The organism is Flavobacterium sp. S87F.05.LMB.W.Kidney.N, assembly GCF_004366435.1.
Taxonomy (GTDB): domain Bacteria; phylum Bacteroidota; class Bacteroidia; order Flavobacteriales; family Flavobacteriaceae; genus Flavobacterium.
The window spans coordinates 115343-173013 of record NZ_SODX01000001.1 but is presented as its reverse complement, the minus strand read 5'-3'; the positions used below and the strand labels follow the sequence as shown (position 1 = coordinate 173013).

Here is a 57671-nt window from a genome sequence, read left to right as displayed (position 1 = left end):
GATTTGTTAGAATCGAGTTTGCTGGTAAAAAAGTAAAAGGTTTAGATACATTTAACGGTTTAACTATTGCAGGTGTTGGAAACAAAACGATTATTGACAATGTAATGGTAAGCTACTCTGGAGGTGATTCATTTGCTTTCTTCGGTGGTGATGTTAATGCTTCTAAATTAGTTTCTTATAAATCTATCAACGACGACTTTAAATTTACACAAGGTGTACAATGTCGTTTATTCAACTCTTTAGCAGTTAGATCTTCTTACTTATCAAGTAACAAAGACGGATCTCGTTGTATGGAGGTGAAATCTTATGAGAAAAAGAACGAAACAGACTTTACAAAAAAACAAACTCTCGTAGCTGCTACAAATATTACTATGCTTAATGACAGTGAAAATATCAAAGCTGATATTCAAGCAGGGTTAGTAAAAGAATGTGTATATGTTGCAGAAGCTGCTTCTCTTGAATTAAAGCGTAGTGTAATCTCTGGTTTCAATCCTGCTGTTTTATTAGACAGTAAAATTGAAATCAACGATGCTAATCTTAAAAAAATCAAATTTGAAGAAATGTACTTCAACTTATGTAACGGAAACATCTTTACAGAGTACAATTCTAATAATGAAGATTTAGAGAGCTGGTATGGAAATAGCGTGTTTTTTAACGTTTATTCTCAAAGCAGTAACAATGAAACATTCATTGATATCGCAAACCCTAAAAAACCAGATTTCAGATTACAACTAGGAAAAATCACGGCTTCAAGCGGCAATAGATAAATAGATTTCGATTTTTATTTCCACGCGTAAATTTTATTAATAAAGTCCCCAGACACAATTTATGTATCGTCTCTAACGGACCCAAATAAAGATCAAAACATAATGGTATCTACGAAAAAATATTTTTTATATATAATATTTTTGGTTTCGCCTATTTCGTTAACTCTATATGCACAGAATACAGCAGAAAAACCTACAAAGGCTGCTGGTTCTGAGTGCACATTAACTTTAGGTAATGTTAACCAAAACAGTACTAATGCTGTAATTGAAAACAGCAATTCAGATAAATTTAATCAGTTTATAGTAGGGATGTCCAACCCCAAGGACAGCCTTACTATAGTAGCTGAACCAAATACTGTATCTGACGAATGTCAGGAAAATTCATCGCTTACAGCAACTTCAATTCTTGCAAAAGATATAATTGAAAACTACAAGTATGATTTTTCTGAAACATTCATTGATATTTTGTTTTTTGAGCGTATAGACTTAGCAAGAACACGCACTATATGATTCAAAAAATTACTTTATCTTTTACTAAATTTTTACTTTTATTTAGCATTTTGTTCTTTGCTAAATCGAATTCTTATGCGCAAACTATAGTGCCTCAAACATTTGATGGTTTAGAAAAGCTTTGTGCTGGAAATTCGTTTAATGAATTTTATGCTAGTTTTAGTTATATAGATTTTCCCGCAGGTACTACTTTTGTAGTTGAGCTTTCAGACGCTGCGGGAAATTTTACTTCTCCTATTGCTACGACACTGCTACAGACAATCGATGTTTCTGCTACTCAAAAAACAATTAAATACGCAGTGCCAACAGATTTAGTTGGTTCTGACATCTACAGTTTAAGAGTGAAAAGTTCAACTGGAGTTACTAGTACGAGATTTAAAAATTCTTTGGGAAATACTTCTTTTCCTGCTTATTTTAAACAATTCGAAGGTCCTTTCTTTATTAATAACAAAAGTGATGTTGCTATGATTTGTTCTGGCGGTAATTTAACACTTTCTATTAGTTCAGAATCACCTTCTCCTGCCAGTATCGCTAATATCAAATACAAATGGTATAAAGACGATGTTCTAATAGCAGGACAAAGTTCTAAAGAGATAGTTGTAAACAGTACAGGAAAATATTATGCAGAGATTGATTACGGACAATGTTCTGATGTAAACTTTAGTTCTAATCGTGTCAATGTCACTTCTTCAAGCAGCGGTTCTGCTGTTACTATCGATTCAAGCTTAGGTAACCCATTTTGTGCCAGCGGTACAGGAACGGTTTTAACAGCAACTTCAGGAAATAGTTATGTTTGGAAAAAAGACGGAGTAGTTATAGCAGGTGCAACAAATCGTACGTATTCAACAAATGAATCTGGAGTTTATACTGTCGAAGTAGATTTTGGAGGATGTAAAGCTACAGGAAGTATTAATCTTCAAAGCAACGGATTTGAAGCAAGCATAGATGCTCAAGATGGATATAAACTAAGTGAAGGTGAAACATTAACGGTTAATGTTACAACAGATGCTACAAATGCTACTTTCGAATGGTACATAAACAACAATTTAATTGCTGGAGAAACAGGAAGTTCATATGTGATATCCGTAAAAGGTAATTACAAAGTAAAAATTTCTCAAGCCTCTGGTTGTATTGCAAACAGAGAGTTTTCATTTAAAATTAATGGTGATTCCGGACCGTCAACAGTTATTCCAAATATCATAAAGTTGAGCGGGATGAATCCGTATTGGAATATTCCAGATGAATATAAGAATGCTTCTACCAGTGTAATTATTATTAGTTCAAACGGAGATAAGGTTCTCGATGTAGTGAATTATCAAGGCGATTGGCCTCAAAACAATATAGATTTTAAAAATGTAAATCCCGTTTATTACTATGTCATTAAAGGCGACACAGGTGAAAAAAAAGGATCAATAACTGTGATAAAATAATATGAAGAAAATTTTACTATTCATCACTTTATTTTACGGTTTTTCAAATGTACTCTATTCTCAAAATGCTTCTGAGGATGGAGTTGTTTCGTTTTCATTACCTATCAGAAATTCTTTAAAGTTTAATAGATATTTAATTAACCCAACATTCAGTTTTGTTCGAGAAACAAATCCATATATAAGTTTTTATAATAAGAGACAATGGGTTCAGTTTGATGATGCTCCACAGACTTATATTGCCAATTATTCTGGGCGTATCAAAGAAAATGATGCTTTTGCAGTTGCATTATTTCAACAAAATTATGGATTAATGACTCTTTTTGGAGGTGTTGTCAATTTTGCGCACAACATTGTTCTTCAAGAAGACAGTAATTTGACTTTTGGTTTAAATGTTGGTGCTTACCAAAGCGGTTTAAATACAGGAAAAATTATCTCAGACGATTCAGATATTCTAACTGGAGAATTTCCTAAAAGTACACTTCTTACCGTAAATCCAGGTATTAACTATGGTACAACTTTTCTAGATTTCGGATTGTCGATCAACAATTTAGTGCTTTACAATTTTGGGTCCGGAATGGTTAAAGATGATCCAGAAAGAGCAATTGAACTTCATGCAATGTACACTGGGTACATTGACAGCTATGGATTTTTTGACAGAAGTAAATTTTCAGGTATTTTAAAAACAGAGATTAAAAAAGACAAAACAGTTATTTCCGGACTTGGTATGCTGACTCTTCAACAAGGAGTTTGGGCACAAGCAGGTTACAACACTTTATATGGAGTTTCAGCGGGACTTGGGGTTAATATTTCTCCAAGCATTGCTATTGAATATAACTACGAAAGAGGAATGGGCAATTTCTCAAACCTAGGCGGATCACACGAATTTGCCATTGCCTATAAATTCAAAAACAGAAATTATTATTACGGAGATGATGATGAAGGATCATTGATTGATCCATCTAAACCAAAGCCAGTACCTGCAAAACCAAAATCAGAAGCAACTCAAGTTAACAGAACTGAGATTGCTGAAAAGAATAGACTGGCAGCCGAAGCAAAAGCAAAAGCCGATGCTGAAGCAAAACAAGCCAGACTTGCCGCTGCAGAGAAAGTTAAGGCAGATGCCGAAGCTGCTGCAAAAGCAAAATTAGAAGCTGACAACAAAGCTAAAGCAGATGCTGAAGCTATTAAGATAAAATTAGCGGCAGATGCAAAAGCAAAAGCCGATGCTGCTGCTGCTGCGAGAGCACAAACAGCCACAGCAAATAGAGCAGTTGCTGCAACACAAAAAACTGCTGCACAATTGGCTGCTGATAAAGCAAGAGCAGATGCAGAAGAACGTAGAATAAAATTAGCTGCAGATAATAAAGCTAGAGTGGATGCTGCTGCCGCTGCAAGAGCACAAGCCGCTGCAAACAAGCCAGGAGCAACTGCAGCACAAAAAACACAAGCACAACTTGCAGCTGACAAAGCGAAGGCTGATGCAGAAGCAATGAAATTAAAATTAGCTGCAGACGCAAAAGCAAAAGCTGATGCTGAAGCTGCCGCAAAAGCGAAAGCTGCTGTTGCAACTCCGCAAAAAACACAGGCACAACTTGCAGCTGATAAAGCTAAGGCAGACGCGGAAGCAATGAAATTAAAATTAGCTGCAGATGCAAAAGCAAAAGCCGATGCTGAAGCTGCTGAGAAAGCAAAAGCTGCCGCTGCAAAACCAGTAGCCGCTCCGCAAAAAACAGCTGCACAATTAGCTGCAGATAAAGCAAAAGCAGATGCAGAAGCTGCTGCTAAAGCAAGGTTAGCCGCTGCTGAAAAAGTAAAAGCTGATGCCGAAGCTGCAAGACAAGCTAGACTGGCAGCAGCAGAAAAAGCTAAGGCAGATGCTGAGGCCGCAAGATTAAAATTAATTGAAGATAATAAAGCGAAAGCAGAAGCTGCTGAAGCAAAACGTAAAGCCGATGCAAAAGCGAAAGCAGAAGCTGCAGATATGCAGTCAATTCTTGCTGCCGATGCAAAAGCGAAAGCAGACTCAGATGCATTACAAGCTAGATTAGCTGCAGAAGCAAAAGCAAAAGCCGCAGCTGAAGCAAAAACTAAAGCATCTATTGATGCTGCTAATAAGGCAAAAGCTGCAGCAGATGCAAAAGCAAAAGCTGCAGAAGAAGCTGCTCTTAAAGAAAAATTAGCTGCCGATGCAAAAGCAAAAGCAGATGAAGAGGCAAGACAAGCTCTAATTGCTGCTGAAGCAAAAGCAAAAGCCGATGCGGAAGCATTAAAATTGAAACAAGCAGAAGATGCTCGTCAAGCACAATTAGCTGCAGAAGCAAAAGCGAAAGCAGATGCTGAAGCACTTCAAGCGAAACTTGTTGCAGATGCAAAAGCGAAAGCCGATGCCGAAGCTGCAGCAAAAGCAAAATTAGAAGCAGATAATAAAGCAAAAGCGGAAGCCGAAGCACAACAAGCAAGACTAGCGGCAGAAGCTGCGGCAAAAGCCGATGCAGAAGCTGAAAAAGCTAGATTGGCTGCAGATGCAAAAGCAAAAGCAGATATGGAAGCTCTACAAGCAAAACTAATTGCTGACGCCAGAGTTAAAGCCGATGCTGAAGCAACTGCAAAAGCAAAAGCAGAAGCAGAAGCGAAAAAATTACAAGAAGCGGAAGAGGCACGTCAAGCTAAATTAGCTGCAGATGCGAAAGCAAAAGCTGACGCCGAAGCGTTACAAGCTAAACTTGCTGCAGAAGCAAAAGCGAAAGCAGATGCAGAAGCATTAAAAGCACAACAAGCTGCTGAAGCTAAAGCAAAAGTTGAAGAAGAAGCACGTCAAGCTAAATTAGCTGCTGACGCAAAAGCAAAAGCTGACGCAGAAGCATTACAAGCTAAACTTGCTGCGGATGCCAAAGCAAAAGCAGATGCAGAAGCATTAAAGGCACAACAAGCCGCAGAAGCTAAAGCAAAAGTTGAAGAAGAAGCACGTCAAGCTAAATTAGCTGCAGATGCCAAAGCAAAAGCGGATGCGGAAGCATTAGAAGCTAAACTTGCCGCTGATGCTAAAGCAAAAGCAGATATGGCTGCTCTTCAAGCAAAATTATTGGCTGATGCAAAAGTTAAAGCAGACGCAGAAGCTACAGCAAAAGCGAAAGCAGATGCAGAAGCGAAAAAATTACAAGAAGAGGAAGAAGCGCGTCAGGCTAAATTAGCGGCCGATGCAAAAGCAAAAGCGGATGCTGAAGCATTAAAAGCACAACAAGCTGCTGAAGCTAAAGCAAAAGTTGAAGAAGAAGCACGTCAGGCTAAATTAGCTGCCGACGCAAAAGCAAAAGCTGACGCAGAAGCATTACAAGCTAAACTTGCTGCGGATGCCAAAGCAAAAGCAGATGCAGAAGCATTAAAGGCACAACAAGCCGCAGAAGCTAAAGCGAAACTTGATGAAGAAGCGCGTCAAGCTAAATTAGCAGCCGATGCCAAAGCAAAAGCAGATGCTGAAGCATTAGAAGCTAAACTTGCCGCTGATGCAAAAGCGAAAGCAGATATGGCTGCTCTTCAAGCAAAACTTCTTGCCGATGCAAAAGCGAAAGCTGATGCAGAAGCTACAGAGAAATTAAAAGCGGAAGAAGAAACAAGAAGACTTAGAGAAGAAGAAGATCGTCAGGCAAAATTAGCAGCAGAAAAAGCGAAAGCCGATGCAGAAGCAGCTGCTCTTGCAGCTTCAGCTAAAGATGCTACTGCTAAAGCAATTGATGATTTGACGAAATCTATTGATGATACAAGTAAAACACAAAATGATTTATTAGCACAATTCACAGCAACTGTTGCTAATAAACAAAAAGACTTAAGTGATTTAAAAGAAGAGAATGATTTAAGTGAAAAAGGAATTTATAGAGAGCCAAAACCTTTCAAAAGTGTTGCGGCAGAAAACAGTCAGATTGAAGCTTTAAAATTACAGATTGCTGAAGCAAATAACAGCATGAAAAATGAAATCAATAAGCTGACTAATCTTTATAACGAGAGACTTAAAAAATTCCCTAAAAACGATCCGTTAAACAAAGCGTATCTGGATAAGATAAACGAACTGAAAGCGGCTCAATTAAGAATGGAAAAAGAAGGCGCCGCATTATTAGCCGACTTAGAGCGTATTAAAACAGAGACAGAAATTGAGCGTAAACGTAGAATTAAACGTGCGGCTTACGAGAATGATCAAGGAAGATATGCGCAGGACATTGCTGCTCTTAAACGTATTAAAGAAACGACTAAATTAAGCAGTACCCCATTGACGGCAAATGATTTTGATTTTGGTGAAGAGCAGTCAAATATGCAGATTATTAAGAATATTAAAAATTCTGATAGTGGTTATTATTTAATTATTGCGGTGCATAACAGTGTAGAGAAACGTGATGAGTTCTTGACTAAAGCGGTTGCTTCAGGACGTTCAGATGTAAATTTCTTTTACAATGTAGCCACAAGTAAATACTATATCTATTATGAAAAGTATGATGGTTTACAAGAGGCAACCAAAGCATTAGAAGCGAAAGGAACTAAACCATATAACGGCAAAATGGCTATAGTAAAAGTTGAGAATTAGAAGAAGAATTAATTATATAGATGCGGCTTCTTTGAAAAAAGAAGAGGAACATAAAGTAAATTTTAATAAAGAGTATATGCTGTTTTTTAAATGCCCCTTTAAAAAACAGCCGTTAAACTGAAACCATAGAAAAATGAAGAAACCTACTACTTTAAAATTAGTTTTAGCTGTATTACTTTGTATTCAAAGTTTTGTTATTTACTCTCAAAAGAATTTCACCCCTCGTTTTGATACGAGTTTAAAAGGAGATATGCTTTTGATTGGTAACAATATTTTGAATAGAGATGTTAAGGATAATGAGCGTGCGAACGATGCCTTTAATGCAACAAACCAAAACAACAACGACCTTAACATGCAATATATTGACATCGATGGTGATGCCAGTACATTTAGTTCAAGTTCGGCAAAATTAACAATTCCAACAGCAAGCAGGGAATGTTATAAAGTTGTTTACGCTGGACTTTATTGGGCTGGTATTTACAGCAAAGGATCGGTTGATGATAAAACGGTTAACAGAAGTAATCTGGGTTCTATTAAAATTAAACTACCCAATCAAACCGCTTATACTGATATTACGGGTCAGTTGATTTATGACTATTACCCTTCTACTTCAAATGGTGATCAGATGCCTTATGCATATTATTACGATTTGACATCATTAGTACAAGGACTAACAGATCCAGAAGGAACTTATACAGTTGCAAATATTATTTCGGCAAGAGGAAAAATCAATGGAGGTTTTTCTGCTGGTTGGAATTTATTTGTTGTTTATGAGGATCCTAAATCTTCAGCAAAATACATTACTACGTTTGATGGTTTCAGATGGATTCAGGCTAGTAGTGGACCAGTAACTTATAACATTTCAGGTTTTAAAACGATCCCAACAGGTACTGTAAAAGCAAAATTAGCTTTTGCGGCTTTAGAGGGAGACGTTAACTTAACAGGTGATAGATATTCTATTAATAACACTGATATTTCAACCGCACAACGTCCGATTGACAACTTTTTTAATAGTACAATTAATGATACTAATGGACCTTTCACTGACAGAACTCCTGCCAGTGGAAATACTTTAGGTTTCGAAGCAGGTATTCTGAATGTTCCCAATCCCGCAACCTCGGCAAACCCAGGAGGAAGTGTCATTAAAAATAACGATACTTCGGCACAGTTAAAACTTACGACAAGTGGAGATGGTTATGGGCTATTCTTTAATGCATTCAATGTTGAAATTATTGAGCCAAAAATTGTTTTAACCAAAATTGTAAAGAATGCTAAGGGAGATAATATTGGTGGTCAAAATGTTACTTTAGGGCAACAATTAAATTATGAAATTGGTTTTAAAAATACAGGAAATGATAATGCGACATCATTTACTATTAGAGATCAATTGCCTATAAATATTATTTTTAATTACCCGGCAGATATTGTTTCATTGCCAACCGGAGTAACTGTTCAAAGTTATAACGCAGCTACAAGAAACATTGTTTTCAAGGTTGATAATAGTGTGGTTAAAATTGGTGACCCTGAAAAGGTAATCAGCTTTAAAGTTCAGGTTGTTCCAGATTGTCATATGTTAAGTGAGGCTTGTTCTAATAGTATTGACAACTCTGCATATGCAACTTACAAAGGAACACAGAATACAGCTTTCACAATTTCTGATGACCCGAGTGTTAATACCAATACAGGATGTATCTTAGTTCCAAAAGCAACTAACTTTTTAGTAGGGGTTGACGGATGTAAGTATACAGACAACGTTACGCTTTGTGGTGATAGTATTAATCTAACTGCAGCAAATGGTTATAGTGATTATACTTGGTATAGTGATGAAGCACGTACAAAAGAGATAGGAAAAGGACAAGTATTGAATGTAAAAAATCCTGGTACTTATTATGTGTACAATTTGGCTGCTGCTCCTTGTAGATCAATTTATCAGTCATTTGTTGTAACGAGATTTGGTAATACTGTAGAAAATCCGGTAATACCTTTTGCAGATCAGGTGGTAACTTGTTCAAATGATGGAAAAAAATTGCCAAACATTTTCTTATGTGGTGGAAACGCTTCGAAAGTAATTACATTAAATATTTCGGATGCGACAAGTATTGTTTGGGAAAAATTAAATGAAGCAAGCTGTACAGCAGTAACAAATCAAAATTGTGCTAATGAAAGTGCTTCATGTAAATGGACTACTGTAAAAAGTGGACCAAGTTATACTGCGAATCAGGCAGGACAATTTCGTTTAACATTAAACTATGCTGGAGGATGCTTTAACCGTTTTTATTTTAATGTATACAGCAATTCTTTAACACCAACAGAAACTCATAAGGATATTATTTGTGGTGCTCCTGGAAGTATTACAATTGGCAGCGTTCCTGCAGGATACGAATATGCTATTAGTACAGATCCTAACGGAACTCCTGGTGCTTATCAGACTAGCAACGTATTCCCAATAACTTCTCCAAATTCATATACTGTTCATATCAGACAGATTGGCGTAACTACTAATCCTTGTATTTTTACTGTTCCAGGTATTTTGATCAGAAGCAGAGATTTAAGCATTAGTACAGCGATAACTCAGCCAACATGTAAAACGGATAAAGGAAGTATTAAAGTTGGTGCACAAAATATCGACCCACAATACTATTATTATATCTACACTAGTGGAGGTACTTTGGTAAATAGCTTTGGGCCAACATCAAATTCAGATTATACCTTTGCAAATTTATCATCAGGAGATTATGATATTAGAGTTACTAACGGACCAGTAGGTGCTACACCAGCGCCGTTTTGTGATAAAACGGTAAGAGTTACTGTAAATCCGGTTCCAGCAGGATTAACTCCAACGGCAGCTCTAACCGTTCCGTTGACAGCTTGTGCTAATGGAAAAATAGTAGTAACAACGACAGGTGGAACTGCACCGTATTATCATTTTATAAACGGATCAAGTTCATTCCAATTATCAAATGAAATCGCTGTTACAGGACCTGGCAAATATGATATTAGAGTTGTTGATGCTAATAATTGCAGCGGAACAACATCTATTACAGTTACTGCAAATCCGAAACCAACATATACTGTAACTGCAGCTGAGATTAACTGTAGTGGCGGAACTTCTCAAATTAACGTAAATGTTACTAATGCTAATGGATATACTTTAGAATATAGTATAGATAATGGCGCAACCTTTAGTAACAATCCTGTATTCCCTAATGTTGCTGCAGGTGGTTATAATGTTGTAGTACGTTATACAATGTCAGGAGTAACTTGTACTGATCCTGCGACACCAATTACGATCACAGCTCCAGCAAATGCTTTATCAGCATCAGCGGGTGTTTCTGAATTGGCAGGCTGTGATCCTTCTGGTAACGGATTTGGTAAAGTAAGAATTACAAACCCTCAAGGAGGAACAGCTCCTTATACTTATAGTTTTGATGGAGGTACAAGCTATGGAGCTTCAAACGAAGCTTATGTTGCTCCAGGAACATATACACTTTACATTAAAGATTCTAAAGGCTGTATATACAGTATGCCAGGAGTGATTTTAGATCCAAAACCTGCTGACCCAACAATATCTGTTGCTCCACCAGTTTTTAACTGTAACGGAACAGCAACAAGTACGGTTACGGTAACAAGCGGCGGAGGAAATAATTATGCTTATGAGTACTATATAGATAACGTACTAAATACAAATACACCTTCGAATGTATTTGTTAATGTTCCATCTGGTGCGCATACTATTTCAGTAAAATATAATTTAACTTCAGTACCTACTTATAGTAATTTATTATTAGAAGATTTTGGTTCTGGTGGAACCACTACAACTCCAGGTATTGCATCAGCATATTGTTTCAATGACCAAAGAGTTAATCCTCCTTATACTTGTTCATTAAACGGAACACCAACTCGTTCTGTAGAAGACAACCAATATTCTGTTACAAGTTTCTTCTGGAGAAACGATAACGCTTGGTATCACTTTAAAGATCACACTACAAATGGAGCTGATGCAAACGGAAGATATTTATTAGTAAATATTGGAGGGGCTGCAGGTCCTTACGGAGTTCTTTATAGTAAACCAATTATTGATGTTATCCCAAATCAACCTGTAATGGTTTCCTTGTATGTAGGAAATTTATTAAACACAGGTACGAATGGTGCAGCTCCAATTGTTAGGTTTGAATTAGTAGATTCAGCAGGACAAGTTGTAGCTACTGAGGATACGGGTAAAATCGCTGAAGCAGCAAACGATCCGAACAGAACAAAGTGGGTTCCTATTAATATTTCATTGAATCCAAAAAACAATACCAATCTAACATTCAGAATTCGTTCTGGAAGTATTGAATACGGCGGAAATGATATTGTTATTGATGATATTTGGGTACGTCAGATTCCTAAAACATGTATCACTCAAAAAGATTTCCCAATTGTTATCGACACTAATAAAGCATTTACTGCTTCAGTAACTGGATTTAAAGATGTTACATGTAATGGAAAAAATGATGGAGAAATTACTATTTCTGCTCAAAACTTTAATCTTCCTTACGGATTCGATTATTCATTAGATAATGGAGCAACTTGGGTAAACTCTAAAGTTTCTCCTGTTACTGCCAGCGGTTTGAATAGTGGAAATTATAATATTAGAGTACGTTTTGATGCTTCTCCTTCAACATGCGTATTTCCATTAACTCAAGAAGTAAAATCACCTACGGCTTTAACAGTTACAGCACAGGTTACAACTCAGCCTACTTGTACAAACGGAGCTTCGATTACCGCAACAGGTAATGGAGGTACACCAAGTTATCAATATGAATTAAGAGATTCTACTGGGACAACTGTTATAGTTCCGTTTCAAAGTTTAAATATATTTACAAATGTGGCTACAGGTTCTTATACAGTAGTTGCACGTGATTCAAATTCATGTACTTCTCCTGCATCAGTTCGTGTAGACATTAATGCACCAACACCTCCTACTGCAACATTGGCGGCTAGTTCAGATTTATGCTACGATACAGTTAATCGTTCAACGCTGGTGGTAAATGTTACAGGAGGAAAAACACCTTATTCTTATAGTTTAGATGGTGCACCGGGTCAGACTTCAAATACATTTACAAATGTTGGTCCTGGAACACATTCAATTATTGTAACAGATGCTAACGGTTGTATTGCTCCTGCAATTTCGAATATCGTTATTGCAAACGAATTAAAAGCAGAAGGAAATATAACTAAACCATTAGATTGTATTACTAATAATGCAGAAATAACACTTACAGTCACAGGCGGTGTAGGTCCTTTCACATACGAAGTAGCAGTAAACGGAAGTGCTACTTATACAGCTATTCCATCTAATATTTACACAGCATCTTCAGCTGGAAGTTACGTGTTTAGAGTAACAGATTCAAAAGGATGTATTGTTGTTAGTATTCCGGTTGTAGTAGATCCTATTACAAATCCTACTGCGACAGCAAACAAAGTAGATCCTGCTTGTAATAATGGTACTGATGGTCAGTTTACTGTTATTCCAGCAGGCGGAGGTGGAGCACCTTACACTTACAGCTTTAACGGAAGTACAACTTTTGGTACAAGTCCTACACTTACAGGTCTAAATGCATTTGTAGGTTCAGTTAACACGAGAAATTACACATATCAAGTAAAAGATAATAAAGGCTGTGTATCTCCAGTTTATACTATAACATTAAACAATCCTTCTCCGGTTGTAGCAAGTGCTTCAGCGGCAGCAAACACAACTTGTAGCCCAACGACTGTGATTACAGTTTCTGGTGCGGGTGGCTCAGGAACTTATACTTATAGTTTTAACGGAAGTGCAACTTATACAAGTACTAACACACTTTCTGTTACCAATACAAGCAGTGCACAAACCATTACATATTCTGTAAAAGATTCAAAAGGATGTATTAATACAAAAACAATTAATATTCCGGCATTTAATCCGCCTACATCTCTTACGTTCTCTACACCAGCAGGTATTACATGTAACACTACAACAACTAGTATTACATTAACAGCTGTTGGAGGTGTTGCACCATTTACTTATGCCGTAACAGCTGGTCCAACTTCACCTGCTGCAAATAGCACAGGTACATTTACAGGATTAGTTCCTGGAAATTATTCTTTTAGAGTAACTGATGCTAACGGATGTACTGCAACAGGTTCAAGAACAATTGATGCAGCTCCTGCAATTACGGTTTCTGGATCAAAAACAGATGAATTATGTTTCAATGCAAACAACGGTACTGCAACATTCAACATTGGAAACCCAAGTAGTTCAGGAAACTTTACATACACATTGACTCCAAATTCGGGAACTGCTACTAAATCAGGTAATACTGTAACAGTAACAGGTTTAGCTGCGGGTACATATACTTTAGTAGCCAGAGATATTACTACAGGATGTACTTCTAATACAGCTTCTGTAACAATTAGTGCTGCAACTGCAATTACTTATAATGTAACAGCTACGAAGATCAATTGTAAAACAACAAAAGCTACTTTAACATTTACAGGTTTAACAGGCGGAACTCCTGGATACACATATGCTTATGCCGCTAGTCCTTCAACTGTACCAAGTACAGCTTATGGAACAGGTGTTGAAGTGGATACTGCAGTTCTTACTACATCAATTGATGTTTATGTTAAGGATAATAACAATTGTACAGTAAAAAGAACGATTATAATTCAATCTGAAAATGTTCCGACAATTGATACTCCTGCATCACAATGTTATACAGGAACTCCAATTAATATTACGATTACGGGTACTTATGTAGGAACTCCAACTTATAGTAAAGATGGTATTTTCTATCAGCCGTCACCTAATTTCAGTTTAACTCCGGGTACTTACACATTAAGCATCAGAGATGGTTTTGGTTGTGATGTTTCAACTACTTATGTTGTAGCACCTCAATTAACAATTACTCCGACAATTGTACCGGATGTTACTTGTACTCCAAACACCACAATTAGTTTAGCTTCTTCTGGTGGTACGGGAACTCGTACGTATGCAGTTTCATTTAATGGAGGAACTTACACTACAACGACAAGTCCTTATGTGGCAACTGCAACAGGAACTTATAAATTTAGAGTTACAGATTCTTCAAACCCTGTTTGTCAGGCAGAAACTGCTGATATTCCGGTAACATTAAAACCAACTACATTAACAATTACAACTAGTAAAGTTGATGTATCATGTAATGGTGGAAATACTGGAGCAATTACTATTACAGCAACTTCAGGAAAAGCACCGTTTACATATAGTGTGAGAAGAGGCGGAACTTTGGTTTCGACAACTCCGACAACTACCGGTTTAATTGCAGGTACTTACGATATTTTAGTAACTGACGCTTTAGGTTGTACTTCAGCTGCAACATCTGTTGTAATTTCAGAGCCAACAGCATTAAATACAAACGCTACTGCAACAACTTTCAGTTGTGATACTAATAATGCAAAACAATCTGCTGTTGTAACAATTGTTGTTCCAACAACGGGAACTGCGCCATATACATATAGTTTCAATAATGGATCATTTACTTCTGCGAACACATTAACAGTAGTTGATAATGGTACAAATCAAACTATTTACTATGCTGTTAAAGATGCAAATGGATGTATAATGGCAACAAAATCTATTGTTATTGATAGATTAAATCCGCCGGCAATTGCTTCTGTTGGTACAACCCCAATTTATTGTGCACCTGTAGCAAGTACTACTAGTACAGCAACTGTAAATGTTACTGCAGGAACAGGAATTGCACCATTTATATACGAAATTGTTTCTGGCCCAACTGCGGCACCATCAAATGCTACAGGATCATTTGCTGGATTAGCATCTGGAAATTATATATTCAAAGTAACAGACGCAAGGGGATGTTATGATACATTCCCAATAAACATTGCTCCGGCAGTTCCTATGATTGCTTTAGCAACTAAACTGAATGATGTTTATTGTAATGGAGGTTCAACAGGAACTATTCGTTACAATGTAAGCGGATTTGCTTCTACATATAGTTACGTAGTTAATAGCGGAACACCTGTAACAGGTCAGTCTGCTGCTGTATTTACACTTCCTAATTTACCACAAGGAACTTACGGCGTTGTGTTTACAGACGAAACTACAGGATGTACTGTTCCAACATCAATTACTATTAGTCAGCCTGCAACTGCACTTTCGGCAACTGCAGCTTATGTTAATGCAAACTGTAATATTCCAACAGCAAAAGTTACTATTACTGCAGCTGGAGGAACACCTGGATATCAGTATTCATTCAGTAACAGTAATACTGTAGCTGGAACATATGATACAGCAAATTCTGCTAATTTAAATCCGGCACTTACATGGTTTGCATGGGTGAAAGATTCTAACGAATGTACAGTAGTTTTACCATTAACTTTAACAACAGATACAGCTCCAAGCGTAACAGCTTCAGTAACCAATCAGTGTACAGCTTCAGGAAATACTTTCCAAATTGTAGCTACAGGTTCAAACGGAGTTGCTCCTTACACATATTCAATTAATACTGGCGCAGCGCCAAGTCCGGCAAATACATTTACAGTAACTGCAGGTACTTATACAATTACTATAAAAGATGCCAATAACTGTACAAGTACAACAACTGTAACAGTTAACGATGCCATGATTGGTACAGCGATTTTAACAAAAGATCTTACTTGTGCTACACCAACAGATGCTAGTATTACAGTTTCTGTAACAGGTGGTGCAGCGCCGTTTGGATACAGAGTTAAAGTTGGCGCAGGAACCTATACAGGTTCACCAATTGCTTTTACGGGAACATCATTCCCATATACAACGTCAACAGCAGGAGTATATCAATTTGAAATTACTGATGCTAATGGTTGTACAAAAGAAATAAGTACTGCTACGGTATCAGATTATGTACCAGTAGCTGTAACAGTTGCTAAGGTTGATCCTACATGTAATGGTTATTCTGATGGTACAATACGTTTTACAAACCCTATTGGTGAAGCACCTTTCCAATATAGTATTGATAATGGAGTTACTTTCGGAAATTTAGCTACTTATGGTGGTTTAGCTTCAGGAACTTACAATTATGTGGTTAGAGACAATAAAGGATGTGAATACCGTAATAGTATTACATTAAATAACCCTCCGCCAATAGTAATGAATATTGTTGTTCATGGCATTACTTGTAACTCTACTACACCAGGAAGTTTTGATGTAAATGTTGTGTCTGGAGGAACAGCTCCTTACATATATCATTTATACAATAATTCTATGACGGAAATTGGTACTTATACTGCAAATACTGCAAATGCAGCTATTGCACATAATTTCCCTGGATTAACTTTTGGAGATTATTATATCAATGTTGTAGATGCAAATGGTTGCGAATTCAAAAGCAGTAAATTAAGAATTCAGCCTCCACCATACTTACAGTTAAACGGAACAGTAGTTGGCGCCACTTGTGCTGATGGTATTTCTGTTGAAGTTGGAGTATTTGGAGGAACGGGTGTTGCACCATTCACATACACAATTTATGGAGTTGGTACAACTTCTGGTTTAACTCCAGCAACTTCTTATACATTTACAGGCTTAGATCAAAATACAAATTATGTTTTTGAAGTTGTGGATGCTAACGGATGTCCATCTTACTATGAGATGAAAACTCCAAAAATTTCTAATCTTGAAATTAATCCTTTAACAACTACGAATGTTACATGTAATGGTGCTGCGAATGGAATTATTAATTTCACAGTATCTAACTACAATGCAACAAGATTAGATTTTGAAGTTAGAGACAACTTGACAAATTTACCAATTGTACCACCTGTTAATGGATCAGCTACTGGTCTAACAGGTTCAGCATATAATGGAACACTTACAGGATTAAGACCAGGAAACTATGCTCTTTATGTAAAAGAGTTTGATGGAACATTGTGTTCTACTACTGAAGTTTTTCAAATAACAGAGCCAGTTCAACCGCTTGATGCAATTATAACAAATACTGTTAATGCAAACTGTGATGATCCAGCTCAAGTGACTATTAAGGTTACTGGTGGTACAGGACCTTACACATTTGCTTCAGCAGTAGCTCCAGCTACTCCATCAGTTTTTGCTGCTGGAAATGTATTAAGTTTAGATCCAGGGCCAACAGGTGCAAATGTAAACTGGAATATTATTGTTAAAGATGCTCAAGGTTGTGAGTTCCCATTAAACACAACAATCATTAAAGATCCAAGTCCAGTAATTAGTTTAAGTGTAGCTAATAATTGTGCGGCTGAAGGTGCTTTTGGAGTTGTTGTTAGCGAAACTGCTGCGGGAGTAGGAGCTTATTCAATTAAAGTGGATACTGGAGTATTTGTAAGTATTCCAGGATTGCCATATACAGTTACCAATTTAAGTTCAGGATCTCATACAATTACCATTAAAGATGGAAACGATTGTACAGATACGAAGACTATCAATATTAATGCGCCATTAAAATTAATCCCTGAAAAGACAGCATTGCCAAGTTGTGTGGTTAATAATGGTGTAATTACATTAACTCCATCTGGAGGAACAAACTCTTATAGTTATAGTATTACGCCAATGCATCCAAGTATTGTAATTTCAGGAAATACAATTTCTGGACTTAGAGCAGATACTTATACTATTACAATGACCGACAACGGAAATCTTTGTACTACAACAGCAGAGGTAACTTTACCAGCAGGTACTCCTGTAACATTTGATGCTGTTGTAACTGATGTTTCTTGTTTCAACGGAACTAACGGAAAAATTGAAGTTAATTTATTGCCTTCAAATGACAATCCAACTTATACTTATGCGATTTCACCAGCTCCAGTTGGATATGTACAAACGGGTAATGTATTCTCTAGTTTACCACAAGGAGTTTATGATATCACGGTTACATCTGGCAGAGGTTGTACTTTAACAAAACAATATACTGTAGGTCAGCCGGCAATTTTAGATGCTACGCCTGCAATTACAGCTTATGCATGTAATGCAAGCAATGCTGCTCAGCCTGCGGTTGTAACAATTACAGCTACTGGAGGAACATCACCATACAGATTTAATTTTGACGGTGGTACAACATATTATACTGATAATACAACTCAGGTAACTGTTAGTACATCTGCTCAAACAGTAAATTATTATGTTATAGATGCTAATGGATGTCAATTTAATGGTAGCGTTGTTGTTCCAGCATATCAGCCATTAACAGATATTACATTTGCATTAACGACAGCCCCAATATGTCCAACAAATGTGGCTGATGTTACTTTGACTGTAACAGGAGGATATACTCCATATGCGAAATATGAAATTATTTCACCGATAACATTAGATAATGGAAACAACGCAACTTTTGTTGGCTTAGCTCCAAATACTTACTTATTTAAAGTTACAGATGCTAATGGTTGTTCTATTGAAAGACCTTACAAAGTAGAACCGGTTATTCCGATTGACATTGTTCGTACATCTGCAAATAATGTGAGTTGTAACACTGCAAACGGAACAGATAATAATGGTTCAGCTACTTTCACAGTTTCAGATTTCAGCGCAAGCGGTAACTATAATATCGTAGTAACTACTAATCCGGCTGCATTGTCTTATAATGCTCCAACTGTTGCAGCAGATGTAATTACATTAACAGGTCTTGAAGCAGGTACTTACACAGTAACTGTTAACGATATTACAACAACTTGTTCTAAATCTGCAGATGTTACTATTACAATGCCGGCTCCAATCACATTTACTGCAACGGCTAGCAAAGTATTCTGTTCTGATGATGAGTCTGAAATAACAGTTACAAATGTTACTGGCGGAACTGCTGGTTACACTTATGCTGTAGTTAAAGCAGGTGATCCTGCACCAACAACATTTGGAGGAAGTTCAGTTCTTACTGTAGATACTAATTTAACAGATCTTTCTTGGGATGTTTATGTACAAGATGCAAATCTTTGTATTGCGGGGCCAATAAATGTACCTGTAACTTATAATGTTGCTCCACGTCTTAATTTACCAGCACAGCAATGTTTTGTTGGTTCTAATTTAACAGTTGATTTAGATGCATTATCTACAACTTATAATGGAGTAAAATCATTTACTGTAAACGGAACAATTTTAACAGGAACAACAGCAACGTTTAGTGCTCCTGGAACATACAAAATTATCTTAACTGATGATAATGGATGTCCTGATGAAGTAGATTATATCATTCAAGAACAATTAATTGCAAGTGCTTCAGTAACAAAAGATCTATACTGTGCAGCTCCTGTTAACGCAACAATCGATGTTACGATTGCTGGTGGTGTAGGACCATATACATATCAAATGTATCATAACTCAGTGGCGACAGGACCAGTAACAGGTGTTACAGGAAACTTTACGGCTTCTGTGGCAGCAGATGGTGATTACTATTTTGTAATTACAGATAGTAACGCGCCAGCATGTTCTGTAACAACTACTACTGTAACAGTAAATCCAACAGTAACTCCAACACTTGCTGATTCACATATTAATGTAAGCTGTTTTGGATTTAATAACGGAAGTTTGACAGTTGTTCCAACAGGTGGCCGTCTTCCTTATACATTTGCATTGACAGGACCAGTTGTTAACACGACAGGTGATGCAACAGGAAATTACACAGGATTGATTGCAGGAACATATACTGTAGTTGCAACTGATTCTAAGAATTGTGTTTCGGCACCAGCAACTATTGTAATTACTGAACCAACTGAATTAACAGCTATCCATGCAATTACTCCAAATACAACATGTAGTACAACTACTTCCATAGTTGTAACTGCAACAGGCGGTACTACTGACTATAGATATAATTTCAATGGTCAAGGTTATGACACAGCTAATACTTTCTCAGTAGTTAATGATGGATCAATTCCTTCTGTAACTTACACTGTGAAAGATGCTAATGGTTGTGAAACTGCTCCAGTAACAGTACCAATTGTACCGCTAAACAAACCAACAGATTTAACATTCAATGCATCTGTAGTAACTTGTTTGGCTACAACTAGTACAGTTGATGTTACAGCTACAAATGGAGTTGGCTCATTAACTTTCGAAATCATTGAGTTTAACGGAACAGCTACAACAGCTTATGCTCCGGTTAATACAGCAGATAATACTGTTCCAGCAAACTTTACAGGATTAGTACCTGGAGATTACATGTTCAGAGTTACAGATTCTAACGGATGTACTTACGAAGAATTATTACCAATCGCACCAGTTACAAATATTGTTGTAAATGGTCAAGTGATTGCTGATATGACTTGTAATACAACAAATGACGGTCAAGTAACTTTCACAGTTTCGGATTTTGCGGGAAGTTATACTTATACAATTGACAAAGACGGTGTTGGATTTGTTACTTCAACTTCAACAAGTGCAAACACAATTCCATTAACAGGTCTTTCTTTTGGTCAGTACACTATTAATATAACAGACAACGCTACAGGTTGTACAGCAACTGCTATGGCAGAAGTAAAACAATCAACAGTAGTTATAGTTTCTCTAGTAGACAATGTTAATGCAAATTGTAAAACTGGTGCTGTAGTAACAGTAGCAGGTAGTGGTGGAAACCCTGGATACACCTATTCATTTGTTCACGCAGGTGATCCGGCAGGAACATATGATGCAGCTGATACAAGAGAATTAGATGCAACTGTACCTGCATGGGATGTTTATGCACAAGATGCTAATGGATGTATTTCGGCTCCATATAGAGTGAATATCATTATTGATCCACTTCCATCAGGATTTACAGCAGCAGCTGTATCTCAATGTCCAAATGCTACTACAGGAACTTATGATATTGTAGTTACACCAGGAACAGGTATGGGACCATTTGAATATAGCATTGGTTCAGGATTCCAATCTGGACTTACATTTACAGTAAGTGTTCCTAAAACTTATGATCTAACAGTGAGAGATAGATTCGGATGTGAATTTGTATTCAACGCAGCCGTAACTATTTTAGAGCCATTAGACATTCAAAATACGGTTGTAGATTTAACAACTTGTGCTAACGGTGACGGAAGCGTAAGTGCTACGGCTACAGGTGGTACAGGTAACTACAGTTATACAATTGACGGAACTACAACTGTAACAACTACTCCGGCTACATTCGGTGGTTTATCAGCTGGTTCACATACAATTGTGGTTACTGATTTGACAACAGGTTGTACAGAAGATGTAACTTTTAAATTAGATCCAGCAACTCTAGTAACAGGATTTGATGCTGTAGCTACGCCGGTAACTTGTTTTGGAGGAAATGACGGAACAATCATAGCTTCACTAGACGCTCCAAGTGCAGGTGTAAACGATAACCCTGTTTATATGTACAGCTTAAACGGAGGTACTCCTCAGACTAGTCCAGTATTTACAGGATTAACTCAAGGAAGTTATACTGTAACAGTTACTTCTGGAAGAGGATGTTCTGACAGTAAAACTGTTCAGGTTATCGAACCTGCATTGATAGTTGTTCCTAACCCTGCCGTTGCTCAATACGGTTGTACTACAGATAATACAAGCAATTTTGCAACTATTACTGTAGCAGGTGTAACAGGAGGATCAGGAACTTATGCTAATTATGAATTCATCAGAAATGGTGTCGTAGTTTACAAAGGTTCTAACAATGTTTACACAGAAACAGATTATCAAGGGGGATCATATACTGTTAATGTTTACGATAGTAATGGATGTATAGGGTCGAATGCCGGAACATATGTAATTAATCCGTTTATTAGTTTAGACGATATTACTGTTAATGTTACAAATGCAATTACTTGTAATAACGGAGAAAACATTACAGTTACAGTTGCAACAACTGGAGGAACAGCAAACTTAGAATATGCTATCACTGATGGTTCAGGAAATGCAGTTGCTGGAAATCCAAATAATGCATCTGGTATCTTTACTAATTTACCTATCGGAAATTACATTGTAAGTGTTACTAATCTTGATACAAACTGTATAATAAAAGCAGTACACTATGTTAACGACCCAAATACTTTCCAAATTAATGCAGTTCCTGCAAGTGCACATATTTGCTACGGAACAGCTGATGGACAGATTACTTTAACTTTCGTTGACAGACAGCCAACTCCAACAGACGAGGCAGGTGCATTTAACTATGTTATCACAGGTCCTGTTTCAAGCACAGGAACAACAACAGGTGCAGTAACTACAATTTCTAATTTAACAGCTGGTCAGTATACAGTTAGTGCAACATTAGTTGGAAGTCCTTATTGTACAGTAGCAACATTATTTACAATTGAACAGCCTGCAGCACAATTGGCAGTGACGACAACTCAATCAGAAATTACTTGTAACCCAGGTAATAATGACGGTGAAATCTACGCTTCTGCAGCAGGTGGATGGGATACTAACTATCAATATCAATTAGTTCTGAACGGAGCTGTTGTAGTTGATTACTCTGCTCAATATGCCTTTACAGGATTATCAGCAGGAACGTATACTATCAATGCTAAAGACGGAGAAGGATGTATCGCAACAACAACAGCGACATTAGTAATTCCGACTCCAATTTCATTCACTGCTACGCCAAGTGCTACAATGTTATCATGTTTTGGTGATAGAAATGCTACCATAACAGTTTCTTTACCAACAGGTGGTCAGGGAAGTAATTATATGTACACTCTAAACAGTACGATCGGAACAGATATCGTATCTTCAGGACCACAGGCATCAAATGTTTTTGACGGTCTTGGTGCTGGAACATATACAATAAAAGTTACGGACGGATTTAATTGTGAAGCAACTTCTGCAACGATTGTTATTACAGAACCAACAGAAGTTATTCCAAGTTTAGTTTTAGCTTCAACTCAAACATGTAATGTTCAGTCAACACTTACATTAAGTGCAACTGGAGGATTAGCACCATATAGCTATAGCTCAGATCCTAATTTTGCCACTACTACTGGTACATTCGCTTCATCGGTTACTTTCTCAGTGCCAGTTGGAACATATCAGTATTATGTAAAAGATGCGAATAACTGTATTAGTTTTATTTCTAATGAAATTAAGATTGATCCTTTAGTTCCTCTAACAGTTGATTTAGATATTACAAACGCTGTTGTAAAATGTACAGGTGAAGCTACTGGAGTTATCGTTGCTGACGCAAAAGGTGGTTTAGGAAACTACGTTTATACATTAGAAAATACAGCCGGAGCAATAGTTCAGGGGCCACAAAATAATGGTAGATTCGAGAATCTTGTAATTGGAACTTACAGAGTAAAAGTAGACAGTGGAGATTGTAACCAAACTTCAGTAAATGCTACAATTACAGAACCAGCCGCTGCTTTAACTGCAGTATTTACACCAACAAACGTTTCTTGTTTCGGTGAAAACAACGGTAAAATTGTTGTAACAGCTGCAGGTGGTACAGGGACTATTAAATATGCGATCTCACCAGACTTAAATCAGTTTGATTTGATCAGTACATTTGATAGACTTGCGCCAGGTACTTATACAATTATTGCACAAGATGAAAACGGATGTTATGTAAGAGCTGATATCGAAATTACTCAACCAAATCCGGTTGTAGTAACAGAAGTACCAAACTCTATGATTCCTGAAGTTTGTGATGGTGATAAAGACGGTGCATTCAGTATTGAAGTAAGAGGAGGAACAGCTCCTTACAGTATCAGTTTAGATAATGAAAAAGGACCATTTACTCAAGGAACTGCTACACAAACAATATTTGATTTTACAGGTTTGAATGGTGGTAAGCATACAGTTTATGTTAAAGATGTACAAGGCTGTATAGTTGAGTTCGTTGAAAACATGCCAGATGCTGTAATTCTTAACCCAACTGCTGAGGTAACATATGACTGTGTGAACAATACACAAGCCAATATGGTTGTGGTGACAATTGATGCTTCAATTACAAACCCTGCAGATGTTGATTATTCATTAGATAACAATGGTACTTACCAGCCAAGCAACATCTTTACAAATGTTCCTGCTGGTGATCACTTCATCGTTGCAAGACACACTAATGGTTGCGAAGTGCCAACTCCAATCTTTACTGTCAATGCAGTTGATCCTTTAGCTTTAATTGACGTAACAAACCAAAGCAAAGATATCAACACATTAGAAGTAAAAGCTTCTGGAGGTGTTGCTCCTTACGAGTATAGTTTCAACGGAGAGTCATTTACATCATCTAACACTTATAGAATCTATAAAACAGGTGATTACCAAGTGATCGTAAGAGACAAAAACGGTTGTGAGGCAACAATAACTGTTCACGGTATATTCTATGATTTCTGTATGCCAAACTATTTCACACCAAACGGTGACGGACAAAATGATACTATTGGTCCAGATTGTGGTGCATTAGCATACAAAGAATTGACATTTGATATTTATGACAGATATGGTAGAGTAGTAGCGAAATACCACGTTGGTCAAAAATGGGATGGTAGATACCATGGCAGTGAATTACCAACAGGAGATTACTGGTATGTTCTTAAACTAAATGATCCAAAAGATAATAGAGAATTTGTTGGACATTTCACTTTATACAGATAACAAAATTATAGCCCCAATGATGTTATCTAAAAAATTTATTACAATGAAAAAGTTTATTTTATCCTTAGTACTCATGGCTGTAACAACAAGTTACAGCCAAGAGTTAAACCTACCAGTATTTACCCAGTATTTGGCTGATAACCCTTTTATTCTTTCGCCTGCTTATGCTGGTATTGGAGATAATCTCCGTATTAGAGCCAATGGTTTAACACAGTGGGTCGGAATCAAAGATGCACCAGATAACCAATCATTGTATGCAGATTTTCGAATTTTAGATCGTTCCGGAGTAGGGTTGTCTTTATACAATGACAGCAATGGTAATACAAGACAAACAGGAGCAAAAGTTTCCTTTGCACACCACCTTATCTTAGATTATTACTCAGAGCAATATCTTTCTTTCGGTATTTCATATAACTTTAATAGTTTCCGTATTGAAACAGGCAATTTTACAGGAGATGTAAATGGTGTTCCAGTAGCATTAGATCCTTCGATAACAGACAATCGTTACAATTCAAACAACAACTTTGATATTAGTGCTTTGTATCGTAACAAAGGATTCTACTTCAGTTTTAATGCCAATAACGTTTTAAAGAAAAACGTTGACAAGTATAGAGGAGTTGAGCCGGATTTACTTTCAAACTTTCAAGTATATTCTGGATTTACATTTAGAGATGGGGAAAACAGAAGAATTGAATACGAACCATCAGTTTTCTTGCAGTATTTTGCGAGTGACCAGCGTTCGACAACCGACCTTAACTTCAAATACAGACGTTACAATCGTTACGAAGATTACTATTGGATTGGAGTTTCTTACCGTTTCTTAAATGACCAGTTTCCTAAGCCTTTGGCAGCAGGACCAATGGCAGGTTTTATGAAATCTAAATTCTATTTTGCGTATTCGTACCAATTTATGTTTAACGGACTTGGGACTTACAATTCTGGAACCCACTCGATAACAATTGGATTTGATTTCTTACAATCTATCAGTAACTGTCCTTGTACACAGAGTCCAGTTCACGATTAAACAACTATTTTTATCATTTTTAAGAATTAATTTGTTTATTTTCATAATTTACAACGTTTTCGTTTTTATTGATCGATTATTTTTGCTTTTTTGAAATTTAGAGTACTGTAAAAGTTCTATATTTGTTATTCTTTCAAAAAATTAAAAAAATTAGCAGATGAAAACTTTAAACGATTTCGATTTTAAAAATAAAAAAGCAATTATCCGTGTAGACTTCAACGTGCCGTTGGATGAGAATTTTAATGTTACAGATACAACACGTATTGAGGCTGCAAAACCAACTATTGACACAATCTTAGCACAAGGTGGAAGTGTGATCTTAATGTCGCATTTAGGCAGACCAAAAGGAGCAGAAGAGAAATATTCTCTTAAACATATTTTAAAAACAGCTTCTGATATTTTAGGAGTTGAGGTAAAATTTGCTGAAAACTGCGTTGGAGAACCAGCTCAGACTGCAGCAAAAGATTTAAAACCAGGTGAAGTTCTATTATTAGAAAATTTACGTTTTCACGCAGAAGAAGAAGCTGGAGATGTAGCTTTTGCTAAAGAATTAGCTTCTCTTGGAGATATTTATGTAAACGATGCATTTGGTACAGCTCACAGAGCGCACGCATCAACTACAATTATTGCACAATTTTTTCCAAACGATAAATGTTTCGGAACTTTATTGGCCAAAGAAATTGAGAGTTTAAACAAAGTACTTAATAACAGTGAAAAACCTGTTACTGCTGTTCTTGGAGGTTCTAAAGTTTCATCTAAAATCACAGTTATCGAAAATATCTTAGATAAAGTTGATCACATGATTATTGGAGGTGGAATGACATTTACTTTCATTAAAGCCCAAGGCGGAAAAATTGGTGAATCTATCTGTGAAGACGATAAATTAGATTTAGCTCTTGAAATTTTAAGATTAGCAAAAGAAAAAAACGTTCAAGTTCATATTCCAGTTGATGTTATTGCTGCAGATGATTTCTCAAACAATGCAAATACTCAGGTTGTAGATGTAACTGCAATTCCTGACGGATGGCAAGGTTTAGATGCAGGTCCAAAATCTTTAGAAAACTTCAAAAAAGTAATTTTAGAGTCAAAAACTATCCTTTGGAATGGTCCATTAGGAGTTTTTGAAATGGAAACTTTCTCTAAAGGAACTATCGCATTAGGAGATTATATTGCTGAAGCTACAGAAAATGGTGCATTTTCTTTAGTAGGAGGTGGTGATTCTGTTGCAGCAGTAAAACAATTCGGATTTGAAGATAAAATGAGCTATGTTTCTACTGGTGGCGGGGCTATGCTTGAGATGTTAGAAGGAAGAGTTTTACCTGGAATTGCTGCAATTTTAGACTAAAATATCACAATTAACATTTTTTTACATAGTTTTCTTCGATAAAGGGCTTAGATTTGCAAAAATACAGTTCCTATAATTCTTTGAGTTACAGAATTTTAAAAAAATGTTATATGATTGTAAAGAAAATATCCTTAGTGGTTACAGCTTTGTTCTCTATGTCGATGTTCGCGCAGGAATCTGCAGAATTTTCTAGAGAGATAAAGCAAGACATTAAGTTGTCGTATTTAGATTCTATCAAAAGCACATTCAAAAGAGACCAGTTAGCTACAAAAGTTGATAGTTTATGGATGAATGAATTAGTTAGTCTTGACATTTATGACGATTTAACAAAAGACATTCAAACAATTAATAAAGATGTCACTGTCGATGAAGAATTGCCAACAGAATTGCTCAAACAGCGTTTAGCGGCAATGAATCAGAAATCACCTTTTGAGATAGAATACAATCAAGGTTTAGAAAATATAATAAAGTCATTTCTTAAGAACCGTAAAAAATCGTTTTCTCGATTAATGGCTTTATCAGAATATTATTTCCCAATCTTCGAGGATGCTTTTGCCAAACAAAATGTTCCTTTGGAAATAAAATATTTAGCCGTTGTAGAATCTGCTTTAAATCCTAAAGCAGTTTCTAAAATGGGCGCCACGGGACTTTGGCAGTTTATGTACGGAACCGGAAAACAATACGCTTTAAAAATCGATTCTTACATCGATGAAAGAAGTGATCCTCTTAAAGCTACAGCCGCATGTTCTGAATACATGACCAAAATGTTCAATATTTTTGGTGACTGGGAACTGGTTTTAGCATCTTACAATTCAGGTCCTGGAAATGTTACCAAAGCAATTCGTCGTTCTGGCGGAAAAACTAAATATTGGGACATTCGCAATTACCTTCCAAAAGAAACTCAAGGTTATGTTCCCGCTTTCTTAGCAACAATGTATCTTTTTGAATATCATAAAGAACACGGAATTAACCCAGAAAGAGCTGTTGTTAAAAACTTTGAAACAGATACAATAGCAATTAAAAATCAAATGTCTTTTAAACAACTTGCTGATTTATTAGACATGCCGCAATCGCAAATCCAGCTTTTAAATCCATCTTATAAAATGAATGTGGTTCCTTTCTATCAAGGAGAACAACATTTTATTCGTCTTCCAAAAGATAAAATAGCAACATTTGTTTCCAACGAAGATCAAATTTATGCTTACGTTAAGCACGATACAGAATTTAGATCAACATCATCAAGACTTGCAGTAAAATACGCTCCAAAAGCTAAGCCGGCAGCTAAACCTGCAGCAATTGACAATAGCGATTACGAATTTTACAAAGTTAGAAAAGGAGATAATTTAGGAGCAATTGCATCAAAATATAATGTGAGTATTAGTGAGTTAAAAAAATGGAATAACATTAAAACTAATGCAGTTGCAGTTGGAAGAAGTCTTAAAATTAAATCTGAAGAAACTGCTCCAGTTAAAACAAATCCAGTTATAGACAAAGAAGAAGCAATTGCATCTGCAGATGATAAAGAAAAATCAACTACAGTACCACAAGACTATGTTGTAGCTGCTGGAGATAATTTAGGAAGCATTGCCAAAAAATTCGGTATGACTATTGCGGAGTTAAAAGAACTTAATAATTTAACTTCAAATAATATTGGTTTAGGAAAAACGCTTATTATTTCAAAAGCGTCTCCAATAATAGAAGAGCCAGCTTCAACTGCAATTGCATCAACTTCGATTGATTCATTCAAGAAAAAAGCAGCTTCTAAAAATATGGGTGAGGATTATTACGTTAAAAAAGGAGACTCTTTATACAGTATTTCTAAAAAATATCCTGGAGTAACAATTTCAGATATTAAAAAATGGAATGGTATTAAAGATGAAGATATTAAACCGGGAATGAAACTTAAAATAAACGGATAATAGAATAATCTTATTAAATTTGGGTTTTATTTCATAAATTAAGAAAATGAATAAAACCCATTTTTTATTTCTATTACTTTCATTTTTCCTGATTTCATGCTTCAAAGGCGAAAAGCAAAACGATTCAGTTTCAGGAAAAACCAATACCATTTCGATCATTATTGACGATCAGCTGTGGTATGGAGAAGTTGGCGATAGCATTCGAAATAAATTTGCCTCGCCGGTTCTTGGACTTACCCAAGAAGAACCGCTTTTTACGATCAATCAATATCCTGCTCGATTGCTTGAAGGTTTTGTAACCGACAGCCGAAGCATTATTGTAGTTAAAAAAACGGCATCAGATAAATTCGAAATCATTCGAAGCAAAGCTTTACCTCACAATACATTCCGTATCTACGGAAAATCAGTAGATGATATTATCTGTAGTATCGAATTAAACTCTCCAGAGATCATCAAACAAATTCGTGATGCCGAAATTCAAAAGGTTCAGGAAGACAATAGTAAATCACTATTGAATCCAGCGATCATTAAAAATAAATTCCATATCGATCTACAAATCCCTACTGGATATGAATATGTACTGCATAAAAAGAATTTCATCTGGCTTAAAAAAGAAATCATCAGCGGTAATACAAGTCTTTTAGTATACCAAATACCTTTGCACAAATTCGACAAGAAAAAAGATGTTGTAAATTCAATTGTGCGTATGCGAGATTCAGTTGGAAGTTACATTAAAGGTCGCGAGCCTAACACAAGAATGATTACCAGCGAAGCTTACGCACCTTATTTTTCAAAAGTTACATTAGACAATAAAGATGCTTTTGAAACAAAAGGAACCTGGGAATTAAAAAACGATTTTATGGCAGGACCATTTATTAATTATGCCATTGTTGACAAAACGTATAATCGTCTTTTGGTTATAGAGGGATTTTGTTACTCGCCATCTAATCAAGAACGAGATTTAATGTTAGAGTTAGAAGCAATTATTAAATCAGTGAAAATTGATAAGAGATAAAGTTTTGTTTTGAGCTTATAGCAGGCAATTATTCTAACTCGTACCAAAAAACCTGAAACTTGTAGCTTGAAGCAATTTACGCTAATATTTTCCTTACTTTTGTTTGTAACAAACATAAAAACAAATAGTTATGAAAAAATTAATCGCAACACTAGTATTGTTTGTGCTGTGTTTGATCTCTTGTAAAAGGGAAGTAAAAACAGAAACCGAAACCACAAAAGTTTCAGACAGCATTAAAACTGAAGAACCAATTGCAGAAGAACCAGTAGATTCTGCTACGCAAGCAAAAGCCTGGCAGGCATATGCAACACCCGGAGCTCCGCATAAATTAATGACAGACGAAGTAGGAACATGGAATTGCGATATGACTTTTTGGTATGAGCCGAATGCAAAACCAGAAAAAACAACCTCAGTAGCCAATATCAAAATGATTTTAGGAGGGCGTTATCAAGAATCAGACTACCAAGGAAAAATTATGGGAGCGCCATTTGTCGGCAAAAGTACATTGGCCTACAACAACGCCAGTAAAGAATATACAACCACTTTTATCGATAATATGGGAACCGGTATGATGGTCGCTTTTGGTAAATATGATGAAAAAACAAAAACAATTGAATTTAAAGGAGATGTCGTAAATCCAGTAACTGGAAAAAAAGCGCCGTACAGAGAAGTATATACAATTGTTGATCCAACAACACGAAAAATGGAAATGTACGACACGAAAAATGGAACAGAATATAAAAGCATGGAAATAGTGATGAAGAAAAAGTAATTTCCAGCACAGCGTAAAATAGAAATCCCGATTACAATTTGTAGTCGGGATTTCTATTTGATAATATTTGATGTAATTTTGCTTGTTCTATAATAAACAACAACGAAAAGCAGCAAACAATATACAGAATGGAGTTAAAATGGAAAATAAAGCCTTTTGAGGCATTAAATGTAAACGAGTTATATGATTTGCTCAGACTAAGAAGTGAGATCTTTGTAGTGGAGCAAAACTGCGTTTATTTGGATTTAGACGGAAAAGACAAGAAAGCATTACATTTAATTGGCGAATATGACGGCAAAATTGTAGCTTATTCTCGTTTATTCGATTCCGGAATTTCATTTGATAACGCTTCAATAGGAAGAGTGGTAGTTGATGCCAATTACAGAGATAAAAAATTTGGACATGATTTAATGCGTGAAGCTATCTCCCAAATACAATCAAACTTTGGAAAAGATAAAATTACTATCGGAGCACAGTTGTATTTAAAGAAATTCTACGAAAGCCACGGTTTTGTACAAACCAGCGAAATGTATTTAGAAGATGATATTCCGCATATTGAAATGATTCGACAGTAATTAAATACTCCACAAGATTTGACTTCATTCACTACATCTTTAAAATCGTTTTATATTCTGTTTGGTTATTTAATACACTAACTGCTCTTTTAATTTCAGAATTATTTTTGATATAAAACTGATACAAACCTTCCTGATATTGATATCTCTTAATCAATTCTTCCTGGATCATGTTTTTAATTTCTTTCTGATTTTTATCCAGCAAAGTGGTTTCACTTTTTTCTAAAGCGGCCAATAACTGCTGATATTCAGGAGCAATCGTTTCGTCTATTTTTTCATTTTTAGCTGCCGCTAAAGTGTTTTTCAAAGCCACTTCAGTTTCGGTATCAAATGTGATTTTATTTGCTTTCAAAAACTGTTTGAAAGAACTATAATCTGCGTCTGTTATGGTTGGAATTTTATCTCCCAAATTCGGATTTTTGTAGTAGTAAGTTGTTGCATAATCAAAAACGCCATCATTTTTAATTAAAGCTGTTGCAATTGCGCTGGTTTTAGTTTCTTCTAATTCAATATCTGGTAAAACTCCACCGCCGTCATAAACTGTTCTGCCTTTTCTGGTTTTAAAAGCATTAAAATTTTTAGCATCAGTTTTTAGTGCCATGCCGTTTTTGTCTTTATGCGCATAATCCAATGCCTGAATACATCTTCCAGACGGAGTATAATATCTCGAAATAGTAACTTTTAACTGCGTTCCGTAAGTAAGGTCAACCGAACGCTGTACCAAACCTTTTCCGAAACTTCTGCTTCCTAAAATAACCGCTCGGTCTAAATCCTGTAAAGCACCAGAAACAATTTCAGACGCAGAAGCACTTCTTCCGTTTACTAAAATTGCCAATGGAATTTCTGTATCTACAGGTTCTTTTTGAGTTTTATAAGTGTTATTGTGCTTTTCTATTCGTGATTTAGTCGTAACAATTACTTCATTCTTCGGCACAAATAAATTACAGATATCAATCGCTTCGTTCAATAAACCTCCAGGGTTTCCTCTTAAATCTAAAACAATTTGTTTCGCTCCGTCGGCTTTTAACTTTTCAAGAGCATCTTTAACCTCGTTAGAAGCTTTTCTGCTAAAGTGCGCCAAAACAATATAACCTGTTTTATCATCAATTTTTCCGTAAAAAGGAACCGATTTAATGTCTACTTCATCCAAAACCAAAACAGTAGTATAAGGTTTGCCCTGACGTAGATATTTAATATTGATTTTAGTATTTTTCGTTCCCTTCAAAAGTTGAGAAGCGTCATCTTTAAAATCGGTAATCAAAACATCTCCAATTTGAATAATTTCGTCGCCCGCTTTTAGTCCGGCTTTATCGGCAGGATAATTTTTATAAGGTTCGCGAACAATTAAGCGATCTTTTTTTCTTGAGATTAAAGCACCAATGCCAGTATATTCTCCAGTATTGTTGATTTTAAAGTTCACTACATCTTGTTCATTAAAGTAAACCGTATATGGGTCTAAACTTCCCAACATGCTTTTGATCGCTTTATCCATCAAATCGCCAGGATTCGTTTCGTCTACATAATTGGTGTTTACTGCTTTAAACAAAGTCGTAAAAATCTCGATCTGTTTGGCAATTTCAAAAAAATCTTCTTTAAAACTGGTTCCAACAAACAACATTCCCGCAGCAGCTACAGGTATAATAAATTTCTTTTTGAAATACGGATACATGATTATTCTTTTTTTCTTCTTTTTAATCTTTTTCTAATAAAATAGGCAAATACAAAAAACAGAATGACAAATGGCCAAACGCTTAATAATGAAATTAATAAATCGGATAAACTAAAAAATCCTGATTTAATTGCGGTTGCAAGTTTTGAACCGTATGATATTTTAACACCTTCTTTTTCAGGTATTGTTTTATAAAATTCAATAGTAACAGTACTTTCAGAAACTCGGCTTTCCAGATATTTCAGCTGACCTTCTTTAGATTCGATTTCCTCGCGAATAGCAGAAATTTGTTCTTCAATCTCTAAAATTTCACTGACTTTGTTCGCTTTTTTTAGAATTTCAAGATAACGTTCTTCTAGTTTTTTCTTGGTTTTTAATCGAGAAGTCAGATCGATATATTGTTCTGTAACATCTTCAGCAGAAATAGTTTTAACTTCAAAATAAGAAACACCTTTAGAAATATCACTTATAAAACGATCGAAATTCTGACTTGGTACTTTTATCGTTAGATTTCTAAAAACAGTTGCAAAATCCTTTCCTTCAGAATCGTTTATGATTCTGGCTTTACTAGTCAACGCAGCTTTTTGAATTTGACTGAAAGAATTTTCTAAATTATCAGTTTCAAATTTTAAAGTTGCTTCTTTTATGATTTTTTGTTCGATTTTTTCATCTACTTTAGGCGGCGGAGCATCGTTCGGACTTGGCTTTTTGTCATAAGCAACATTTTCTGCTTTTGCAGGCATTTGTACACTTTGAATTGCATAAGCTTCGTCATTTATAGCGTTTGCTTTTTTACATCCAAAAAGAATTAAAAACAAAAAAGATAAAAAGAAAATGTGACGCATAAAATTTCAATTTAGAGCTAAAACTACGATTTTTTTGTCTAATTTGATTATTAATCTTACGTTTTGAAATCTACTATTCAATTTTCTGTGCAGAATCTGGAGATTTGTTTATTTGAGCTGTAAATTTCTCAAACAACTGAATCATTTTGGTATTGATTTCTGTGTATGATAATTTGTCCTTAGACTGATAAAAAAGCATAATAGAATAGTTTCCATCCAGATTATCAAGAAGCAAATGTTTGTTTAAGCGATATGTTTCTCTCAAAACTCTTTTGAAGTAATTTCTATCAACGGCTTTTTTGAAATATTTCTTAGAAACCGAAACACCAATTTTTGTTTGTTCTTCTGAATTTTCTTCCGCTTGACGGTAAACCAAACGAAGCGGATATTTAGATACCGATTTACCATCAGAAAATAATAATCCAATAATGGTTTTGCTTTTTAAACGCTCGTTTTTAGGGTAAGTGAAGTTCATTTAATTCAGAAAAAATTTGCAAATTTTACTGCAAAGGTACAATTAAACCAGAAAAACGGTTATTGTTTTCAATTTTAATAAGTCTAAAAATATATTTATTACTTTTGCGCATTAATTTTTGAAGCATGGAAAAAATTATTTCTTATCCAATATCGGTAATTTATTATTTATTATTTGGTTTATGTTTGGCTGTTTTTCATCCCATTCAATGGATTTGTTTAAATTTATTTGGTTACCAGGCTCATAAAAAAAGTGTAGATTATTTAAATTTCTGCCTTTTAAAATGTACAAATCTTGTGGGAACAAGGTATACAATCGAAAATAGAGAGACAATTCCCACAGGAGTGCCGATCATTTTTGTTGCCAATCATCAAAGTATGTACGATATAGTCGCAATGATTTGGTACTTTAGACGTTTTCATTGTAAATTTGTAAGTAAGAAGGAATTAGGAAGCGGAATTCCAAGTGTTTCTTTTAATTTGAAATACGGAGGATCTGTCTTAATTGACCGTAAAGACCCTAAACAAGCGATACCAGTTATCAAAGGCTTGTCTGAATATATCGAAAAAAATACAAGATCGGCCGTTATCTTCCCAGAAGGAACAAGAAGCAAAACAGGAAAACCAAAAGAATTCGCGCAAAGCGGTCTGAAAATTTTATGCAAATATGCGCCGTCTGCATATGTTGTACCGGTGAGTATTAATAATTCTTGGAAAATGGTAAAATTTGGTTTCTTTCCTGTTGGTTTAGGAAATCACCTGAAATTTACGGCTCATCAAGCTTTAGCTGTCAAAGATTACAAATTTGATGAGCTGATGGAAATTACTGAAAGAGCAGTTAAAGAAGGAATAAATGAGTATAAACAGGTTTAAGTTTTAGTCCGAGCTAAAACGTACAACCCAAATCTATAATAAGTAATGTCTATAAAAAACATTAGATTAGAAGTAATGCAGTTTTTGGAAAAAAACGTGGATAGCTTCGTTGAACAGTATTTAATTCCAGTGGAAAAAATTTGGCAGCCGTCTGATTTTTTACCAAATTCTGAAGGAGAAAATTTCTTCGAAGAGGTAAGAGAGTTACGTGAAATTGCTAAAGAATTACCATACGATTTCTGGGTTACGCTTGTAGGTGATACCATCACCGAAGAAGCTTTGCCTACATATGAGTCTTGGTTAATGGATGTCGAAGGAGTAGATCAAGTAGAAAATGGTGGTAACGGTTGGTCTAAATGGATCCGTCAATGGACCGGAGAAGAAAACCGCCACGGAGATCTTTTAAATAAATACCTGTATTTGTCTGGTCGTGTGAACATGCGTGAAATCGAAATGACTACACAGCATTTAATCAACGACGGTTTTGATATTGGAACTGGAACTGACCCGTACAAAAACTTTGTATACACGAGTTTCCAGGAATTAGCAACTTACATTTCTCACAATAGAGTAGCGCAGATCGCAAAGAAATTTGGCGATAACAAGTTGTCTAAAATGTGTAAAATGATTGCAGGTGACGAAATGCGCCACCATCATGCATACAGCGAATTTGTAACTAGAATTTTCCAAGTTGATCCAAGCGAAATGATGCTTGCTTTTCAATACATGATGAAGCAGAAAATTGTTATGCCGGCTCACTTTTTGAGAGAATCAGGACAAAAAATAAGTTCAGCATTTGAGCAGTTTTCAGATTCTGCACAGCGTATCGGGGTTTATACTGCAAATGATTATGTTGATATTATGCAGAAATTAATGAACAAATGGGAAATTGATAAAATTACCAATTTGACTGATGAAGCTGAGAAAGCACGCGATTACTTAATGAAATTACCAGCTCGTATGGCAAGAATATCAGAAAGAATCGTTATTCCGCAAGAATCACACATCTTTAAATGGGTTGAACCAGCGAGATTGTAAATTTTAGATTGCAGATTTTATATTTTAGATTTAAAATTGAGTTTTGCAATTGATTTTGATATTGAAAAATGTTGATTGTTAGATTTTCAAAACTCTAACAATCAGCATTTTTTATTTAATACAAACCTTTCGTAAATCTGCTTAATGTGCATGATCTGCGAGAAATTCAAATAATATAATTCATGAATACTTCTGAACTAATAAATAAAACCATTGCTTTCGTAAAAGAAAAACTGAACGATGCAGAAGGAGGGCACGATTGGTTTCATATCGAACGCGTGTATAAAAACGCACTTTTAATAGCAAAAGATACCGTTTGTGACCTAACAGTTGTCCAGCTGGGAGCTTTGCTTCATGATATTGCTGACAGTAAATTTCATAATGGGGATGAAACTATCGGTCCAAAAACAGCGAGAGCATTTTTAGAGACAGAAAATGTTTCAGAAGATATAATTACGCATGTTGTCAATATCATCGAAAATATCTCTTATAAAGGCGGAAATTTCGAAAATAAATTCTCTTCTGTCGAATTGGATATCGTTCAGGATGCAGATCGTTTAGATGCAATTGGTGCAATTGGTGTTGCAAGGGCATTCAATTATGGCGGATTTAAAAACAGAGCTTTGTACAATCCTGAAATTGCTCCAGTAACCAATATGACAAAAGAAGAGTACAAGAAAAACAATGCTCCAACAATAAATCATTTCTACGAAAAGCTTTTACTTTTAAAAGATAAAATGAATACCGAAAAAGGAAAACAAATCGCTGCCGAAAGACATCAGTTTATGGAAACATTTCTTGCGCAGTTTTATGCTGAGTGGGAAGGGGTGAAGTAAGTACTCAGTTTTCAGTCTCAGTTTTCAATTTTATATTCGATAGAAATATCCAGAATACTTCTACTTTAAATGCCAAGTTATAAGTAATGCGGCAAAGAAGCCTAGTGTGAACCATAATAAGCGAGTAACTCTGTTATCTCTGATTATTTCTTTCTTATCTTCTGGTGACATTTTAATGAATTTTGAATTTCAAAAATAATCTCAGAAAATATACAAATAAGCTATTTATGGATTTTAAAATATCATAATAAGACATTTTTTGAATGAAAAAGCTTCACAAGATTGATAAATCTCTGTGAAGCTTTTCATTAAGTTATATTTTAAAGTTCTAATCAAAAAAAAACTTTGTCCCTCTGAACCTTTGTCTCTTTGTCCCTAAACTAAGAACACCCACAATTTCCATCGCCGCAGTCTTTTTTCTTTTTAGATTTAAAAAAGAATTTTTTGATCAGAAAAGCTACTGCAAATCCTAATATGGCGAAAGCTATAATTTGCTGAATCATAATTTTTTATTTTAAAAGTTGATACGCAATTAATGCGGTAAAATAAGCCAGTCCGCTCATTAAGACCAGCTGCATTGCCGGCCATTTCCAAGAATTGGTTTCCTTTTTAGTAATAGCCAAAGTACTGGCACACTGCATAGCAAAAGCATAAAACAACAATAAAGATATTCCAGTGGCGAAATCAAATACTTTTTTCCCCGTATCTGGACGTATTTCTGCTTGCATTTTGCTTTTTATGGTCGATTCGTTATCTGTATCTCCAACACTGTAAATAGTCGCAAGAGTTCCTACGAAAACTTCACGGGCTGCAAAAGAGCTGATTAATGCAATTCCGATTTTCCAATCGTAACCCAAAGGCGCAATTGCTGGTTCGATCGCTCTTCCCATTAATCCGATATAAGAGTTTTCTAGTTTTTGAGAAGCAACCTCGTTTTCAAACTGAGTTTCATCTAAAGTTTTAGTGGCAAATCTTTCTTTTACGATAGACTCAGCTTCGTTAAAATCTTTTCCAGGTCCGTATGAAGCTAAAAACCATAAAATAACCGATATCGCCAAGATGATTTTACCTGCGCCAACAATAAATGCTTTTGTTTTCTCTACAACATTAATTCCGACATTTTTTAAAAGCGGCATTTTGTAACTCGGCATTTCGACAACAAAATACGTTTTAGAGTTTAGTTTTAAAACTTTATTCAAAATATAAGCCGATAGAATCGCCGCAACAAAACCTAAAACGTAAAGTGACATTAAGGTTAATCCTTGAAGATTTAAAATCCCGAAAACGCGTTTACTCGGAATAACCAAAGAAATAATAATAGCATAAACAGGTAATCTTGCAGAGCAAGTCGTGAATGGCGTTACTAAGATCGTAATAAGGCGTTCTTTCCAATTCTCTATATTTCGAGTAGCCATAATTGCCGGAATCGCACAAGCTGTTCCTGAAATTAAAGGCACGACGCTTTTTCCTGAAAGTCCGAACCTGCGCATTATTTTATCCATTAGAAAAACAACTCGGCTCATATAACCACTTTCTTCCAGAATCGAAATAAAGAGGAATAAAAAGGCAATCTGCGGAATGAAAATAATAACACCCCCAATTCCCGGAATAATTCCCTGAGACAATAAATCGGTTAAAATACCGCTTGGAAGTTCTGCTGCAACCCAGCTGCTTAAAGAAGCAAAAGTGCTGTCAATGAAATCCATTGGAATAGTTGACCAGCTGAAAATCGATTGAAAAATCAAAAATAAAATAGCAAAGAAAATTACGTAACCCCAAACTTTGTGCGTTAAAACGCGGTCCAATTTGGCGCGAATATCTTTAGCCATCGAAGCATCAACTTTTAAACCTTCTTTTAAAACATCATTTATAAATTGGTATCTTTTGATGGTTTCTTTCTGCTGCAGGCGCTTTAGTTCTGAATGTGATTTTGTTAAAGTGCTTCGAACTTCGTTTCGATCTAAATTAGAAAAGTTAACATCCTGCGTAATTACCAGCCACAATTTGTACATTAATTGATTGGGAAAAGCATGTTGTAATTTTTGAAAGTATTCAGGATCAATTACTGATGCATTTAAACAAGGTTCGTTTGGAAGAGTTTTATACGAAACAATCAATTCTTTTAATTCATCAATTCCTAAACCTTTGCGAGAACTTACTAGGGCAATTTTAGTTTTTAGTTTTTCCTCTAAATACGGAATATCCAAACTAATTCCCTTTCTTTCCATACGATCAGACATGTTAATCACCAATATCGTCGGAATTTCAAGGTCTTTGATTTGTGTATAAATCAGTAAATTTCGTTTCAGGTTTTCAACATCTGTTACTACAACGGCAACATCTGGAAATAATTTGTCATTTTTATTTAGCAAAAGTTCAATAACCACACTTTCATCCATCGAACTTGCATTCAAGCTGTACGTTCCTGGTAAATCAAGAATATTAGCTTTTATATTATGAGGTAGTTTGCAAAAACCTATTTTTTTCTCAACAGTAATTCCAGGATAATTCCCAACTTGCTGGTTAAGACCAGTTAACTGATTAAAAACAGAGGTTTTTCCAGTATTCGGATTTCCGATAAGGGCAACATTGATATTTTGAACACTCATTACAAATTGGTTTTGATAAGTTCAACTTCAATTTCGCGAGCCGTTTCGATACGAATCGCTACATGCGAACCGTTAATATCCAAATATAGAGGATCTCCAAAAGGAGCAATCTGCAGTAATTCAACTAAGCTGCCAGGAAGACAACCCATTTCTAATAATTTCAGTGGAATAAGATCGATATCAAAATCTTTGATAATGGCTTTTTCGCCTTTTTTCAGAGTGTGTATTGTATTTTGCAAGCTTATTTAGATTGAATTTAGATTGCAAAAGTAGGCAATTATTCTTTATTCCAAGGCATTTAACACCTTATCAAATGCTAAATGTTTCTAAAAATAAGGCTTTTTACTCTTGAGAAAGGAAATCGATGTCTTCTAAAAGACGTTTTATGTCTTCTTTGTTTGTTCCGTCATAAAAACCTCTAACGCGGCGTTTTTGATCTACCAAAACAAAATTCTCTGTATGAACCATATCGTACAACTGGTCTGGTCTTCCGAGTTTAACTGCCAAGTACGATTTTCTGGCCATTTTGTAGATTTCTTTTTTATCTCCCGTAACCAAATTCCATTTGCTGTCGACAACGCCATATTTTATAGCGTAGGCTTTTAAAACAGAAACACTGTCAACTTCTGGAAAAACAGTATGCGAAAGCAGCATTACTTTCGGATTGTTTAAAACTGTTTTTTGAACATCAACAAGATTGGTTGACATTTTTGGACAGATAGATCCGCAGGTTGTAAAGAAGAAGTCTGCAACATAAATTTTTCCTTCGTAATTTTTCTGTGTAATGGTATCGCCGTTTTGGTTTACAAATGAAAAATCGGCAATTGTGTGGTATTTGCTTTTATATTGAATGGTACTGTCTACCAATTCAGGATTTACATCGGCTGGATTATAAATTGGCAGTGTCTTTTTAGGTTTTAAGGCAGAGTAAAACAAAGATATCGTAACAACCGAAAACACTATTAAAACAATAAAGAATTTGCGGTATTTGTATAAAAGCGATTTCATAAAAATAATTTGGCGCAAAAATACAAAAAGCAGATTTTAAAAACTTTACTCGAATATTTTTTTAACAGCCTTTTGTAACTTTTACGATCAATATGCAACTAATTGATTAGTTAAAAATTCATGTTTGTGAAATTTATGTGTCTTTATGATTTTCCAGTTAGAATTTTAACACAATTTTAGAAATAATAACAATATGTTTGTATTTTCCCTTAAACCATAAACTTTTATGAAAAAACAATTTGCTAAACCTGTGTTTGGTGTCATATCTGCAATGTTTTCTTTAACAGCAGTTCAAGCCCAAGACGCAGCCTCAAAGGAACCAGGTATCAATTTATCTTATATGGATACTAAAGTTAGCCCAAGTCAGGATTTTTTTAAATATGTAAACGGAACTTGGCTTCAAAAAACAGAAATTCCAAGTGATCGTACAACATGGGGAAGTTTTAATGAGCTGATTAAAAGAACTGACAAAGATGTAATGACAGTTTTAAAAGATGCTTCTAAAAACCCAAAATACAAGTCAAACACTGATCAGGGAAAAGCTGTTAACTTATTCAATACCGTTTTAGATTCTGTTGGAAGAAATAAAAGAGGTATTGAACCACTTAAACCGTATTTGAAAAAAATTGACGCTATTAAAAATGTTGCTGATGTTCAGAAGTATTTAGTGGAAATGGAAAAAGAAGGCGGTTCTGGATTTTTCGGAATTTACATTGGAGCTGATGATAAAAACAGTTCTAAAAATTCTGTAAATCTTTCTCCAAGCCAATTGGGTCTTCCAGACAAAGATTACTATACTTCTGATGATAAAGATTCTAAAGAAAAACGTGCTAAATATGAATTACACGTGGCTAGAATGCTTCAGTTTATTGGAGAATCTCCAGAAAAAGCAAAACAAAGCGCTGCTGAAATCTTAGCTTTAGAAACAGAATTATCTCAGCCAAGATTAAACAGAGTTGAAAGACGCGACAGCCGTTTGCAATACAATCCGATGACAATTGCTGATATTCAAAAATTGACGCCGGCAATTAAATGGAATGAATACTTTACTGGTTTAGGAATTACTAAATTGGATACTGTAATTGTAAGTGAGCCTAAATACATGACTGCTTTGCAAACTGTTTTTAAAGAAAACAAAGTAGGGCAGTGGAAAGAATATTTGAAATGGGATTTATTAAACAGCGCTGCCAGCCAGCTTTCATCAGATATAGATAATGCTAATTTTGATTTTTACAGCAAAACATTAAGAGGTGCAATAAAACAACTTCCAGCTGAAGAAAGAGCACTTGCTGTAGTAAATCGTAGTGTTGGAGAAGCTCTTGGAAAACTTTATGTAGAAAAATTATTTCCTGCTGAGGCAAAAGAGAAAGCTCAAAAAATGATTCAGAATGTGATTTTGGCTTACAAAAACAGAATCAATTCTTTGACTTGGATGTCTCCAGAAACAAAGGTAAAAGCTGTTGAGAAATTAAATAAAATCACCATTAAAATTGGATATCCTGATAAATGGAAAGATTATTCTGCTTTAACAATTAAAAGCACTGCAGAAGGCGGAACTTATTTTGATAATTCAAAAAATTTATCAAAATGGGCTTTCAAAAAAAGCATCGATAAATTAAGCAAACCAGTTGATAAAACAGAATGGGGAATGTCTCCTCAAACGGTAAATGCATATTACAATCCGTCTTATAACGAAATTGTATTCCCTGCAGCAATCTTACAACCTCCTTTTTACAATTACCAAGCTGACGAAGCTGTTAATTATGGTGGAATCGGTGCTGTAATTGGACACGAAATTTCTCATGGATTTGATGATTCTGGTGCACGTTACAATGCTGAAGGAAATCTAGTAGATTGGTGGACAGATGAAGATTTGAAACAATTTACAGCTCTAGGAACAGATTTAGCAAATCAATACAGCGCGCTTGAGCCATTGCCAGGAGTGCATGTTGATGGTCATTTTACTTTAGGTGAAAACATTGGAGATTTAGGCGGAATCAATGCTGCTTATGATGGTTTACAATTGTACCTAAAAGAAAATGGTAATCCAGGTTTAATCGACGGATTTACGCCAGAACAACGTTTCTTTATTTCTTGGGCTACCGTTTGGAGAACAAAAACTAGAGACGAAGCGATCAAAAACCAAGTAAAAACAGATCCTCACTCTCCAGGAATGTACAGAGCTTATGTGCCAATTCAGAACGTTGATGCTTTCTACAAAGCTTTCGATATTAAGAAAGGTGATAAAATGTATGTTGAACCAGAAAAACGAGTTAAAATCTGGTAATCGATTTTAATAATATAAAAAGGGCGGTTTCGAATTTCGGAACCGCCCTTTTGCTTTACTATTTTATTCGTTTTTAAACTTGAGATATGAGTTATTCCCAGTTATCATTCCGTAAGAATTTTTCGTCGGTAGAAAAAATATTGACGAACCCATTTATTTACGTTCCGTAGGAACATCATTGTGCTGTTATTTCAAATTACTATAAATGTAAGCTTCAATAGCTTTCAATTCTTCATCAGACATTGCTTGTGTAATGGCAAAGTTTGTTTTCATAACCTCAAACTGACTCGGGTCGACAATTGGTTCTCCTTTTCCTTTTAAGAAAGTCACAATATCGCCATTTTTATCTTTGTAGGTTTTGGCAATTTCTTTAATACTTGGTCCAATCACTTTTTGATCGGGCTGATGGCATGCAACGCAGTTCCCAGTTCCTTCAAAAATCTGTTTCCCAAGTTCTTCTGGAGTTTTGGCTTTCGCCGATTCTCCTTCAGAATACGATTCTGTTGTTGAGGTATTGTTCTCAGAACCTTCTTTTTTACAAGAGGCAAACGCTAAAACGGCAGCTAATAATAAAACCTTTTTCATCTTATTTATTTAGTAAAACTGCTGCTTCTTTTGCGAAATAAGTCGAGATAATACTAGCGCCCGCACGCTTAATGCAATATAGTTGCTCTATCATAATTTTGTCATGATCCAGCCATCCTCTTTCTGCTGCGGCCTTTACCATTGCGTATTCGCCAGAAACTTGGTAAACCGCTACAGGAACATGAACAGCGTTTTTTACTTCGCGGACAATATCCAAATACGCAATTCCAGGTTTTACCATTACGATATCTGCACCTTCTTCAACGTCTAATAATGCTTCACGAATTCCTTCAATTCGGTTAGCATAATCCATTTGGTATGTTTTTTTATCTTTAGGAATATCTTGTGTGTCAACTGGAGCAGAATCTAAAGCATCGCGGAAAGGTCCGTAAAATGCCGAAGCATATTTTGCACTGTAACTCATAATTCCCACATTATGATGTCCGTTTTCTTCCAACGCTTTTCTGATCGCCAAAACGCGTCCATCCATCATGTCGCTTGGCGCTACGAAATCGGCACCGGCTTCTGCGTGGCTTAAGCTCATACGAGTTAATGCGTCAACAGTGGCATCGTTTATCAATTGGCCTTTTTCGATAATTCCGTCATGACCATAAATAGAATACGGATCAAGAGCCACATCTGGCATAACGATCATTTCTGGAACAGCATCTTTAATTGCGCGGATAGTTTGCTGCATTAAACCGTCTTTGTTCCAAGCTTCAGTTCCTTTATTGTCTTTTAAGTTGTCGCTTACTTTTACATAGATGTTTACCGCCTTAATACCTAAATCCCAAGCTTCTTTAACTTCTTTGATCGTGTTGTCCAGCGAATGACGATAAATTCCTGGCATTGACGGAATAGCAGATTTAATGTCTTTTCCTTCTGCAACAAACATAGGAAGCATAAAATCCTGTGGACTTAAACTGGTTTCACGAACTAAAGAGCGAATAGATTCATTGGTTCTTAAACGACGGTTTCTTTGTAATGGAAACATATAAATTTAGATTTAGATTTTAGATTTCAGATTGCGACCTGATTTTGAAAGCAGATTGATTAATCTTTATTTCTAAAATTGATGTTGTTCTTTTTTTGTTTTTGTAGATTTTTTACTTTTTATGAAAGTGCTGCAAAGTTAAAGAAAAAGGAACAGAATAAGGAGTTTACGCTAATAGAGAATGAGTTAATATTATCTAAAAATTTGATTTAAGTTTTGGTTTCCATTTAGAATTTAACTTAAATAAGGTTTTTAAAATATTTCCATCTAAATTTGCTAAATGAAGAAATTTCTCGCTTTATTTTGCTGTCTGCTCTTAACAAGTTGTTTTGAGATAACAGAAAGAATCAAACACCACGACGATCAAAGTGGCGAATATACTCTTATGATCGACTTTTCTCGATCTTGGTTTAAAACCAAATCGGCTATTTTTCTGGAAGAAGTCGATGGCGTAAAAATCCCAAACGAACAAGAAATTGCCCAAAAACTGGAAGACTTTAAATCTAAAGCTTCAAAAATTGAAGGAATTTCAAACGTTACCACAAAAACAGATTTTGATAATTACGTTTTCATCATCAAACTCAATTATGCCAATCTAAAAGCATTAAATGCTGTTGTTAATACAATCAACAATCAGCGTGATCAAATTCACTTTAGCGGAAGCGGCAAAAATTTTGAAAGAATAGCCTCTTATCCAATTCCAGAAAAAGTCGTAAATGATCCGAAGAAAAAGAAAGACCTTGAAGAAGCCAGTATTATCGCTATTTATAGTTTTGACAAAGACATTCTTTCTGTAAACAATTCAAACAGTAAAATTTCTGCAAACAAAAAGACCGTTTTTTTAAAACAAAGCATGTACAGTGTTCTTAAAAAATCGACCCTCATGAATAATACCATTCAATTAAAGCCTTAATTATGAAGCATTTTTACACCCTATTTTTATTATTCGCCACGTATTTGACTTTTGGTCAGATCAATACATCCAAATACGATTATTTTGTACAATTCAACGGAAGCCAGCTTTCTAAAAAAGTGAGTGTTTCAGAAGTTCTAAATCATCCATTAGTAAGCAAATACAGCAGTAAAAAGCCAGACTTTGATTTCAGTAAATATACTTCGCTGATACATTTAGATCAGAAAATAACAATTCACGGCAGTTTCATGGATAGTGTTCCGTATTACCAAGTTACTATTCCCATAAAAAGTAAAGAGGCCCTTAAACAATTTTTAATCAAAGAATTTAAGATCGACAACAGCAATGATTCGATTGCGGGAATTGAAGATTTCGGAAATTATTCTGTTTTTACGCCAAAAGGTAAGAAGAGATCTATGGTTTGGAATGATAACTATCTTGTCGTATTAGAATTAACGAAACGATTTTCTAAAAATGTTTATGATTTACAGCCACAAATTGTAACCGATTCTATTTATTCTGACGAAAGTTATGGTGATGTTACAGCGGTTCCAGAAAATGAAGTGAAAGTTGTTGAGGCACCAATAGCAATTGATGCACCTGCAGCAATAGAAAATTCTGCTCAGGAAGAATATTTGTACGATGGAAATCCTTACGAAGAATATACTTTGCAGCAAGCAGAATTTGATCGAAATCTTGCCGAAAAGCAAAGTGAAATTATAAAAGCATTATTTGAAAATGGTTTTATGGCACCAAGTTCATCCAAAATAAACGAGTCGGCAGATATTTCGTCTTGGGTAGATTATGGCGGAGCAATTTCGAGTTTATACTCGGCATACAGTTATCCGACGGCTATATTTGGCGGTTATGATAAATTCCTGCCGATGCAGAAAAATTTCGGAAATTTTATAAAAGGAATTAATGTTGATTTCTATTTTGATAATGACAATGCAAGAATCGAAGAAGTTATTGAATATTCTAAAGAGATTGCAGCGGTAGTTAATAAAATAAGCGATAGAAAAATCAATAAAAATATTTTTAATTATTTCCCGTCTGAAAAGCCATTGGCTTTCGCATCGTATCATATTAATACAAAAGCAGCTTTAGAAAGTTTTCCGTCTTTAACTTCCGAAATATTCCAGAATCCAAAATTTGGAAAAGAAGATATTACAATAATTACAGATTTGATTACTACAATTGTTGATGAAGAAGCCACTGCGAAACTTTTTGACGGTGATTTAAGCGCGTTTTTGTACGGAATGAAAGATGTTGAGGTAATGAGCAAAAAGTACGGTTACGACGAAAATTATGAAGAAACGGTTACGGAAGAAAAAGTAAAAAAATCAATTCCGTTATTTTCTGTAATTTTTACTTCGACGCATCCAACATTTGGAGATAAACTTTTGCAACTGGGCGTACGCAAAAAAGTATTAATTCAAAACGGGAATCATTATCAGATTGTTGGAACAAAAGAGTATGGTGATATTTTTATCCTGAAAGACAAAGATGTTGTCGTTGTTGCCAACACAATGGATTATTTTAATACTGGAAAAGGCTCTTTTATAAAAGAAACAAAGAAAGACTTGAGCAAAAATTACATCTTCGGAAAACTGAATATTGCACAAACTGTAAATGCATTTGGCAAAAATGCAAAAGAATCAAATTTGGTTCGATTCAATAAAATTTCGGCTCAGTTTTCAGACATTACAACAGAATCGCCTAAGAAGCTAATCGATAATAAATTGAAATTCATATTCAAATTAAACGCTCTAAAATCTGATAAAAACATCATTTTACAAACATTAGATTTGGCAGACGAAATGACTTCGAAATAATCTTGGTTATTATAAAAATTCAAAAGCCCGAAAATCTAATTTTCGGGCTTTTTTATAGCATAAAATGATTTTTTTATGTGATCGAAGCGTCATAGATTTCTTTGATTGTTTTGCCCAGTACGGCATTAAAATCATCATCAGACTGTCCAGCAGAAAGACCTTCGGATAATGCTCTTGAAAAACTGGCAATCAATCCGTGGTTTTGAGCGAGTTTTTCATTAGCCTCTTCTCTCGAATATCCGCCAGACAAAGCCACAACACGCACCACATGCGGATTCGATATCAGCTCTTTATAAAAATCATTTACTGTTGGGATAGAAAGTTTGAGCATTACTTTTACCTCTTTGTCTAAAGAATTAAGCTGTTTTAGGATTTCTTGTTTTAGAATTGCTTCAGATTTTTCTTTATCAGAACTGTAAATATCAATTTCAGGTTCAATAATCGGAATAAGCCCTTTATTAAAGATTTGTAAACCTACTCTAAATTGCTGTTCTACAATATCGCGAATTCCATCAGGATTTGCTTCTTTAATAACCGAGCGCATTTTGGTTCCAAAAATATTTCTTTCTACAGCTCTTGTTAGTAAATCATCTAAATTTGGAATTGGTTTCATCAATTGTACTCCGCTGGCAAGATCAGTAAGTCCTTTGTCTACTTTTAAAAACGGAACTATATTTTTTTTCTCCCACAAATAATCAGCAGTCCATTGACCGTCGATTTTACGGTCCATAGTATTTTCAAATAAAATCGCACCGAGAATATAGTCACTTTCAAAAGCAGGACTTTTAATAATCCTCGTCCTCATTTCATGTACAAGTGTGTACATTTCTTCATCATTTGAGTAGCTGCTTTCCTGAACGCCATATTGCGATAAAGCTTTTGGTGTACTGCCGCCGCTTTGATCTAATGCCGCGATAAATCCTTTTCCGGAATGCATGCGATTTAATTGGTCTTCATTCACATTTTCCATAATAATGAAATTTTAATTTGTAATAAATACCTGTTAAATTAAGCAATTTTTATCGTATTTCTTGCTTTTGAGGTTTTAGATTTCTCAAAGCCCGATTTTATCATTGACTTTATCGTAAACTTCTTTTACTTTTTTTGGAGGATCAAATCGGTAGCCTACAGAAAATCTTAAAGTAGCAATATTATCATTTAGCCGTGGATCGACTTTTTCGTCTTGAGCAAAACCTACTGTATTAAGACTTGCAAAAGCAAAGAAACGATCATTATTATAAGCCAGTTTTAAATTAAAATCTGCTTGATATAGGGCAGAAGTATCTCCATCGACATCATTAATTCCAGCGCCCAAAGCAATTCCAGCACCAATTAAAACGCGGTCGCTGATGACAAAATTATAGAAATAAGAAGGTGCTAAAGTAAACACATAGAAATCGCCAGGAGACGAATCGGGAGTGTTTAAGTCTAAATTGGTGTAGTAAAAGGAGAAAGTCGGAATAAAACTTCCAGAACTCTTAGTCTGCCATTCGTTTTGATTGACCAACGTTTTAAAAGAGAATTTATCATTGAAAATATAAGATGTCGATCCGCCGATTTTGGTAGTACGCATATTGGGAAGCTGCGCATTTATATTATTGTCGCTGATATAAAATCCTTTTTGATTAATGAAAGTAAACGACTGCATCCATTTTTTATAATAAAAACGGGTGTTGAAATTAAAATTCTTGGAATGAGAATCGCCTTTGTTGCCACCCAAAAATTTAGGAGCGAAACCAAGACTAACATCAATAATTTTATAATTTAAATTAAAACCAATTTGCTCTCTCCTGTTCGGAATTAAATTGACATATATTTTCGGTTCCTGGCCATCCGAAGCAATCTGGAAACTATTTGAAGTATCTAAATAATAAATACTGACAGTAATTTTATCATCATAAGATTTAAAATACGGATTATGCAACGAATCGTTTTGAGCAAAACAACCCAAAATGCTGGCAAAAAACGCTATGTAAATCAGTTTTAATTTCATATTTATAATAACAATTACTCGATATATAAAGAGCTCAAGCGGAGCAAAATATTTATAGCTAAAAATAAGTAGTTAAGATAAAAACTCCAGCGGAGCGATATATTATTTTAAATTGACATCATCAAAAAGATATTCATTTTTGAAATCAATATTAAACAATTTTAAAAACGCAATATATTCTTCTCTGAATGTTTTTGTTTTGTGATGCTCTTCTTGATTTTCAATGTATTTAATAACATTGGTCAATTGCGAATGTCCATATGAAAAAGCACCAAAACCTGTCTGCCATTCAAATTTTCCATTTATCCATCTTTGTTCATTTATGAATTTGGATGAATTTGTTTTTATAACCCTCACTAAATCCGATAATGATACATCTGGTTTTATTCCAACTAAGATATGAATATGATCTGGCATTCCGTTAATTGCAATCAGTTTTTGTTTTTGATTGGCAATAATTCCTGAAATATATTTATAAATTTCATCTTTTTTATTTGAGGAAATTAAATTTTGCCTTCCTTTTACAGCAAATACAATTTGAATATACAGTTGAGAATAGGTGTTTGCCATAATTATAATTATTAATTGGTAAAGCTAATTAATAATTTTATTTTGTAGGATAAATATTTCTTATTGTCAAGATAAAATATGTCGTGTTGCTATATGTTTCGATCTGATGGAGCTTTTTTCGAGGAGGATAAATTATTGCTATAAATATGTCGCTCCGCTGGAGCTTTGTCTGAAAGAAGGTGAATTATTCCTATAAATATGTCGTGCCTTGCTGTAAATATTTCGCTCCGCTGGAGCTTTATCGAGGGTGTATGAATTTGTTGCTATAAATATTTCGCTCCTCCAGAGCTTTTCAACCAATATAAATTATCAAACCCTAGTTCCAAAGGAACGAAATATCTATTATAGTTTAATATTTCCCCTTCATTGGATTCTTTTATATCCAAATATAAGTTTAGCAAAAGTCCAGTCCCAGAGGGACGAGATATTTATAGATAAATTAGAAGGGATATGGTTCAAAAGCTCCAGCGGAGCGAAATAAATTTATTAACAATAAGGTCGCTTTACCATGATACAGATTAATTATTTTTAAAATATTTCCGCTATGTTAGATCTTTTATATCCAAATATAAATTTAGCAAAAGTCCAGTCCCAGAGGGACGAGATATTTATAGAGAGATTACAAGATATGGTTCAAAAGCTCCAGCGGAGCGAAATTAATTTATTAAACAATAAGGTCGCTTTACCATGAAACAGATTAATTATTTTTAAAATATTTCCGCTATGTTAGATCTTTTATATCCAAATATAAATTTATCAAAAACCAGTCCCAGAGGGACGAAATATTTATAGCAAAAATTACAAGATATTGCTCAAGAGCTCCAGCGGAGCGAAACAAAATTAGGGGTATGAATTTATCTAAAACATTAAACCCAATCAATAGGATTTTCCAATACATTAAGCAATTTTTCTTCCTTGCTTCCTGCTGCTGGATGATGATCATAAACCCACTGTACATGTGGAGGCAAACTCATCAAAATACTTTCAATTCTTCCGTTGGTTTTTAATCCGAATAAAGTTCCTTTATCGTGCACTAGATTAAACTCCACATAACGGCCACGTCGAATTTCCTGCCATGTCCTATTTTCTGGAGTATATTCTAAATTTTTTCTTCTTTCCACAATCGGAACATAAGCTTCAAGGAAACTATTGCCGACTTCGGTTACGAAATTGTACCAATCTTCCATCGACATTTGCTCATTTGCTTTGCAATAATCAAAAAACAAACCGCCAAGTCCGCGGGCTTCATTTCTGTGAGCGTTCCAGAAGTACGAATCGCACTGTTTTTTATATTTTGGATAAAATTCCGGATTATGTTTGTCGCAAGCCGTTTTACAAGTTTGATGAAAATGTTTTCCATCTTCTTCAAACAAATAATAAGGCGTTAAATCTTGTCCGCCGCCAAACCATTGCTGAATTACTTTTCCAGACTCGTCATACATTTCAAAATATCGCCAATTAGCGTGCACGGTAGGGACCATAGGGCTTTTCGGGTGAATGACCAAACTTAAACCGCAGGCAAAGAAATCGGCTTCTCCAACGCCAAACATTTTCTGCATCGTTTCAGGAAGTTTTCCGTGAACGGCTGAAATGTTCACACCGCCTTTTTCAAAAACTCCCGAGCCTTCGGGACCGTTTTCAATAACGCGTGTTCTTCCGCCTCCGCCTTCAGGACGTTTCCAAAGATCTTCACGGAATTTTGCAGTTCCGTCAATAGCTTCTAAACCAGTACAGATTTGATCTTGCAATTGTTGTATGTATGCGTAAAATTTGTCTTTCATGATTTTGTGTATTCTGATTTAAGAAGTCCAAAATAAACGGTGTTTTGCAATTGCCCATCGCCGTTTCTAAATTCGTCTCTTAAAATTCCTTCTTGTTTAAAATTATGTTTCAATGCGATTTTTTGACTTGCCAGATTAACTTCAGAAGTGCAGATGAAGACTTTATTCATTTTTAATTCATTGAAACAAAATTCAAGTGCATCTGAAACCATTTTTGAGGTAATTCCTTTTCCTTGAAAATCTTCGTCGATAAAATAACCCAATTCACATTTAGAAATGCGGTAATCGATAGTTTTTACACACAGATAACCAATAAGGTTATTGGTTTCAGTTTCTCTTGCGTAAAAATAATATCCTTCGCTATTTTTTTCTTTGTCTCTACTAACCGATATAAAGTTTTCGGCATTTTTTGGTGAGTCAGAATTAGCAAGTGTGACAGGGAAAGTGTGTCCGATATGATTTCTATTCTTATCAATTAATTTATAAAATTCTTCGGGAAGAATATTTTCAATTCGGTCTATTTTCCAATCTGTAAAACTCATTTTTATTTGTCTTTTAGAGAAGTAATTTTCGAATTTATCCCAAAAGAAAAAACCTTGCTTTCTTGTTGGATGTATTGGTAAATGGCAAGTGATTTTCTTAAGAAATCAAATTGCTTTTCCTGAGATAAACTCACCAGAATATCTGCAAATTGTTCTTGTTGGTTCCAGTCTAAATGACATCGCTGTAACAAAATAATCAACTCTTCTTCAGGAATTTCAATTGTTCTTTCTAGACTTAATCCAAAACTTTTTAATTGTTCATCGATCAGACTTGTATCTTCAGCATTCCAAAACTTTGGAACAAAAACCAAAGCGTGCAAAGTCTTTAGAGTATTCTCTATTCTAATGCTTTCTTCGTCTCTTAGGCCTTTGTTTAGCATTTTTTGAGTTGTTGGTTGCTAGTTTATGGTTGATAGTGTTTTATCCAACAACTATCAACCATAAACTATCAACTATTATTGCCCGTATTCCTTAACCGCGTCTATAAACGCTTTTGCGTGATCTACAGGGATATTTGGTAAAATTCCGTGACCTAAATTTACAATATATTTGTCTTTTCCAAACTCGTCGATCATTTCGTGAACCATTTTTTTGATGGTTGGAATTGGGGAAAGTAATCTTGACGGATCAAAATTTCCTTGTAAAGTAATGTTACCACCTGACAAATAACGAGCGTTTCTAGCCGAACAAGTCCAGTCAACTCCAAGTGCAGAAGCCTTACTTTTACCCATTTCGCCAAGCGCAAACCAGCATCCTTTTCCGAAAACAATAACCGGTGTAATTTCGGCTAAAGCATCAACGATCTGGTTGATATATTTCCATGAAAATTCTTGATAATCAACAGGAGAAAGCATTCCTCCCCAAGAATCAAAAATCTGGACAGCATTAACTCCAGATTTTACTTTTTCTTTTAAGTATAAAATTGTTGTGTCTGTAATTTTTTGCAATAATGTATGCGCTGCAACTGGATTTGAAAAACAAAAACCTTTTGCAGTATCAAAGCTTTTAGAGCCTTTTCCTTCAACAGCATAACAGAAAATTGTCCAAGGCGAACCAGCGAAACCAATTAAAGGCACTTCGTCGTTCAGCATTTCTTTAGTCAATTTAACAGCATCAAAAACGTAACCCAAAGTTTCATTTACATCAGGAACAATAACTTGATTTACTTGTTCCATTGTACGGATTGGGTTTGGAATAATTGGTCCTAAATTGTCTTTTAATTCTACGTGAATTCCCATTGCACGAGGAACAACTAAAATATCAGAAAACAAAATCGCTGCGTCTGGAGCAATTCTGCGAATTGGCTGTACTGTAATTTCGGCCGCAAGTTCTGGAGTTTCACATCTTGTGAAAAAATCATATTTATCACGTAAAGCTCTAAATTCAGGTAAATATCTTCCTGCCTGGCGCATCATCCATACTGGCGGACGTTGAACTGTTTCTCCTTTTAATGCTTTTAAAAATAGGTCGTTTTTTAACATTTTTTTTCTTGCTTTAGGCTTTAAGCTTTAGGCTTTAAGCGGTGTTTGTCTATCTTTTTGCTTAAAGCATAAAGCTTAAAGCGTATTGTCAAATTATTTTTGCTTAAGGCTTACTGCCTAAAGCTTATAGCTTTAATTTATTTATATTCGTGAATTACGTCTTCGATTACATCTTCAACTGTTGGTTGATCTGCAACGATGATATTCTTTGTTATTTTTGATAAAGCTTCTGCAGTGGTTTCTCCAATACAGAAACAAACTTCTTTTTTAATTGTATTCTCTTTCAAATAACTCTCAACGCCAGATGGACTGAAAAATAATATCGCATCGACAGGGGCTTTTATTTTTTGTGGCTGTAAAGAGGTGTCGTAAACCTGAATTTCGTTGAGTTGTATGCCAGCGTCTTTTAAGGCATTTGGCAAAGTATCTCTTCTAAGGTTACCGCTGAAAAAAGTATAACTTTCATTTCTGTAAATTAAAGTGATAATTTCGGCCAAATCAGATGCGTAACCTGTGTAAGCCACCACATTAAAGCCATTATCGCTTAAAAGCGATTTGGTTTTAAGGCCAACGCAATACACATTTTTTTTCTTTAACTGCTCTGAGTCGGGATGAGATAAAACGCTGTGAACAGCATTCTGACTTGTGAAAATAAGACTTTCGTTGAGGTTTTTAAATTCGAAAGGTTTATTTTCAGTTTTAATGAAATCGGCTTCGATTAGATCAAAGCCGCCTTTTTTCAACTCTTCTTTTTGAAGAGGAGATAATATTTTAGTAGATAATATCTGAATTGATTTCGCCATTATTTTTTCAGGGATTCTTTAATCTTTTGCATTAATTCCGTTCCTCCATTATTCAAAATCTCCTGTGCCGAATGAAAACCTAATTTTTTCCATTCTGAAATATCGACTGTTTTATTGATTTCTAATTTTTGTTTTCCGTCAATAGAAAGTAAAACACCTTGAAAATGCAGAGTATCTTCATCTTCGTTGTAAGTTACCAAAGCTCCAATTGGAGCAGTACAGCCTCCTTCGAGTGTTCTTAAAAACTGACGTTCGATATAAGTGCAGATTTCAGTTTCGATATGATTTAACTGCGAAAGTGCATCAAGGGTATAATTGTCGTTTTCCATTGCTACAACAAGCATTGCTCCTTGTGCCGGCGCGGGAATCATCCAATCTAAATTTATGTAATTTTCAGGTTTTAAGTTGATGCGCTCCAAACCTGCAGCGGCAAAAACAGCTCCGTCCCAATCATTATCCTGAAGTTTCTGCATACGGGTATTCACGTTTCCGCGTAAATCAACTACAGTATGGTTTGGATATTTGTTAAACCACTGTGCCTGGCGTCGTAAACTTCCAGTTGCAATCGTGCTGGGTTTATCTCCAAAATCAGCATTTCCTTTGTGAACCAAAATGTCTAAAACATTTGCTCTTTCTAAAACAGCCGCTTGAACAATTCCTTTTGGTAAAGCAGTTGGAACATCTTTCATAGAATGCACCGCAATATCAATATCGCCATTAATCATGGCAATGTCCAGCGTTTTTGTAAAAATTCCTGTTATACCAAGTTCATAAAGCGGTTTATCCAGAATAATATCGCCTTGAGATTTTACAGCAACAATTGAGGTTTTATACCCCAAATCGTTTAATTTCTTTTCTACAGTATGTGCCTGCCAAAGTGCTAATTCGCTGTCACGAGTTCCAATTCTGATTGTTTTTTCAGCCATGTTATGTTTCTTGAACCATATAAGTTATATAAGTAAATTTAAGTAGTTTGGGTAAAACACAGTTTTTAAATGAACTTATATAACTTATATGGTTTAAAATTTTATTTAAGATGCTTTTATTTTGAAGACTTTCTCGATCCATTCGATGCTCTCATCGACCATGGTATCGTCGTCTTTTAAATGATTTGCGAAATGAGTAGTGATTTTTTGAATGATTCTGTTGCTTATGATTTCAGCTTGTGCTTCATTAAAATCAGCAATTTTTTTACTTTGGAAATCTAATTCAGAAGCTTTGATCGCATTCAATTTGTCTTTTAAAGCATTGATGGTCGGCGCAAATTTTCGACCTTTCATCCAAACAACAAATTCTTCTTTGATTTCTTCGATGATTGCTTCCGCAGCAGGAATGTGTAATTTTCTGTTTTCCAATGTTTCATCTGTCAATTGCGACAAATAATCCATGTGAATTAAAGTTACGCCTTCTAATTCCTCTACGTTTTCGTTAACGTTTTTCGGAATCGACAAATCCAGAATCAATAAAGGTTTTTTAAGATTTAAAATCGCTTTGTCAACTGTTGGGTTTTGAGCACCAGTTGCTACAACAACAACATCTGCCTTTTGAAGTTCTAAATGTAATTCAGAATAATCTTTAACAATCAAATTTAGTTTTCCAGCTAATTTCTCTGCTTTGTCTTTAGTTCGGTTGATTAAAGTAATATGTTCGTTTTTAGTATGTTTTACTAAATTCTCGCAAGTATTTCTCCCGATTTTTCCTGTTCCGAAAAGCAAAATGTTTTTATTGCTGATATCCTCAACATTTTTAAGAATGTATTGAACAGATGCAAAAGAAACAGAAGTTGCGCCAGAGCTAATTTCGGTTTCAGTTTTAATTCTTTTACTTGCCTGAATAACCGCGTTAACTAATCTTTCCATAAAAGCATTGGCTAAGCCCATTGATTTTGAATGGATAAAAGAAGTTTTGATTTGAGATATAATTTCAAAATCACCTAAGATCTGACTGTCTAAACCAGTTCCTACGCGAAATAAATGATTGATTGCTTCTTGATTTTTATAAACGAAACCAACTTTTTGAAAAGCGTCAACAGAACCATTGCTGTTGTCGCAGATCAATTTGATTAATTGAAATGGATGTTCTGCAAAACCATAAATTTCGGTTCTGTTGCAGGTTGAAGTGACAATTAAACTCTCTATTCCTTCAGTTTTAGCTTGTTCCAGCAAACGCGTTTTCGCCACTGCGTCCAAACTAAATTGACCTCTGACCTCAGCATCAGCTTTTTTATAACTCAGACCAACTGAGTAAAAATAAAGGTGTTTCGGTACGTTATTGTTTTCCATAAATTCACTTTCATAAAAGTGCAACAAAATTATTACTATACTATTGATAAAAGTAACGCTGAAAGTACTTTTTGTATCGCTGCATGTTTTTTTGATTCTAAACATCTGTTTTTATGCAAAAAGCAGTACTTTTGTAGCAAAATCAAGTCGTTTGAAACGATTTGTTTAGAGTCATTCTAAATAACATTTTGACGAAGGTTTGATTTTAGTCCAAAAAAAATATCGCTATGAGTTCTCAAGAAGTTATAAAAATTGAAGACGACTTTACGCTGATTCGTTTTCAAAACGATGGTTCTGAGCCTTTTTATGCACAGCACGAAATAGGTACCGGCCTGATACAGTTTCACTTCGGGATAAAAGGCAACGCCAAATTTTTGTTCAACCAAGGCAATTATGCTTTAGAATTGAAAGAAGAAAAATCGCTGCTTTTGTATAATCCGCAGAAAGAATTACCGCTTAATTTAGAATTGGCACCAAACTCTTGGGTGATTTCTGTAATTGTTTCCATCAAAAAATTTCACGCGTTGTTTTCTGCAGAAGCCGATTATATTACTTTTTTAAGTCCTGATAATAAGGATAAAAAGTATTATAACGAAGGAAATATTAGTCCGTCGATGGCAATTGTTTTGAGTCAGTTGTTTCATTACAATCTTCATCCATCCATAAAAAACCTTTATTATAAAGGAAAAGGATACGAATTGTTGAGTTTGTATTTTAACAGAACCGAAGATCCAAACGCAGAACAATGTCCGTTTTTAAT

The 57671-nt window shown here is 35.1% G+C and carries 37 protein-coding genes (2 of these 37 running past the window's edge); 18 read left to right on the top strand and 19 right to left on the bottom strand.

From position 1 onward, the window contains the following. From EDB96_RS00735 to EDB96_RS00685, 11 genes are all read left to right on the top strand, one after another. Positions 1 to 767 carry the 3' portion of a hypothetical protein gene (locus EDB96_RS00735; protein WP_057115432.1) on the top strand. It extends 526 nt beyond the left edge of the window, so the window shows 767 of its 1293 coding nt (coding positions 527-1293); the start codon falls outside the window, past its left edge; its stop codon occupies positions 765 to 767. 102 nt (positions 768 to 869) lie between these two features. After that, entirely contained in the window at positions 870 to 1277 is a 408-nt protein-coding gene (locus tag EDB96_RS00730) for a hypothetical protein (RefSeq protein WP_057115431.1), read from the top strand. Further along, positions 1274 to 2707, top strand: a complete 1434-nt coding sequence (gene sprC / locus EDB96_RS00725) for a gliding motility protein SprC (RefSeq protein ID WP_134138770.1) — start codon at positions 1274 to 1276, stop codon at positions 2705 to 2707. Before EDB96_RS00730 ends, sprC begins: the two co-directional genes overlap by 4 nt. A gap of 1 nt (position 2708) precedes the next feature. Then, positions 2709 to 7280 (top strand): type IX secretion system membrane protein PorP/SprF, encoded by a 4572-nt coding sequence (locus EDB96_RS00720; RefSeq protein ID WP_134138769.1) that lies wholly within the window; start codon positions 2709 to 2711, stop codon positions 7278 to 7280. 133 nt (positions 7281 to 7413) lie between these two features. Continuing rightward, a complete protein-coding gene (locus tag EDB96_RS00715) occupies positions 7414 to 24843 on the top strand; it encodes a T9SS type B sorting domain-containing protein (RefSeq protein ID WP_134138767.1) in 17430 nt (5809 codons plus the stop codon). A gap of 43 nt (positions 24844 to 24886) precedes the next feature. Then, positions 24887 to 25867, top strand: coding sequence for a type IX secretion system membrane protein PorP/SprF (locus EDB96_RS00710; protein ID WP_057115977.1), 981 nt, complete (start codon positions 24887 to 24889; stop codon positions 25865 to 25867). 157 nt (positions 25868 to 26024) lie between these two features. Then, a complete protein-coding gene (locus tag EDB96_RS00705; RefSeq protein WP_057115428.1) occupies positions 26025 to 27212 on the top strand; it encodes a phosphoglycerate kinase in 1188 nt (395 codons plus the stop codon). A 110-nt stretch (positions 27213 to 27322) separates the two neighbouring features. Next, positions 27323 to 29131, top strand: coding sequence for a LysM peptidoglycan-binding domain-containing protein (locus EDB96_RS00700; protein WP_134138766.1), 1809 nt, complete (start codon positions 27323 to 27325; stop codon positions 29129 to 29131). Positions 29132 to 29177: 46 nt separating this feature from the next. Then, on the top strand, positions 29178 to 30146 hold the full coding sequence (locus EDB96_RS00695) for a DUF4837 family protein (protein WP_057115427.1): 969 nt from the start codon (positions 29178 to 29180) through the stop codon (positions 30144 to 30146). A 130-nt stretch (positions 30147 to 30276) separates the two neighbouring features. Next, positions 30277 to 30918, top strand: coding sequence for a DUF1579 domain-containing protein (locus EDB96_RS00690; protein WP_134138764.1), 642 nt, complete (start codon positions 30277 to 30279; stop codon positions 30916 to 30918). A gap of 128 nt (positions 30919 to 31046) precedes the next feature. Further along, on the top strand, positions 31047 to 31493 hold the full coding sequence (locus EDB96_RS00685; protein WP_134138763.1) for a GNAT family N-acetyltransferase: 447 nt from the start codon (positions 31047 to 31049) through the stop codon (positions 31491 to 31493). 31 nt (positions 31494 to 31524) lie between these two features. Here the strand turns inward: EDB96_RS00685 and EDB96_RS00680 are convergent, their stop codons facing one another. The 3 genes from EDB96_RS00680 to rnpA all read right to left on the bottom strand — a co-directional run bounded on the left by EDB96_RS00680 (position 31525) and on the right by rnpA (position 34482). Further along, positions 31525 to 33162, bottom strand: a complete 1638-nt coding sequence (locus tag EDB96_RS00680; protein ID WP_134138762.1) for a S41 family peptidase — start codon at positions 33160 to 33162, stop codon at positions 31525 to 31527. 2 nt (positions 33163 to 33164) lie between these two features. Beyond that, the gene (locus tag EDB96_RS00675; protein ID WP_134138761.1) at positions 33165 to 34007 is read right to left on the bottom strand and encodes a DUF4349 domain-containing protein; all 843 of its coding nucleotides are present in this window, start codon (positions 34005 to 34007) and stop codon (positions 33165 to 33167) included. Between the two features lie 73 nt (positions 34008 to 34080). Further along, positions 34081 to 34482, bottom strand: a complete 402-nt coding sequence (gene rnpA / locus EDB96_RS00670) for a ribonuclease P protein component (protein WP_134138759.1) — start codon at positions 34480 to 34482, stop codon at positions 34081 to 34083. A gap of 125 nt (positions 34483 to 34607) precedes the next feature. Here rnpA and EDB96_RS00665 point away from each other — a divergent pair, with 125 nt between their 5' ends. The 3 genes from EDB96_RS00665 (at position 34608) to EDB96_RS00655 (ending at position 37228) form a co-directional block, all read left to right on the top strand. Further along, complete coding sequence (locus EDB96_RS00665; RefSeq protein WP_134138758.1) at positions 34608 to 35354, top strand: lysophospholipid acyltransferase family protein; 747 nt, start codon at positions 34608 to 34610, stop codon at positions 35352 to 35354. 45 nt (positions 35355 to 35399) lie between these two features. Continuing rightward, positions 35400 to 36392, top strand: a complete 993-nt coding sequence (locus tag EDB96_RS00660; RefSeq protein ID WP_134138757.1) for an acyl-ACP desaturase — start codon at positions 35400 to 35402, stop codon at positions 36390 to 36392. A gap of 182 nt (positions 36393 to 36574) precedes the next feature. Then, positions 36575 to 37228, top strand: coding sequence for an HD domain-containing protein (locus EDB96_RS00655; RefSeq protein WP_134138756.1), 654 nt, complete (start codon positions 36575 to 36577; stop codon positions 37226 to 37228). A gap of 380 nt (positions 37229 to 37608) precedes the next feature. On the opposite strand, the gene EDB96_RS00650 is transcribed toward EDB96_RS00655, so the two are convergent. The 4 genes from EDB96_RS00650 to EDB96_RS00635 form a co-directional block, all read right to left on the bottom strand. Continuing rightward, positions 37609 to 37731 carry a FeoB-associated Cys-rich membrane protein gene (locus EDB96_RS00650; protein ID WP_208326175.1) on the bottom strand — a complete coding sequence of 41 codons (123 nt, stop codon included), beginning with the start codon at positions 37729 to 37731 and terminating at the stop codon, positions 37609 to 37611. 6 nt (positions 37732 to 37737) lie between these two features. After that, complete coding sequence (feoB, locus tag EDB96_RS00645; protein WP_134138754.1) at positions 37738 to 39837, bottom strand: ferrous iron transport protein B; 2100 nt, start codon at positions 39835 to 39837, stop codon at positions 37738 to 37740. Further along, complete coding sequence (locus EDB96_RS00640) at positions 39837 to 40076, bottom strand: ferrous iron transport protein A (RefSeq protein WP_026982352.1); 240 nt, start codon at positions 40074 to 40076, stop codon at positions 39837 to 39839. Before EDB96_RS00640 ends, feoB begins: the two co-directional genes overlap by 1 nt. A gap of 103 nt (positions 40077 to 40179) precedes the next feature. Further along, positions 40180 to 40845, bottom strand: coding sequence for an SCO family protein (locus EDB96_RS00635; RefSeq protein ID WP_134138753.1), 666 nt, complete (start codon positions 40843 to 40845; stop codon positions 40180 to 40182). Between the two features lie 226 nt (positions 40846 to 41071). Between EDB96_RS00635 and EDB96_RS00630 the strand changes: the two genes are divergently transcribed. Next, positions 41072 to 43132, top strand: a complete 2061-nt coding sequence (locus tag EDB96_RS00630) for a M13 family metallopeptidase (RefSeq protein ID WP_134138752.1) — start codon at positions 41072 to 41074, stop codon at positions 43130 to 43132. 186 nt (positions 43133 to 43318) lie between these two features. On the opposite strand, the gene EDB96_RS00625 is transcribed toward EDB96_RS00630, so the two are convergent. Further along, positions 43319 to 43717, bottom strand: coding sequence for a c-type cytochrome (locus tag EDB96_RS00625; RefSeq protein WP_134138751.1), 399 nt, complete (start codon positions 43715 to 43717; stop codon positions 43319 to 43321). A gap of 1 nt (position 43718) precedes the next feature. Beyond that, a complete protein-coding gene (hemB, locus tag EDB96_RS00620) occupies positions 43719 to 44711 on the bottom strand; it encodes a porphobilinogen synthase (RefSeq protein WP_057115413.1) in 993 nt (330 codons plus the stop codon). Positions 44712 to 44991: 280 nt separating this feature from the next. Between hemB and EDB96_RS00615 the strand changes: the two genes are divergently transcribed. After that, positions 44992 to 45624 carry a hypothetical protein gene (locus EDB96_RS00615; RefSeq protein WP_134138749.1) on the top strand — a complete coding sequence of 211 codons (633 nt, stop codon included), beginning with the start codon at positions 44992 to 44994 and terminating at the stop codon, positions 45622 to 45624. Positions 45625 to 45626: 2 nt separating this feature from the next. Then, a complete protein-coding gene (locus tag EDB96_RS00610; RefSeq protein WP_134138748.1) occupies positions 45627 to 47459 on the top strand; it encodes a hypothetical protein in 1833 nt (610 codons plus the stop codon). A 73-nt stretch (positions 47460 to 47532) separates the two neighbouring features. On the opposite strand, the gene EDB96_RS00605 is transcribed toward EDB96_RS00610, so the two are convergent. The 10 genes from EDB96_RS00605 to hemA form a co-directional block, all read right to left on the bottom strand. Next, complete coding sequence (locus EDB96_RS00605) at positions 47533 to 48420, bottom strand: fructose bisphosphate aldolase (RefSeq protein WP_134139639.1); 888 nt, start codon at positions 48418 to 48420, stop codon at positions 47533 to 47535. A 93-nt stretch (positions 48421 to 48513) separates the two neighbouring features. After that, complete coding sequence (locus tag EDB96_RS00600) at positions 48514 to 49452, bottom strand: DUF4421 family protein (RefSeq protein ID WP_134138747.1); 939 nt, start codon at positions 49450 to 49452, stop codon at positions 48514 to 48516. 102 nt (positions 49453 to 49554) lie between these two features. Continuing rightward, positions 49555 to 50022 (bottom strand): IS200/IS605 family transposase, encoded by a 468-nt coding sequence (tnpA, locus tag EDB96_RS00595; RefSeq protein WP_057115409.1) that lies wholly within the window; start codon positions 50020 to 50022, stop codon positions 49555 to 49557. Positions 50023 to 50888: 866 nt separating this feature from the next. Continuing rightward, complete coding sequence (gene hemF, locus EDB96_RS00590) at positions 50889 to 51803, bottom strand: oxygen-dependent coproporphyrinogen oxidase (RefSeq protein WP_134138746.1); 915 nt, start codon at positions 51801 to 51803, stop codon at positions 50889 to 50891. Then, on the bottom strand, positions 51800 to 52345 hold the full coding sequence (locus EDB96_RS00585) for a GNAT family N-acetyltransferase (protein WP_134138744.1): 546 nt from the start codon (positions 52343 to 52345) through the stop codon (positions 51800 to 51802). The genes hemF and EDB96_RS00585 overlap by 4 nt, the downstream gene beginning before the upstream one ends. 2 nt (positions 52346 to 52347) lie before the next feature. Then, positions 52348 to 52725 carry a hypothetical protein gene (locus EDB96_RS00580; RefSeq protein WP_057115406.1) on the bottom strand — a complete coding sequence of 126 codons (378 nt, stop codon included), beginning with the start codon at positions 52723 to 52725 and terminating at the stop codon, positions 52348 to 52350. Between the two features lie 75 nt (positions 52726 to 52800). Beyond that, on the bottom strand, positions 52801 to 53826 hold the full coding sequence (gene hemE / locus EDB96_RS00575) for a uroporphyrinogen decarboxylase (RefSeq protein ID WP_134138742.1): 1026 nt from the start codon (positions 53824 to 53826) through the stop codon (positions 52801 to 52803). 137 nt (positions 53827 to 53963) lie between these two features. Next, positions 53964 to 54629, bottom strand: coding sequence for a uroporphyrinogen-III synthase (locus EDB96_RS00570; RefSeq protein WP_134138741.1), 666 nt, complete (start codon positions 54627 to 54629; stop codon positions 53964 to 53966). Then, entirely contained in the window at positions 54629 to 55555 is a 927-nt protein-coding gene (hemC, locus tag EDB96_RS00565) for a hydroxymethylbilane synthase (RefSeq protein ID WP_134138740.1), read from the bottom strand. The genes EDB96_RS00570 and hemC overlap by 1 nt, the downstream gene beginning before the upstream one ends. A gap of 105 nt (positions 55556 to 55660) precedes the next feature. Beyond that, positions 55661 to 56911 carry a glutamyl-tRNA reductase gene (gene hemA / locus EDB96_RS00560; RefSeq protein ID WP_057115974.1) on the bottom strand — a complete coding sequence of 417 codons (1251 nt, stop codon included), beginning with the start codon at positions 56909 to 56911 and terminating at the stop codon, positions 55661 to 55663. Positions 56912 to 57138: 227 nt separating this feature from the next. Between hemA and EDB96_RS00555 the strand changes: the two genes are divergently transcribed. Next, positions 57139 to 57671: the 5' portion of a helix-turn-helix domain-containing protein gene (locus EDB96_RS00555; protein ID WP_057115402.1), read on the top strand. Its footprint extends 340 nt past the window's final position; 533 of the gene's 873 nt are visible here — the first part of the coding sequence; it begins with the start codon at positions 57139 to 57141; its stop codon lies off the right edge, out of view.

Coding starts and splice junctions, on each gene's coding strand:
- EDB96_RS00730 (WP_057115431.1), top strand. CDS start 870: ATGGTATCTACGAAAAAATATTTTTTATATATAATATTTTTGGTTTCG.
- sprC (WP_134138770.1), top strand. CDS start 1,274: ATGATTCAAAAAATTACTTTATCTTTTACTAAATTTTTACTTTTATTT.
- EDB96_RS00720 (WP_134138769.1), top strand. CDS start 2,709: ATGAAGAAAATTTTACTATTCATCACTTTATTTTACGGTTTTTCAAAT.
- EDB96_RS00715 (WP_134138767.1), top strand. CDS start 7,414: ATGAAGAAACCTACTACTTTAAAATTAGTTTTAGCTGTATTACTTTGT.
- EDB96_RS00710 (WP_057115977.1), top strand. CDS start 24,887: ATGAAAAAGTTTATTTTATCCTTAGTACTCATGGCTGTAACAACAAGT.
- EDB96_RS00705 (WP_057115428.1), top strand. CDS start 26,025: ATGAAAACTTTAAACGATTTCGATTTTAAAAATAAAAAAGCAATTATC.
- EDB96_RS00700 (WP_134138766.1), top strand. CDS start 27,323: ATGATTGTAAAGAAAATATCCTTAGTGGTTACAGCTTTGTTCTCTATG.
- EDB96_RS00695 (WP_057115427.1), top strand. CDS start 29,178: ATGAATAAAACCCATTTTTTATTTCTATTACTTTCATTTTTCCTGATT.
- EDB96_RS00690 (WP_134138764.1), top strand. CDS start 30,277: ATGAAAAAATTAATCGCAACACTAGTATTGTTTGTGCTGTGTTTGATC.
- EDB96_RS00685 (WP_134138763.1), top strand. CDS start 31,047: ATGGAGTTAAAATGGAAAATAAAGCCTTTTGAGGCATTAAATGTAAAC.
- EDB96_RS00680 (WP_134138762.1), bottom strand. CDS start 33,162: ATGTATCCGTATTTCAAAAAGAAATTTATTATACCTGTAGCTGCTGCG.
- EDB96_RS00675 (WP_134138761.1), bottom strand. CDS start 34,007: ATGCGTCACATTTTCTTTTTATCTTTTTTGTTTTTAATTCTTTTTGGA.
- rnpA (WP_134138759.1), bottom strand. CDS start 34,482: ATGAACTTCACTTACCCTAAAAACGAGCGTTTAAAAAGCAAAACCATT.
- EDB96_RS00665 (WP_134138758.1), top strand. CDS start 34,608: ATGGAAAAAATTATTTCTTATCCAATATCGGTAATTTATTATTTATTA.
- EDB96_RS00660 (WP_134138757.1), top strand. CDS start 35,400: ATGTCTATAAAAAACATTAGATTAGAAGTAATGCAGTTTTTGGAAAAA.
- EDB96_RS00655 (WP_134138756.1), top strand. CDS start 36,575: ATGAATACTTCTGAACTAATAAATAAAACCATTGCTTTCGTAAAAGAA.
- EDB96_RS00650 (WP_208326175.1), bottom strand. CDS start 37,731: ATGATTCAGCAAATTATAGCTTTCGCCATATTAGGATTTGCAGTAGCT.
- feoB (WP_134138754.1), bottom strand. CDS start 39,837: ATGAGTGTTCAAAATATCAATGTTGCCCTTATCGGAAATCCGAATACT.
- EDB96_RS00635 (WP_134138753.1), bottom strand. CDS start 40,845: ATGAAATCGCTTTTATACAAATACCGCAAATTCTTTATTGTTTTAATA.
- EDB96_RS00630 (WP_134138752.1), top strand. CDS start 41,072: ATGAAAAAACAATTTGCTAAACCTGTGTTTGGTGTCATATCTGCAATG.
- EDB96_RS00625 (WP_134138751.1), bottom strand. CDS start 43,717: ATGAAAAAGGTTTTATTATTAGCTGCCGTTTTAGCGTTTGCCTCTTGT.
- hemB (WP_057115413.1), bottom strand. CDS start 44,711: ATGTTTCCATTACAAAGAAACCGTCGTTTAAGAACCAATGAATCTATT.
- EDB96_RS00615 (WP_134138749.1), top strand. CDS start 44,992: ATGAAGAAATTTCTCGCTTTATTTTGCTGTCTGCTCTTAACAAGTTGT.
- EDB96_RS00610 (WP_134138748.1), top strand. CDS start 45,627: ATGAAGCATTTTTACACCCTATTTTTATTATTCGCCACGTATTTGACT.
- EDB96_RS00600 (WP_134138747.1), bottom strand. CDS start 49,452: ATGAAATTAAAACTGATTTACATAGCGTTTTTTGCCAGCATTTTGGGT.
- tnpA (WP_057115409.1), bottom strand. CDS start 50,022: ATGGCAAACACCTATTCTCAACTGTATATTCAAATTGTATTTGCTGTA.
- hemF (WP_134138746.1), bottom strand. CDS start 51,803: ATGAAAGACAAATTTTACGCATACATACAACAATTGCAAGATCAAATC.
- EDB96_RS00585 (WP_134138744.1), bottom strand. CDS start 52,345: ATGAGTTTTACAGATTGGAAAATAGACCGAATTGAAAATATTCTTCCC.
- EDB96_RS00580 (WP_057115406.1), bottom strand. CDS start 52,725: ATGCTAAACAAAGGCCTAAGAGACGAAGAAAGCATTAGAATAGAGAAT.
- hemE (WP_134138742.1), bottom strand. CDS start 53,826: ATGTTAAAAAACGACCTATTTTTAAAAGCATTAAAAGGAGAAACAGTT.
- EDB96_RS00570 (WP_134138741.1), bottom strand. CDS start 54,629: ATGGCGAAATCAATTCAGATATTATCTACTAAAATATTATCTCCTCTT.
- hemC (WP_134138740.1), bottom strand. CDS start 55,555: ATGGCTGAAAAAACAATCAGAATTGGAACTCGTGACAGCGAATTAGCA.
- hemA (WP_057115974.1), bottom strand. CDS start 56,911: ATGGAAAACAATAACGTACCGAAACACCTTTATTTTTACTCAGTTGGT.